Origin of the sequence: Halomicrococcus gelatinilyticus (genome assembly GCA_024227995.1) — an archaeon.
GTDB lineage: Archaea > Halobacteriota > Halobacteria > Halobacteriales > Haladaptataceae > Halomicrococcus > Halomicrococcus gelatinilyticus.
The window spans coordinates 988,487-1,044,288 of the sequence record CP100465.1; the positions used below are offsets into that span (position 1 = coordinate 988,487).

Consider the following 55,802-nt stretch of genomic DNA (forward strand, 5'->3'; position numbering starts at 1 on the left):
GTCCGCCTCCATCCACCTTCCACTTCGTCCGCCCGTCGTCACTTCCCTCACCCCGTCAGCCTCCCTCCACCCTCCGCTCCCTTCGCAGCCCAGTCGTTCTCTCAGACGTGAAAGGACGTGAATTTTTAACCCATGCCGCCACCAGTTGGAGGTGATGGTCGAGGCGTTCGCTGTAGCGAGCGGGAAGGGCGGCACCGGGAAGACCACCAGCACGCTCGCGCTCGGGATGGCGCTGGCCGAGGAGTACGACGTCACCGTCGTCGACGCCGACACCGGGATGGCGAACCTGCTCTTCCACGCGGGCCTGGCGGACGCGGAGACGACGCTGCACGACCTGCTCGTCGAGGGAGCGGACGTGGCGGTCGAGGACGCCGTCTACGAACGATTCGGGATGTCCGTCGTGCCGTGCGGCACGAGCCTCGCGGCGTTCGAGCGCGCCGACCCCGACCGCCTCCGCGACGTGGTCGCGGACCTCGCCGCCGACACCGACGTCCTCCTGCTCGACTCGCCGGCCGCCCTCGGCAGCAAGAGCGCCGTCCTCCCCGTCGTGCTGGCCGACCGCGTGGTCGTCGTCCTCCAGCCGACTATCCCCTCCGTCAGCGACGGTCTGAAGGTCCAGGAGTACGCCCACTCCTACGGCACCGGCACCGCCGGCGTCCTGTTCAACAAGGTCCACGAGTCGGAGGACGTGGACGCCATCGCCGAGAAGTGCGAGCGCTACTTCGACGGCCCGACGCTCGGGACGGTTCCGGACGACGACGCCGCGCGCACGGCACGGCAGGCCGGCGAGCCGCTACTGGCGCACGCGCCGGAGAGTCCGGCGGCCGACGCCTACCGCGACGTGGCCGCCGCGCTGGAGGTCCACGACGGAGCATCGGACGACGTGGCAGATCGATTCCGCAGCGCGGTCGTCCCCGATTCGCCATGAACCTGTCGAGCGACCGGACGCTCCCCCGCGGCACGCTCGTGCGCTCGCGGGTGGTCGACGACCCCGCCGTCGCGCTCGAGGCGGCGCTGGACCGCGAGCTGACCGGGTACGCCGTGTTCGAACCCGGCGACGCGCTGCTGCTCGACGACGAGGGGAGCGGCGTCCTGACGTTCGCCGCAGGCGTGCCGGTGCTCGCGTACCACACCGGAACGGACCGCGGCGGGCCGGCGGCGCTGTCGGACCTCGCCGTGCCCGGCCCCTACAGCGTCGACCTGTACGAATCGCCCGCCGGCGCACTGGACGAGGCCCACGACACGCCCGAACTGCAGGTGCCGCCAGGGATGCCCGCCGACCGACTGGGCGGCGACACCGACCTCGCGGTGCGAACCAGGGACGCCGCACCGCCGGAACGGCTCGACGCCACGCCGGCGACCGACGACGGGGAGACGACGTCCGGCGCGGTCGAGGCGTTCCTGGAGGACGACGAGCGCATCGCCGCGATACGCGAAGAGGCGCGCGAACAGGCCGAACGGCGAGCGGAGGAGTGGGGACTGACGGACCAGCTGGAGTGAGAACGGTGTCGCCCGCCGGCCGTCAGAGTCGGGCGTCGAGGTAGCGGCTCAGGCCGAAGAGGACGAGACCGCTACAGAACGCAGCAGCGGCGACGACGGCGACCGTAATGCCCGTTCCAGATGGATCGAACGGGTTGCGGCCGCCCATCGCGACGTACTGGCTGATGGCCCCCGTCCCCGCGTGACCGAGGAGGAAGTACCCGACGGTCACGGCGACGCCGACAGCACCGGTACCGAGTCCGAGCAGCGACGCGACGTCTTCGAGTGCGAGCAGGTCGCGGGCGCGCCGTCGCGACAGTCGCGCCTTCCGACGGACGAGCACCGCCGCGACCGCGACGTGCCCGAGCGACGCGAGCAGTTCGACGCCGACGGTGAACACGCCGACGATGGCGATGACCGGCGACCCGGCCAGCGGGTTGCCGTCGGCGAGCAGCGTCGCGACGGAGTCGGGGTAGGCCAATACGATGGGTGCGACGAGCGAGAGGGCCAGAAGGAGCACGCCCTGCCACGCCAGTTTCCGGGGTATCGGCTGCTTGAAGTAGCTGAACCGTCGGGCGCGGAGCTGTTCGTACTTCGAGTCCGCGAGTATTGCCCTGGCGATGCCGTCGTCGATGTCGTTCGTGTGTCCGTCCATATCCGTCCCCGCCGTATCGGCGGCTTGCTCTGTGTATACCCTTCCGGAATATACCGTTGTCGGAAGGGTAACGACGCCCTACCTCCGGAAAACGACAGGATACTCCTGCGGTCGACGGAGGCCCGGCCGCGAGTTCGATTCGACCGTGAGTGGTGCGTCGCGCCTTACACACATCTTCGAGAATGTTCGAGTAATGTTAGATTGACGCCAGACGTCGGGTCGCCTCTCAAACGTAACGACAGGAACCGGCGGGAAAACTAGCGACTGGCGACGACGTTCCGGCCACGCAGCGAGCGCCGCCGGACGGAAGCTGGGCGGCGGGGGGCAGGCCGACGCGGTAACGGCCGTTGACGCGCGAGCGGCCCGCGAGACCGGACTCCGATAGCCTGAAGCGTCCGGCATCTGTTCACGGAGGTATGGACTACCACGAGGCGGCGAACTTCCTCTTCGACCTGCGGCGGTTCCGTCCGAGCCCGGGGACGGACTCGACCGCCAGCCTCCTCGCCCACCTCGGTGACCCGCACGAGACCGTCGATTTCGTGCAGATCGCCGGTTCGAACGGCAAAGGGAGCACCGCCCGGATGACCGAGCAGGTGCTCCGGGAGGCTGGCCTGTCGGTCGGCCTGTTCACGTCTCCGCACCTGGACGACGTGCGCGAACGCGTCACCGTCGACGGACGGCAGATCCGCAAGCGAGCGCTGGTCGAGTTCGTCGAGGCGACACGCGACTACGTCGAGGAGCGGGCCGTCGTCGGCGAGTCGCCCACGTTCTTCGAGACGATGACGGCGATGGCGCTGTGGTACTTCGGCCGCGAGGACGTCGACGTCGCGGTGCTGGAGGTCGGCATCGGCGGGAAGTACGACGCGACGAGCGTCGTCGACCCGGTCGCGGCGGCGGTGACGAGCGTCACGCTGGAGCACACCGGCGTCCTCGGCGACACGATCGACGAGATCGCGCGGGACAAGGCCCACGTCGCGCCCGCCGACGCGCCGCTGGTGACCGGCGCGACCGGCGACGCGCTGGCGGCCGTCGAACGGCAGGCCGACGACGTGGTTCGCGTCGACGCCGACGCGGCATCGGAGCGAGACGCAGACGGGAGTGACGCGGCCGTCCAGGCGACCTACGAGGGACGGTCGAACCACACCGAAGCGGGAGTCTCGGTCTCCGGCGCGGACTGGTCGGTCGAGACGTCGATACCGCTGCTCGGCGAACACCAGGCCCGCAACGCCGGCATCGCGGCGGCGCTCGCCCGACAGGTGGCCGACGCGCGGGGTGAGGGCGTCGCGGTCGACGAGGCGACGCTCGCGCGCGGTCTCCGGAAGGGTTTCTGGCCGGGCCGGTTCGAGGTGATGGGGACCGACCCGCTGGTCGCGCTCGACGGCGCGCACAACCCCGGCGCGTGCGAGGCGGTCGCGGAGACGCTAGCGGAGTTCGACTACGACGACCTCCACCTCGTCTTCGGGGCGATGAACGACAAGGACCTCGAGGGGATGACGACGGCGCTGCCGACGCCGGACCGCGTCGTCGCCTGCGAACCGAACCTCGACCGCGCCGAGGACGAGGCGGTCGTCGCGCGGGCGTTCGAGGCGGCCGGCGTCGAAGACGTGGAACGGGTGAGTTCGGTCGAGAGCGCGGTCGACGACGCCCTCGACGCGGCCGGCCCGGACGACTTCGTGCTCGTCGCGGGGTCGCTGTTCGCCGTCGCGGAGGCGCGCCAGCGGTGGACGCGCGCGGAGATTCCGAAGCGCGTCGCCGACCTCGACGACGCGCAGGAGACGCTGTCGGGCGCGAACGTCACCGCACCGGGGGTCTGGCGGATGCGCGGCAAGGCGGTCCATCGCGTGCTGAAGACGCGCGTCCAGCCGCGGCAGGCCCAGTACCTCAAGGAGGAGATGCTGAGCCTCGGCGGCGAGTGCGCCCAGTCGGGGCTGAACGACCAGGACGAGGAGCGCATCGACGTGGTGCTGATGGGCACCCTGTCGCAGTTCAAGCGCCTCGCCGAGAAGCTGGAGGGACAGCCGTACGGCCTCTCGGTGTTCGCCGAGGAGTTGCGCGACTCGCTCGGCATCCAGCGGTCGCCCGACGCCCAGGGGTTCCCCTGGGAGGACCGGACGGCCGTCATGGGCATCCTGAACGTCACGCCCGACAGCTTCCACGACGGCGGCGAGTACGAACTCCGCGAGGACGCCATCGCCCGCGCGGAGGAGATGGTTGCCGCCGGCGCGGACGTCGTCGACGTGGGCGGCGAGAGCACGCGCCCCGGCGCGGACGAGATATCCGTCGAGGAGGAGATCTCGCGCGTCGTCCCAGTCATCGAGGCCATCGCTGACTGCGACGCCATGGTGTCGGTGGACACGCGGAAGGCCGAGGTCGCCCGCGCAGCCCTCGACGCCGGCGCGGACATCGTCAACGACGTCTCCGGCCTGGAGGACCCCGAGATGCGGTTCGTCGCCGCCGAGTACGACGCGCCGCTCGTGGTGATGCACAGCATCGACGCGCCGGTCGTCCCCGAGCGCGACGTCGAGTACGACGACGTGGTCGAGGACGTCGTCGCGGAACTGGAGGAGCGGGTGCTGCTCGCCGAGAAGGCTGGCCTGGACCGCGAACGCATCATCGTCGACCCCGGACTCGGGTTCGGCAAGTCGGCCGCCGAGAGCTTCGAACTCCTCGGACGGACGGGCGAACTCCACGGTCTCGACTGTCCCGTGCTGGTCGGGCACTCCCACAAGTCGATGTTCGGCCTCGTCGGGCAGGAGGCGGGCGAGCGCGGCCCGGCGACGGTGGCCGCGACGGCCATCGCGGCCGAGCGCGGTGCCGACATCGTCCGCGTCCACGACGTGGAGGAGAACGTCGCCGCGGTGCGGGCGGTGGCGGCGTCGGCGGAACCCGAGTCGTTCATCGACGAGGACACCGGCGACGGCGACTGAGGCGTCGGCGGAACCCGAGTCGTTCATCGACGAGGACACCGGCGACGGCGACTGAGGCGTCGGCGGAACCCGAGTCGTTCATCGACGAGGACACCGGCGACGGCGACGGTTAACGTGGACGCCCCGGTAGTGAATCGCTTGGCGACGTGAGAGTCGAGTTCGCAACGGGGAGAGGGTGCGTATCTCACGCTCCGTGTCTCACGGAGTAGCCGTTCGAAATTCAGTGTCTCGTTTTTGTGGCAGGGAGGCGTACCTACGATATGAGTGATTCAGGGAGCGACGAGTTCGATCCTACTGCGCCCGAGCAGCGCCAGATCGGCCGTGAGATGGTCGATGATAGTACAGGGCTCGGGTCGGTGATGGCCCATTGCTACCGCGGAGAGATGGGTCGCGTCACCACGTGGCGCCAGCGCCTCGACCAGACCACGACGTGGGCCGTGACGGTGATGGCGGCCATCTTGACGTGGGCGTTTTCGAGTTCCGACAATCCCCACTACATTTTGCTCATCGGAATCGTGGTCGTCACCGTCTTTCTGGCCATCGAGGCGCGACGGTATCGAGACTACGACGTATTTCGGTCGCGGGTTCGCCTGCTCCAAGAGAACCTGTTCGCGAACGCGCTCGACCCATCGCACGACGTGGAACGCAAGAACTGGCGAGCGGAGTTGAGTGCGGACTTCCGGGTGCCGACCGTGAAAGTTTCACTTCGAGAAGCACTCGACAACCGGCTTCGACGCGTGTACCTCCCGCTGCTCGGCATCTTGCTCGCGGCGTGGGTCTTTCGTATCACTGCGTTTACGCCGCCACGGAAAACGTGGCTCGAAGCCGCTGGGATAGCCTACGTCCCGGGAGCTGTCGTCATCGCTCTCGTTGGTGTGTTCTACGCGATACTGGTGGGGATCGCGTTGTGGCCGCGAGAACGCCATGCCAAAGGAGAGTTCCGCGAAGGCGACCCCGACGAATGGAAAGATACCGACCGATAAATCCACACACTGTATTCGGAGAAGGAAAGCGTCGGGGTCGTGGTGGACACCGAGCGGCCCCGTGTCGTGTTAGCACGGGAGTAGGATTATATCCGGTAACAGCTTGAATCGAAACGTGCACTCGTACGTCCCCGAGTACAAACGGCCCCCGCTGGGCGTGAAGGCGATCGCCGGGCATAGTTTTCTCGCCGGACTCGTGACCCTCTGGCTCGCTATTGCAGCTTCCCCGCTCTATCTCGGAATCAGCGTGCTCGCTTTCGGAACGGCGCTCGGACTCTGGACGGAGCGGAAGTGGGGAACACCAGCGGAAATACTGCTGTACCTCCTCGAACTGGGTCGGAACACCGTGTCTGTGGTCGCCGGTGGAAAAGAGCTGGGTTCGGCGGTCGCGGCGACGCTGAGCCTGATGGTGGTGGTGTACCTCACCAGACAGCGATACTACGAACGGATTCGCTGACGTGAGTGCTGACACTGCTGAGTCCACGCTCTCGACTGCATGTCCACGACCAGAACCCGTGAAGCGCCGTGAGACCGGCACCCCTATGACGCGTGACCGACTACGCCGCGCCATGAGCGGGCCGCTGCAGTCGTTGCTGGGCGATTCCGACGAGGGGACCGTCGCGCTGTTCGTCGACGGGCCGAACGTGCTGCGCGAGGAGTTCGACGTCGACCTGGACGACGTCCGGACGGCGAGCGAGGAGTTGGGCCAGCTCGCCGTCGCGCGCCTCTACCTGGACGAGCACGCGACGCCGGGGCTGATCCAGGCGGCCGAGGCGCGGGGGTACGAGGTCGTGGTGACCAGCGGCGACGTGGACGTGAAACTCGCCATCGACGCGACCGAACTCGCGCTGGACGGGCGCGTCGGCGCGCTCGCCATCGCGTCGCGGGACACCGACTTCAAGCCGGTGCTGGAGAAGGCGGCCCGCAACGGCGTCCGCACGGTCGCCATCGCGCCGGGCGAGCACGGACGGTCCGACGCGCTCCAGAACGTCGCCCACGACGCGGTCGTGCTCGAAGAGTAGGGTTTTCGGTCCCACGCTCCGTTCGGTCGCACATGAACGACCTCGGGACGCCGGTCCTGGACAACCATCTGCATCTGGACCCCGAGCACGGGCGCGGCATCGAGGCGGTCAAGGACTTCGCTCGCAGCGGCGGCACCCACCTGCTCGTCGTCAACAAGCCCTCCTGGCTCCTCGGCGTGACGGCGGAGACGGGCGAGGACTTCCGCGCCGTCTTCGAGACGACGGTCGAGGTGGTCGCGCGCGCGAACGAGGTGCTCGACGGCAAGGCCTGGTCCGTCCTCGGCGTCCACCCCGGTCTGGTGTCGCGACTCGTCGACGACCGCGGGTACGACCCCGAGGAGGCGCGCGACCTGATGCAAGCGGGGCTGGCGGTCGCGGCGGAGTACGTCGCGGACGGCCGCGCCGTGGCGCTGAAGTCCGGGCGGCCGCACTACGACGTCTCCGAGGACGTGTGGGCGGCGTCGAACGCCGTCCTCCGACGCGCGCTCGAACTCGGCGCGGAGACGGACGCGGCGGTGCAGTTGCACACCGAGGCCAGCGAGGACCTCTCGGACATAGCGACGTGGGCGGAGGACGCCGGGTTGCCGGCCGAACGCGTCGTCAAGCACTACGCCGGCGGCCGACTGAAGGGGCCGACGCCGAGCGTGATGAGCGAGAAGGACCGACTGGCGGTCGCGGCGGAGGCCGGCGAACCGTTCCTGATGGAGACCGACTTCGTGGACGACCCCGACCGGCCCGGCGCGGTCCTCGGACCGAAGACCGTCCCGCGGCGCGTGGACTGGCTGCTCGAGGAGGGGTACGAGGACGCTGTCAGGAACGCCCACGTGGAGACGCCCGAGCGCGTCTACGACCTGGACACCGAGGCGACGCTCTCGCGGTAAGTGACGACGATTTTGCGGTGCAAGATGGCGCTCTCGCGGTGAGCGACGACAATTTTGCGGTGAGCGGCGACGATGCCGGGACCGGTTCGGTTGGCAGCCGCGGCGACGTGCCACCGACGGACGGTCGCGGGAGAGTCGCGAACGCTCCTCCCCGTTCACTTATTTAAAACGCCTCGCAGTACCAGACGACACCGTTGCGTCGAACGCACGGTAGAGGAACTGAGACGCCTTAGTTTCGAGAGTGCGTCGCGCCCGCAGCGCCTCGCAGGATTTATGAATCGCGCTACGCACCAAAGAGGTATGAGCGCACCGCCGGAGGAGTTCTACTCCGAGGAACGCTGGCAGAACTGGCTCGACCGCATCCGGGACGAGGACATCGACCCCGAGGACGAGGACTCCGCACGCCTCCTGCTCAACCTCCAGGACGACGTCGCCATCGCCGTCGCGAAGATCGTCACCGCGTACGACGACAGCGACATCGACGAGGATGAGGCCCTGGACGAACTGGCCGACATCCGCGAGACGGTGCTCGGCGAGGTCGCGTTCGACGACGAGGAGAAGGCGATGCTCATCGACGGCGTCCAGACGAGTCTCGTCTGCGTCTTCTACTCCGCCGAGGAGTACGTCGCCGGCGGTCCCGCCGACGAAGCCGCCGTCGAGGAGTACGTCGTCGAGGCGTCGAAGGCCGAGGAGGCCGAGGACCTCGACTCCGCCCTCGGCCTCGTGGCCGCCGCGGGCACCCGCATCATCGACGGCGAGGAACTCGACATCGCCGTGACCGAGGACATCGAGTACGGCCTCGTCACGGAGTGGGTCAACGGCCTCGACAGCCTCCAGAGCGCGATGAGCGACCCCGAGGTCGTCGAGGAAGAGGACGAGGACTGACGAGAGGGGGTTCTGCCAGTGACGCTGGCGTGATTCTCGCTATCTCGAACCGGGCGACAGCAGCGGCAGTGCTGCGACGCGTCGATCGACCGGTCTTCGGACGGAGCTGTCACGTCGTGCGAACGTTCCGAGCGTCGGGCAGGGCCGCCCGCTGCGCCGTCTCCCGCAGCGTCTCGACGGACTGACCGCGTGAGTGGTAGGTTTTTTGTGCTCCCCTTGGTTTGCACAGACCGATGACGTTCCGGGACGACGACCGCGCCGTGACGGTCCAGGTAGGCGTGGTGTTGCTGTTCGCGATACTCGTCGTCGCGATGTCGCTCTACCAGTCGACCGTCGTCCCGAACCAGAACCAGGCGGCCGAGTTCGACCACGAGCGGCGGGTCCAGGGCCAGTTGATCGACCTCCGCAACGCCGTCCTTGGGACCGGCGCGACCGGCGCCGGCCAGCCGGTGTCGGTGACCCTCGGCACGCAGTACCCCCAGCGCACCTTCTTCATCAACCCGCCGCCGGCGACGGGGGAGTTGCGGACGGCGTCGGCGGGGTCGTTCACCGTCGAGAACGTCACTGCGCTGTCCGCCGAGACGAGCGACTACCTGAACAGCAGCCGGCGGACCCTCTCCTTTGCGACCCGGCACCTCGTCTACGAGCCCAACTACCGCGAGTACGACGACGCGCCGGCGACGGTGTACGAGAACACGGTCGGGTACAGGCGGTACGAGTCGACCGACGTCCCGGTCACCGACCAGTCGCTCGTGCAGGGACGGCAGGTCACCCTCGTCGCGCTCGACGGGTCGATCGCGCAATCGCAGGCCGGCACTGTCAGCGTCGACCCGCGCGCCGTCAGTCCCTCGGCAACCGCCGCGCGGACGGTCAGCGTCCGGCGGAACGCCACTGGGCGGCCGGTCACGGTCCGGGTGCCGACCGACCTGAGCGAGCAGCGGTGGGAGAAGCTCCTCGCGGACCAGCGGGTGAGCGAGGGCGGGTACGTCGCGAACGTCGGCGTCGACGGCGGCGTCCTGACGCTGACGCTCGACGGCGAGCGCGGCGGCAGTGCAGTGACCTACGACCTCCGGATGGCGAACGTCGACGTCGGGTCCTCGGCGGCGGACGCGGGCCCGGCCTACGTCACCGACGTCCGGGGGACGACGAGGAGCGTCGCTCCCGGAACGAGCACGACGCTCGTCGCCGAGGTCCGCGACGAGTTCAACAACCCCGTGAGCGGCGTCCGGGTGAACGTCAGCGGCGCTGCGAGCAGGGTCGACCGGGCGAGCAGGACGACCGGCGAGGACGGCCGCGTCACGTTCGCCTACCGTGCGCCGGGCCACGCGGCGAGCGAGACGGTGACGCTCGAGATCCGCGACGGGAACGCGGCCGCCGAGCGAGTCGCGTACTCGGTCGAGACGACGGGGTCGGGGAACGCGAGCGGCGGCACGTACGACGTCGAGTGGGTGGACGCGAGCGGTGCCGGCCTGACCTGCGACGCCGGACTGGAGCAGTGTACGCTGAACGCCGACCAGGGGACCACCGTCGACCTGACGGCGACCGTTACCGAGAACGGCGACGGCCTCACGGGTGCGACGCTCGATTACGCGCTCGACAGTTCGACGTTCGGAACGCTGTCGCCCGGCGAGGACGTCACCCACGGTGGGAACGCGACGACGACGCTCGACGTCCCCGCGGAGAACGGCACGGTCACGGTGTACGCCGAGAGCGGCGGTGATGCAGACCCGATAGAGATCGCCGTCGAGGACCCCGGTTCCACCGGTCCACCCGCCGACCCCGGTTTCGCGTACGAGGACGTCGACCACGACGGCGAGTACGTCGCGAGCGTCGACACCAAGATACCCGACAGCGAGCTGGCCGACGGCGTCTACGACGCGACCGGTAACGGGAGCAGCCTCGTCGTCCCCGCGAGCGTCGGCGACATCTCGGCTCCGCGCATCGACTTCGCGGGGCAGAACGTCTCCGTCGGCGTGAACCTGACCGCGACGCAGTACGACGGTGAGGTGACCATCGACGCGACGGACGACGTCGACGTCACCGGCGTGGCGCTGGAGGCCCAGGGGTGGAACGAGAACGTCACCGTCTCGTCTGGCGGGACGGTGACGGCAGCCGACGCAGAAATCACCAGTCACGGGCCAGTCGACGTGAGTGCGGTCGGCGACGTCAATGTCCGACGAGCGCGGGTCGACACGACGTCAGAGCACGGGATGCAGGTCAACGTGACGAGCCTCGACGGAGGCGTGGACGCGTCCCAAACGTCGCTCGCCGCGCGGTCGAGCGTCACTGTCGACGCTCGTGGCGGCGACCTGACGGCCGTCGGCGCGTCGGTGGACACTAACGTCGGCGACGCATACGCCGTGCGGGTCACGATGACAGCGAGCAACGCCGTGGACGTCACGGACGCGACCGTCGACTCGTCCGGAACAGTGGCGGTCACCGCCGACGGCGGGAACCTCGTCGCGACGAACGCGACCGTCGACACGTCGAGCGAGTACGGGATGGACGTCGCCCTGACCGCGAACGACGACGTCTACGTCGACGACTCCACGTTGCGCTCCGACAGCGGCGACCTCACGGCCGACGTCACCGGAACGCCACCGAACAGTCGGACCGTCTACGTCGGCGGTGCGACCTTCGTGGACGCCAACGACAGACTCGACGTGTCGCCGAACAGCGTGCAGGTCTCGGGACCGAACGGGAAGACCGAGTGAACGACACGGCGTATCCCACCACCCCCGTTGTTTCGACGCCCGTCGATACTTCTATCGACAGCTCCTTATAGGAAGTTGACCCAAATTCCGTGCAAGAATGACAGACGTCGGCATCGACGCCATCGAAATCTGGACCGGCAAGCTCAAGCTCGACCTCGCGGAGACCTTCGCCCCCGAGATGGGCGAGGACCCCGAGAAGTACACGAAGGGGCTGGGCCTGTACGCCAGTTCGTTCCCGGACGCCCACGAGGACATCGTGACGATGGGCGCGAACGCCGCCCACCGGCTGATGGAGCGGAAGGGGCTGACGCCCGACGACATCGGGCGCATCGACGTGGCGACGGAGTCGGCGTTCGACAACTCCAAGCCCGTCTCGACGTACATCGCCGGCTGCCTCGAACAGGTGTACGACGAGGACTTCCACCACGCGAACAAGGGCGAACGGAAGTTCGCCTGCATCTCGGGCACCCAGAGCCTCGACGACGCGTACAACTGGATCAAGGCGGGCCGCAACCGCGGCCGGTCGGCGCTCGTCGTCGCCACCGACACGGCGCTGTACGCCCGGGGCGACCCCGGCGAGGCGACCCAGGGCGCCGGCGCAGTCGCGATGATCGTGAGCGAGGACCCCGACCTGGTCGAACTGTCGACCGAGCAGGGGTACGGCAGCGCCGACGAGACCGACTTCCTGAAGCCCAACCAGCAGTTCCCGAGCGTCGACGGTAAGCGCTCGATGCAGGTCTACCTCGCTCGCATGCGCGAGGCGCTGGAAGACTTCGAGAGCGTCGCGGGCGACACCCACCCCGACGACTACGCCTTCATCCCCTACCACACGCCGTTCCCCGGCATGGTCCGGAAGGCCGGCCTGCTCGGCTACCGCCACATGATCCGCGGCACCGAGTACGAGGACGACCTCGCCGACGCCATCGACCGCCAGCCCCGCGAGGACGAGTTCGACGAGCGCGAGGACTACGAGGAGGCCATCCGCGACTACATGGACGACCTGAAGTCGACCGACCAGTACCAGGAGTGGTACGGCGAGGCCGTCGACCCGACGCTCGACATCTCCCGCGAGGTCGGCAACTGGTACACCGGGTCGGTCCACATCGCTCGCGCGTCCGCGCTGCGCCACGCCGCCGAGAACGACCTCGACGTGACCGGTGACAGGCTCCTGGTCGGCTCCTACGGCAGCGGTGCCCAGGCCGAGATCCACGCCGAGACGGTCCAGGAGGGCTGGCGCGAGGAGATCGACGCTCTCGACGTCGACGAGCAGATCCGCAACCGCTACGACATCAGCTTCGAGGAGTACGAGCAGGTCCACGACCGCCACAACCACGAAAAGACCGTCGAGATGGAGGCGTTCACGGAGCCGAGCGGCGAGTTCGTGTTCACCGGCCGCGGCGCGATGGACGAGCGCGTCTACGAGTACGTCGAGTAGTCGGCTCCATCGAACACTGCGGCCGCCAGCGTTCCGGCGCTGGTCCGCCCCTGTCCCATTCTTCCGCCACCCCCAACGGTTTAGCCGTCGAGGCGATACTTCGTGTCCATGAGCGCGAACGACGCGCCGGGCGACTCCGGCGACGCCGTCGCCGGCGAACCGGACCACGACGCCGACCCGACGGACGCCTTCGCCGTCCTCGGGAACGAGGTCCGGATGGCGGCGCTGCGGGCGCTCCTGGCGGCCGAGCGCGAGGCGTCGCCGGACGCGGACGCCGCGCTCACCTTCTCCGAACTGTTCGAGGCGACGCCGGCCGACGAGACGGCCGGGTTCGCCTACCACCTCCGACAGTTGACCGACCGCTTCTGCCGGCAGACCGACGACGAGCGGTACGTCCTCACCTACGCCGGCCGTGAGGTCGCGCGGGCCATCCGGGCCGGCACCTACACCGACAGCGTGGACGTCGACCCCATCCCCGTCGACGACCCCTGTCCGTTCTGCGGCGCGGCGGACCTCGTCGCGCGCGGCACGGACAACTACGTCGCCATCGGCTGCGAGGCCTGCGACCGGCCGACGCTGACGCTGCCGTTCCCGCCGGGCGGCCACCGCGGCCACGCCCGCGAGAACCTGCTGGAAGCGTTCGACCGCCACCACCGCCACCGCCTCGCGCTGCTGGCCGACGGCGTCTGTCCGGAGTGCAGCGCGCCGGCCGAGGCGCGCGTGGGATACCGCGACGACGAGACGACAGTGGATGGCGGTGAGAGTTGGGCCGACGCCACCGAAGCCCAGGATGCAGCCGCCGGCGGCGTCCCCCGGCGGCCGCAAGTGGCGTTCGACTGCGAGCACTGCGGCTGTCAGTTGCGGTCGCCGGTGACGCTTTCCGTGCTCGAACACCCCGCCGTCGTCGCCTTCTACCACCGCCACGGCGTCGACGTGCGCGACCGGCCGCTGTGGAACGTCGGCGAGGAGTGGCGCGAGCAGGTCGTCTCGGAGGAACCGTGGTGCGTCCGCGTCTCCACGCGACTCGACGGCGACGTGCTGTCGCTGTTCGTCGCCGAGAACCTGGAGGTCGTGGAGACGCGGGAGTCGTCAGTGAAAGCGTCGTAGCGTACCTATGCTGCGGCGTCGCCGTCGAGCAGGTCCAGCCTGTCGAGCGCCGACCGGCGCTCGTCCGGGGAGAGTTCTCGGTACTCCGGGTCGACCGTGGTCACGGCGATAGACTCGGGGGCGAGACCGTCCTCCCTGGGTTCGGCGAGTGCCTCCAGCGCGAGGTCGACGGCGGCCTCGACGCCCAGGTCCTTGCGGTAGTGCTCTTCGAGGAACTCCCGGACGCCGCCGTCGTCGCCGATGGCGGCCGCCCGCCACTCCGAGGGCGTCCCGGAGGGGTCGGTCTCGAACAGGCGCGGCCGGTCGCCGTCCATCCCGCCGACGAGCAGCGCCGCACCGAACGGCCGCGCACCGCCCTGCTGGGTGTGCTCCTGGACGTGGTCGGTGAGCGCCTTCGTGAACGCCTCGACGCCCATGGGCTCGCCGTACCGGAGTCGGTCGGCCTGCGCGCGCCGCCGACCCACGTCGACGAGGCGGCGGGCGTCGGCGACGTGGCCGGCGCTCGCGAGGCCGACGTGGTCGTCGGCCGCATGGAGCTTCTCGACGCTTTCGGCCTCCAGCAGCGGCGACCGAAGGCGTCGCACTCCAGCGAGGACGACGCCGTCCCGCGCCCGGACGCCGACGCTCGGGGAGCCGCGCCGGACCGCCTCGCGGGCGTACTCCACCTGGTAGAGACGGCCGTCGGGCGAGAAGATGTTCGTCCCGCGGTCGTACGCCTGCTGGTTCGTGCCGTTCATGCCGCCACCTCCGCGACCTCGGCGGGGTCGTCGTAGGATTCGAAGGCGACGGTCTCGCCGGTGATCTCCGCGAGCGTGACGCCGTTCCCGCTGGCGGTGTCGCGCTCGGAGGCGGCGTCGACCGCTCGCGCCGCGATCCGGCGGGCGGCGTCGAGCGACATCCCCGCCTCCTGCTCGCGTTCGAGGACGCCGTACGCCACCTGCATCCCGCTCCCGTTGGCGACGTAGTCGGCCTCGACGACGCCGCCGGCCGCGTCGAGGTCGTAGACGGCCGGCCCGTCCCCGTCGACGCCGGCCAGCGTCGGCTGGTCGGCGCGGTACGGCCCCTGCCGCAGCGCGTTCCCGGCGAGCGTCGCCAGCGCGTCCATCGAGATGGTGTCGTCGCGCCGGGTGCCGTAGAGGCTCGTCTCCGCGCGGAGCGTCCGGACGAACGCCTGCAGGTTACCCACCGTGCCAGCCATCGTCAGCACCGCAGTCGGGTGGACCTGTTCGATCTTCTGGACGTCCTTGTTCGAGACGAACCGCCCGCCGAGGCTGGCGCGCCGGTCGGCGGCCGCGACGACCGCGTCGTCGGTCGTCAGCGCGACGGTCGTCGTGCCTGTCTTCGTCACCGAATCGCGTTCGGACATGGATGACGAGAGGGGTCGCCGACGGAAAAGTGTTAGCTAAAATATATTTTAGCCGGGCGAGACGAGCGGCGACGGGACGAGTGTGTTCGCCGTGTGGACCGGTGGGTCGTCAGGAGAGGTCGCGGAGGGACGCGAGCATCTCCGCCTTGTCGCAGTCGGAGACGGCGAGCGAGAAGCCGTCGAGGCGGGCGATGTCGGCCGCGTGCTCCCACAGGTCGTCGCGGTCGAGACCGTGGAGGACGACGGCGTTCGGCGTCGGGGTGACGACGCGCATCGCGACCAGCGGGGACTCCCCGCGCGTGACGTTCGTGAACACGAGCGCGCGGTTCGTGCTCTGGCCGTAGAGGTTGTAGAACTCCTCGCTGGAGAGGCGGGTGATGGCCTCGATGCTGTCGATGACGGTGTGTCCGGAGACGCGGTTCTGTCCGCCGTCGGCGAGTTCCGTCGCGTCGATGGCGTCGTAGAACCGGTCGAGGTCGACGGCGGTCGGGTACTCGCGCAGGTCGTTGACGATGTCGCTGTCGAACCCCGCGGAGACGACGCGGGCGTACTGGCGGATGCGGTTGCCGCCCCGCTGTTCGTCGATGTCGAGCAGGGCGGCGACGCTGCGGCTGACGACGCCGATGCCGGGGTTCTCGCGGCGACCGCTCTCGTAGTCGCTGACGACCGACGAGGAGACGCCGAGGTGGTCCGCGAGGTCCGTCTGGGAGACGTCGAAGTCGGTGCGCCACTTCCGTAGCGTCGCGCCGGGGTCGTCGCTCAACGTGACCTCGCCGGCCATGCGCTCGGCGAGGCGACGACGCGCGTCTGTCATACCTCCGCGTGTGCGGGTCGCCCGGAAAAGCGTGGCGATTATCGTAACGAAGTTCGACGCGCGACGAACCCGCGTCAGCCGAGCGTCACGTCGAGGTACAGCATCACGACGACGCCCACCATCAGACCGAGGGTCGCCTCGCGCTCGTTCCCCCGCGAGTGGGTCTCGGGGACGATCTCGTCGCTGATGACGAACAGCATCCCGCCCGCGGCGAAGCCCATCGCATACGGGAGCATCGGATTGGCGACGCCCACCGCGACGGCACCGAGCACCGCGAGCGGCACCTCGACGAGGCCCGCCCGGACGCCCGCAATGGAGGCATAGAACAGCGACCCGAGGCCGGCGTTGCGGGCGGCGACCGACACCGCCAGTCCCTCCGGGACGTTCTGGATGCCGATGGCGAGCATCAGCGCGAGGGCGTTGCCCAGCGCCACCGGGTCCCCGTTCGCGGACCCGAAGCCGACGCCGACCGCGAGCCCCTCGGGCATGTTGTGGAGCGTGATGGCGACGATGAAGAGCAGGACCGACGACAGCCGGCTCTCGTCCACGTCTGTCGTCCGTCCCGCCGGCCCCTCGTCGCGCTGCTGCCCCGTGATGACGACGTGGACGTGGGGCACCCACTCGTCGGCCTGGTCGAGGACGACGACGCCGAGGGCGATGCCGAGTATCACGGGAACGACCCCGCCGTCGGGGTGGTCGATGCCCGGGAGGATGAGGCTCGTGAAGCTGGCCGACAGCATCACGCCGGCCGCGAACCCGAGCGCGGCGTCGAGCGACCGCTCCGAGGGGTCGCGCCACACCACCACGAGCAGCGCGCCGAGCGTGTTGAACGCCGCGATGACGAGACCACCGAGGAGCGCCTGCCAGACGGGGTCGCGGCCGGCGATCGCGACGAAGGCGTCGGCGAGCGTCGTCACTGTGAAGCGCACCCAACGAGGACGGGAGCGGACAAAAATCCGGGGGCAGCGAGCGTTACAGACCGACCCGTCCCGCGCCGCCACAGGTCGCTAGCCGTCCGGGGCGACGCCGTCCGGGGTCGCACCCTTTAACCGCGCGACGCACCGAGGTGTCGCCATGCAGAGCCTCGAAGCCGAACTGGAGCGGGCGACCGCGCTCGACGTCGCCGACCTCGCGGACGCCATCGAGACCATCGGGTTCGAGTGCACGCGCTGTGGCGCCTGCTGCACGGCCGAGGACGACGACCCCCACACCGCGACGGTGTTCCCCGACGAGGTCAGGGACCTGCAGGAGGCCACGGGAGAGGAGTGGCGCGACGTCGCCCGGCCGATGCCGTACGGACTGGAGGACGGGGACGACGGGAGTCCTACCGGCGAGACGTTCGAGTGGGCGCTCCAGACCGACGGCTGCGGCGACTGCCGCTTCTACGCGGAGGACGACGACGGCGTCGGCGCGTGCACCGTCCACGAAGACCGCCCGCTCATCTGCCGGACCTACCCGTTCAGCGTCGCGCTCGGCGGCACCAGCCAGCCGATGGGCGAGGCCGTCGACGAGGCGGGCGTCGTCCGCGCCCACGAGTGCGAGGGGCTGGGGCGCGACATCTCCCGGGAGGACGCCGAGGAGCTCGCGGCGGCGCTGAAGGAACGGGCCGTCCGCGAGATAGAGGAGGCAATCGCGGTTCGGGACAACTACGAACCGGTCGACCCCGGCGACGGCGTCGTCGTCCACGACTCCGAGGGCGCGAAGCGACCGGACGGCAGCCGCCACGAGGGGTAGTCCCACCCACTTTTGCCCCGGCGCGTCCAACGGGCGGGTATGACAGAGGGAAAACCGGACCGCAAGGAGTCCGGGTTCAAGGAGACGACCCGCATCGCGGCGGCCCGCGAGCGACTCCGCGAGGTCGTGACCCCCCACGACCGCACCGAACGGGTGTCGCTGGAAGCGGCCGACGGGCGCGTGCTCGCCGAGGACGTCGTCGCCGAGCGCGACGTTCCCCACTACCCGCGGGCGGCGATGGACGGCTACGCCGTCCGGGCGGCGGACACGTTCGGCGCGAGCGACCGTTCGCCGGAACTCCTCCGGCGAGAGGAGGCGATGGGCCCCGAGGCAGCGGTGCGGGTCCACACCGGCAGCGAACTCCCCGAGGGCGCGGACGCGGTGGTGATGATAGAGCAGGCGAACGAGATGAGTGGCGACGTCGAGGTGTTCGACGCCGTCGCCGAGGGCGAGAACGTCGCGCCGGTCGGCGAGGACGTCGAGGCGGGGAAGCGCCTCTACGAGGCCGGGCACCGCCTGCGCCCCTCCGACCTCGGCCTGCTGAAGTCGGTCGGCGTGCGCGAGGTGGCGGTGTACGACCCGCCGTCGGTCGCCGTCGTCCCGACCGGGGAGGAACTGGTCGCCGAGGACCCCGGCCCGGGCGAGGTGGTCGAGACGAACGGCCTGACCGTCTCGCGATACGTCGAACGCTGGGGCGGCGCGTCGTCGTACCGCGACGTGGTCACCGACGACGAGGACGCGCTCCGGGCGGCTATCGAGCGCGACAGCGACCACGACGTCGTCGTCACGACCGGCGGGTCGTCGGTCGGCGAGCGCGACCTGCTGCCGGAGGTCGTCGACGACCTGGGCGAGGTGCTCGTCCACGGCGTCGCGCTGAAGCCCGGCCACCCCGCCGCGCTCGGCGTCGTCGACGACACGCCCGTCGTGATGCTCCCCGGCTACCCCGTCGCCTGCATCGTCAACGCCGTACAGTTCCTCCGGCCGGCGATGAAGTGGGCGGGCCACCTGCCCATCGAGGACGTGCCGACGACGACCGCGCGCCTCGACCGCAAGATACGGAGCGAACCCGGAGTGAAGACGTTCGCGCGCGTGAGCCTCGACGAGGACGACGGCGACCGCGTCGCCACGCCGACCCGGGCCAGCGGGTCCGGCGTCCTCTCCAGCGTCGCGCTGGCCGACGGCTGGGTCGTCGTCCCCGAATCGAGCGAGGGCATCCCCGAGGGCGAGACGGTGACCGTCCAGGACTGGGAGGCGCTGCCATGAGCGAGCGCAAGGAGTTCCGGGACCTCGCGCCGCCCGAAGAGGCACACGAGGCCATCGCGTCGCTCGACCTCGACCCCGACCCGGAGACGGTCCCGCTCGCGGACGCCCGCGGACGGGTGCTCGCCGAGCGCCTCGACGCCGACCTGGACGTCCCGGGGTTCGACCGCGCGAGCATGGACGGGTACGCCGTCCGGGCACGGGACACCTTCGGTGCCGACGAGGCCGACCCCGCGAGCCTCGACCTCGTCGGGACGGTCCACGCCGGCGAGCGACCGGACGTCACGGTCGGCGAGGGCGAGGCCGCCGAGATATCGACCGGCGCGGTGATGCCGGACGGTGCCGACGCGGTCGTGATGGTCGAACGGACCGAGGAGGCCGACGGCGAGGTGCTGGTGCGCACCGGCCTCGCGCCGGGCGACCACGTGATGCTCGCGGGCGCGGACGTCGCCGCCGGCGAGCGCGCGCTCGGTCCGGGGACGCGGCTGACGTCGCGCGAGATCGGCCTGCTGTCGGCGCTCGGCGTCGACGAGGTGCCGGTCCGGGGCCGCCCGACGGTCGGCATCATCTCGACGGGCGACGAACTCGTCCGCCCGGGGTCGCCGGTCGACAGCGCCGCCGGCCAGATCTACGACGTGAACAGCTACACCATCGCCGCGGCGGTCGAGGAGGCCGGCGGCGACCCGACGCTGTACCCCCACGCCGGCGACGACTACGACGAGATGGAGCGCATCCTGCTGGAGGCGGCCGAGGAGTGCGACCTCGTGCTCTCCTCCGGGTCGACGAGCGCCAGTGCGGTCGACGTCATCTACCGCGTCGTCGAGGACGGCGGCGAACTCCTGCTACACGGCGTCGCCGTCAAGCCCGGCAAGCCGATGCTCGTCGGGCGGTTGGACGATTCCGCGTACGTCGGCCTCCCGGGCTACCCCGTCTCCGCGCTGACCATCTTCCGGACGTTCGTCGCGCCCGCCATCCGCGACGCCGCGGGGCTGCCCGAACCGGCGACGGCGACCGTCACCGCCGAGATGGCGACCGAGGAGCGTTACGGCGAGGGCCGGACGCGACTGATGCCGACCGGGCTGGTCGAGGACGGCGCGGGGCGGACGCTCGCCTACCCGGTCGACAAGGGGAGCGGTGCGACGACCAGCCTCGTCGAGGCCGACGGGGTCGTCGAGGTGCCGGCGGAAACGGCCTACCTCGCCGAGGGCGAGACGGTCGAGGTACGGCTTTTCTCGCCGGACGTGCGCCCGCCGACGGCGTTCGGCGTCGGCGAGGACGACCCCGCCCTCTCGCGCCTGCTGGACCGCCTGGACCGCCCGCGCTACCTCGCGGTCGGGAGCCGGCAGGGCGTGCGCCGCCTGCGCGACGGCGTCCCGGACTTCGCCGTCGTGACCGGCGACGCCGCCACCGACGAACTCGACGCGACCGAACTCGGCAGCTACCGGCGCGAGTGGGGGCTGGTCGTCCCCGGGGGGAACCCCGACGACGTCACGGGCCTCGCAGACCTCGTCGACCGCGACCTGCGGTTCGTCAACCGTGGAACCGACTCCGGCCTGCGGACGGCGCTGTCGAACGCGGTCGCCGACCTCGCGGCGCAGCGCGGGGCGACCCGCCACGACCTCGTCGACGCCATCGACGGGTTCGAACTCGCGGCGAAGGCCCACGAGAGCCCCGCACGGACGGTCGCGGCGGGCGACGCGGACGCCGGCCTCGGCCTGCGCGCGACGGCCGCGAAGCTCGGGCTCGGGTTCGTCTCGCTGGGCGACCAGCGGGTCCGCGTGCTGGCGAACGACGAGCGGACGGCGAAACCGGGCGTCCAGCAGCTCGCGGCTGCCCTCGACGAGTCGCTAGTCGGTGTGCTGGACGGACTGGCCGGCGTCGAAGAGTAGTTCGTCGAACGACTCGACGCGGTGGTCGCCGAGCACGCAGTGGCGACGGCTGGTCGGGCCGTGGCGCTCGACGTGGACGGCGTCGAGACCGGCGTTCCACGCCGCGCCGACGTCGCTGGCGCCGTCGCCGGCGAGGACGCCCCGCTCGCCGGCGGTCGCCCCGATCTGGTTCATCGTGTGCTCGACCGGCGAGGGGTCGGGCTTCCAGCCGAGGTCCTCGTCGCAGCAGACGATGGCGTCGAACCAGTCGCGGATGTCGAGGTGGTCGATGACGGGGTGGGCGAGGAACGGCTGGCAGTGGGTGACCAGCCCCACGGGGCAGTCGAGGTCGGCGACGAAGGTGGCGTCGTCGAGCAGGTAGGTCTGTTCGGCGCGCACCTGCGGGTCCTCGACGTCGTGGAACGCCTCCCAGAACGTCTGCGGGTCGATGCCCCACTCGCGCAGCTGGGCGTCGCGCGACCCGCCGAGGCCGTGCCAGATTATCTCCGCCTCGCGGTCGGAGAACTCCCGACCGAGACGGCCGCTCACGCGGTCGAACACCTCGCGGGTGTACGACCACTCGGTGTCGATGAGCGTGCCGTCGAGGTCGAGCAGCCAGAAGTCGTACTCGCGGGCGACCATCGGGACTGTGCACGTAGCACCTCGGCACTGATAAGCATTTTTACCAGACCGCGACGCGGTCGACGCGCCCGTCGCCACCGGACCGGTCCCAGCACGCCAGTGGCGCGATCGACTCCGCGTGGACCACGCCCCTTCAAGAGCAACGGCGACGACGTCTCACCCATGACGAAGCAGGAGCGACTGGACGAGTTCCTCGACGAGCGCGACCTCGAATCGGTCTGGTTCGCCGAACCGAACTCCTTCGCGTGGCTGACCGGCGGCAGCAACGTCGTCGACCGCGAGGGCGACGTGGGCGTGGCGGCCGTGGGCTACGACGGCGACGGACTCCGGGTCGTCACGAACGACATCGAGGCCGACCGCCTCCGCGACGAGGAACTCGACGGCGACGTTCCCGTGGCGGAGTTCGCCTGGTACGAGTCGACGCTGGCGGACGCGGTCGCAGAGCACGCCGACGAACCCGCAGCGGCGGACTTCGACGTGCCGGGGTTCGCGTCGGTCGACGCCTCGCCGCTGCGCCAGCCGCTCACCGACGAGGACGCCGACCGGTATCGCGACCTCGGCGTCGAGACGGCGAGCGCCGTCGAGGCCATCTGTCGCGAACTGGAGTCGTCGGACACCGAGCGCGACGTCGCCTCCGCCGTCCGGGGCGCGCTCGACGCCCGCGGCATCGAGACGCCCGTGGTGCTGGTCGGCGGCGGCGAGCGCGCACGGCAGTACCGCCACTACACGCCGACCGACGCGGAACTGGGCGAGTACGCGCTCGTGTCGGTCACGGCCGAGCGGGGCGGCCTCCACGCGAGCCTCACCCGGACCGTGGCGTTCGACCCGCCGGAGTGGCTGGCGAACCGCCACCACGAGGCGGCCATCGTCGAGTCGACGGCGCTCGTCGCCACCCAGATCGTCGGCGGTCTGAGCGGGCGCGCGTCGTCGGTGTTCGACGCCATCCAGGCGACGTACGAGCACCTGGGCCACCCCGACGAGTGGCAGCGCCACCACCAGGGCGGCGCGGCGGGCTACGCCGGCCGCGAGTGGATCGCCACGCCGTCGACCGACGCGGAGATTCGCCTGCCGATGGCGTACGCCTGGAACCCGACGGTGAAGGGCGCCAAGAGCGAGGACACCGCGCTCGTCGGAGAGGACGGCCTGGAGATACTGACCCGGACGGGCGACTGGCCGACCAGGCCAGTGGACGCATACGACTACGAGGGGTCGATTCCGCGCCCGGCCGTCCTGGAACTCTGACCTGGTTCGACGCTCGTCGAAGGTAAGTTCGACGGGTTAGGATACCTTTTTACAGGAGGGGACGGACGTACCCGGCATGGGACTCGACGAGGACTCTATGGACTACCACCGGAGCGACCCTCCGGGGAAGATCGAGATTTCGACGACGAAGCCGACGAACACGCAGCGGGACCTGAGCCTGGCGTACTCCCCGGGCGTGGCCGCGCCGTGTGAGGAGATCGCCGCCGACGAGAACGAGGCCTACTCCTACACCGCGAAGGGCAACCTCGTCGGCGTCGTCTCGAACGGGAGCGCGGTGCTCGGCCTGGGCGACATCGGCGCGCAAGCGTCGAAGCCCGTGATGGAAGGGAAGGGCGTCCTGTTCAAGCGGTTCGCCGACATCGACGTGTTCGACGTCGAACTCGACCAGGAGGACCCGGGCGACATCGTCCGGACCGTCAGCGCGATGGAGCCCACCTTCGGCGGCATCAACCTGGAGGACATCAAGGCCCCGGAGTGCTTCGAGATCGAGGAACGGCTCCGCGAGGAGATGTCCATCCCGGTCTTCCACGACGACCAGCACGGCACCGCCATCATCAGCGGGGCCGCGCTCCTCAACGCCGTCGAGATAAACGGCAAGGACCTCGAAGATCTGAAGATCGTCTTCTCCGGCGCCGGTGCGAGCGCCATCGCGTCGGCGCGCTTCTACGTCAGCCTGGGCGCGCGCAAGGAGAACATCATCATGTGTGACTCCTCGGGCATCATCACCGAGGACCGCGCCCGCCACGACGGACTCAACGAGTTCAAGCAGGAGTTCGCCCGTGACATCCCGGAGGGCGACCTCGCGGACGCCATGGAGGGCGCAGACGTGTTCGTCGGTCTCTCGGTCGGCGGCATCGTCTCCGAGGAGATGGTGCGGTCGATGGCGGCCGACCCCATCATCTTCGCCATGGCCAACCCCGACCCCGAGATCGGCTACGAGACGGCCAAACAGGCCCGCGACGACACCGTCATCATGGCGACCGGGCGCTCGGACTACCCCAACATGGTCAACAACGTCCTCGGGTTCCCGTTCATCTTCCGCGGCGCGCTCGACGTCCGCGCCAGCGACATCAACGAGGACATGAAGATCGCCGCGGCTGAGGCGCTGGCCGAACTCGCCAAGCAGGACGTCCCCGACGCCGTCGTGAAGGCGTACGGCGACCAGCCGCTCCAGTTCGGCCCGGAGTACATCATCCCGAAACCGCTCGACCCCCGCGTCCTCTTCCAGGTCGCGCCCGCCGTCGCCGAGGCGGCCATCGAGTCGGGCGTCGCACGGGCCGACCTCGACACCGACGAGTACGTCGAGACGCTCGAAGCGCGCCTCGGCAAGTCGCGCGAGATGATGCGCGTCGTCCTCAACAAGGCCAAGAGCGACCCCAAGCGCGTCGCGCTCGCGGAGGGCACCGACGAGAAGATGATCCGCGCCGCCTACCAGATACAGGACCAGGGCATCGCCGAACCGGTGCTCATCGGCGACCACGAGGAGATCGCGGCCACCGCCGCCGACCTCGGCCTCGACTTCGACCCCGAGGTCGCGGACCCGGCGAACGGCGACCGCGAGGCGTACGCCGAGCGCCTGTACGAACTCCGCCGGCGCAAGGGCATCACCCGCACCGAGGCCGGCGACCTCGTCCGCAAGGACAGCAACTACTTCGGTAGCGTGATGGTCGAACAGGGGGACGCCGACGCGCTGCTGACGGGGCTCACCCACCACTACCCCTCCGCGCTCCGCCCGCCGCTGCAGGTCATCGGCACCGCGCCGGACGCCAACTACGCCGCCGGCGTCTATCTGCTGACGTTCAAGAACCGCATCGTCTTCTGCGCCGACGCCACCGTGAACCAGAACCCCGACGAGGACGTGCTCGCGGAGATAACGCAGCACACCGCCGACCTCGCCCGGCGGTTCAACGTCGAACCGCGCGCGGCGATGCTGTCGTACTCGAACTTCGGCAGCGTCGACAACGAGGGGACGCGCAAACCCCGGCGCGCCGCCGAGATGCTCCGCGAGGACCCCGCGGTCGACTTCCCGGTCGACGGCGAGATGCAGGCCGACACCGCCGTCGTCGAGGACATCCTCAACGGCACCTACGAGTTCTCGGACCTCGACGAACCCGCCAACGTGCTCGTGTTCCCGAACCTGGAGGCGGGCAACATCGGCTACAAGCTCCTCCAGCGCCTCGGCGGCGCGGGCGCCATCGGCCCGATGCTGGTCGGCATGGACAAGCCTGTCCACGTCATCCAGCGCGGCGACGAGGTCAAGGACATCGTGAACCTGGCCGGCGTGGCGGTCGTCGACGCCCAGCAGAGCGAGTAACCGCGAGGAGCGAGCGGACTTTTTTGGTGTCTTCGTGAGCGACGCGAACGAAGGTTCGGGAGAGCTTCGCTCTCCCGGTGGAGATTTTTGCGCGAGTGGTGCCCGCAGCGCGAAAGCGCGAGGACACCCGAGCGGAAAAAGGTCCAAGCGACATCGTGAACCTGGCCGGCGTGGCGGTCGTCGACGCCCAGCAGAGCGAGTAACCGCGAGCGACGAGCGGGCCGTGCCCGCTCGGGACGACCTTTTTGGGGAGAGAGCGCCCTCAGGGAGCGGAGCGGGCCGGTTCGGCCGTCTCGCGACCGGCGAAGAGCCGTTTCTGGGGGATGACGGTGAACGCCTTCGCCACGCCGCCGTCGTGGGCCCGCCAGGTCGCAGAGAAGTGGACCGGGTAGTCGTCGGGCGCTCGCTCGCGGAGGTCGGCGACCGCGCGTTCGAACGCCTGGACGTCGAACTGCGCGGCGGGGACGAAGTCGGACTCGACGACCAGCGCGCCGCTGTTGGGTATCCGGTCGGCGCGCCCCTCGCAGGCGCGCTCGAACGCGCTCGCCAGGGCGGGGAGGTCGGTGTCCAGCGGCAGGTTGACGTACGCCTGGTAGTAGTCCGGCCTGTCGCGACGACGCTTCACCGCTCGTGACAGCGTTCCGAGAAGTCGACGGCTCGTGGAGGATATCATTCGCGTGCCAGCCTCAGGGGACTGCTGGCACGGAGACGTGGTAGTCCTTTCGCTGTGCGTCCGGCGGTCCGTCGACCGACCCGGGAACGGCTCGAACTCCGCAGGGACTTTCCGCCGACGACCGGACGAACGGGTGTGAACGACCGCTACCGGACTGCCGTCTCGCTCGGCGCGCTCGCCGTCCTGGTCCTGGTCGCCCTGTTCGGCGTCGGCGAAGCGTCGCTCTGCGTCGGTCACCGGACCCACTGTGTCCCCGTCGGGACCGCCGGCCGCGAACTGCTGTTCGGCGCGCTGGTGGCCGTGGCGCTGGTCGCGCTGGTCGTGCGGAAGCGAACGCTGTGAGGTCGACGGGCGCGAGAGAAAATCGGGACGGGGAAGCGACCGACGGTTCGAGGTCAGTCGCTCGCGTGGCGGTTCGAGCGGGACGGCGGCGGAATCTGTGCCTCGCTCGAATCGGGGGCGTCGGGGAGCAGGCACCGGTCGGGTTCGCGGTTCACGTGGGCGTACTGGTCCGGCGAGTTGGCTAGCGGGTGCGCCGGGTTCTGCTCGCTACGGACGCGCGCGGCCCGGAGCTCGCCGAATCCGGCGATGCGGGCGCGGATGCCGCGCCAGTGGTGCTTGGTCGCCGCGGGGACGGTGAACCGCCGCGGGGGACGGGAGTCCGACCGCCGGTAGGCGAGGACGGCGTTGTTGACGTTCGCCGCGAGGTCGTCGTGGTCGACGAGTACGCCGACGCGGGTGTCGTCGGGTGCGCGCGCCGAGAGGATGTCGAGGCCGAGGTGGAGCGCGCGGTACTCGGCGACGTTGTTGTCGGGGACGTCGTCCGGCAGCGATAGCCGGGCGACGCGTTCGCCGTCGCGCGTCTCGATGATGACGCCGAGCCCCCCGTCGCCGGAGTCGTGACTGAACGAACCGTCGGTGGCGACGTAGAAGTCACGATGGTGGGTGTGCGGGGGGTGTGCGATGTGCGGCGTGGGCGACTCGTCGAACAGGTCCCGTAGCGGGGGACGCCGGCCGTGAACGGCCATGTTCGAGTTGCCGCTCTCGCCGTACTTAACTCTGGGGTCGCCCACGGTACCGGAGCACGCGACGATTGGTAGCACGAGCTATGCTTCGTGCTACCATAGATATTTAAATGACAACGCGTAATGTCGCAACTATGCCAGAAGAGCAGCTAGATCGACGGACGTATCTCAAGTTCGCCGGCGGTGCAGCCGCGTCGGCTGCGCTGGCCGGTTGTGCTGGCGGCGGCGACGGGACGACGACTGGGACCACGTCGGACGACGGCAGCGGTGACGGAGACGGCGACGGTGACGTCGACGGCGGCCCACCTGAAGACTTCTCGGTCACGATCACCCAGGGACAGATGCCGTCGACGCTCGACCCGCACAACCACCGCGAGACGACGACGGACAACGTCGTCCTCCAGGCGTACGAGGGACTGCTCGCGCGCGACAAGGACGGCAAGATCGTCAAGCGACTGGCGACGGGGTACGAGCGCGTCGAGGAGGGGACGGTGAAGTTCACCATCCGCGACGGTCCCACCTTCCACAGCGGCGAGGACCTGACACCCGAGGACGTCGCGTACAGCGTCAACCGCGTCGTCGACCCGGAGGTCGGACTGGAGGGCGGATTCGAGAGCCCGCAGCGCGACCAGCTCGCCGGCGTCACCGGCGCCGAGGTCGTCGACGGCGAGCGCGCAGTTCGGGTGAACTCCGACGGCATCAACCCCATCGTGTTCGCGCAGTTCGCCTCCTACTGCGACGTCATGCAGAAGCAGTGGGTGCAGGACCACGAGAAGAAGTACATCGCCAAGAACATGAACGGGACCGGCCCGTTCGAGCTCACGGACTACAACGAGAGCGTGAAGGTCGTCTTCGAGCGCAACGAGGACTACTGGCAGGAGAACGCGGCCATCTCGAAGCTCACGTTCAACGCGGCCAAGGAGTCGAGCACGCGCGTCAACCAGCTCCTGAACGACGAGACCGACATCGTGGTCAACGTTCCGCCACAGGACGCGTCGCGGGTGAAGCAGTCGGGCAGCGCCAGCCTCGCGCCGGTGCCGAGCACGCGCATCATCTACAACGCGATGCGCTACGACGTCGAGCCGTTCTCCAGCCCGGAGTTCCGCCGTGCGATGAACCTCGCTATCGACCTGGAGAGCATCATCGACAACGTCCTCTCGGGATTCGCCGACCAGACGGGCCAGCCGACGCTCGAAGGCTTCACGGGGTACAACGACGACGTCGGCCCGTACGAGACCAACAAATCGAAAGCCGAGGACCTCGTCGAGGAGAGCGGGCACGCCGGCGCGAGCATCACCCTGCACACGCCGGTCGGTCGCTACCTCAAGGACGTGGAGATCGCCCAGGCGGTCGCCAGGCAGATCGACGAGTTGAGCAACGTCAGCTGTAGCGTCAACCAGCGCGACTTCAACACGCTCGCCGGGGAGCTGACCGACGGCGACCTGGAGACGAGTCCGAAGTTCTACCTCATCGGCTGGGGGAACGCGACGTTCGACGCCACCCAGACCATCCTCCCGCTGCTGACGACGGACGGCGCGCTCACGTCCTACTCGAACGAGGAGGTCGACACGCTGATGTCCGAGGCTCAGAGCATGGCGGGCGGGTCGAACCGCCAGTCGAAGCTGAAGGAGGCGAACAAGCTCCTCCACGACGAGGCGCCGTGGATCTACCTCAATCGTCAGTACAGCGTCTACGGCGTCAGCGGGCGTCTGCAGTGGGACGCGCGCCGTGACGAGCGCATCGAAGCGTACGCGATCTCGCCCAGCAGCTAACGCCATGCAGGGTCGTTCGCCGACGAGGAGGCGGTCGTAGATGTCGATGGGTCGATTCCTGCTCAAGCGCGGGCTCCAGGGCGTCTTCGTCATCTGGGGCGTCGTCACCGTGGTGTTCCTGCTCCGGTTCGTCACGCCGGGCAGCGCCATCACGTACATCGCCCCCCTCGACGCGAGCCCGGAGACCAAACGCCAGATAGCGCACGAAATCGGCCTGAACAGGCCGATATACGTCCAGTACGTCGACTACCTCCTCGGCCTGTTGCAGGGCGACATGGGCTACTCGTACATCAACGGCGTGCCAGTGACCGATCGCGTCTTCGGTCGCCTGCCGGCGACGCTCGAACTGGCCGTCACGTCGAGCATCGTCGCCGTCGTCCTCTCGATCCCGCTGGGCGTCGTCAGCGCGACGCATCGCCACGAACCGGCCGACTACGCGGCGACGACCTTCTCGCTCGCGGGCATCAGCACGCCGAACTTCTGGCTCGGCATCATGCTCGTCCTGGTAGTCGCCGTCGGCGGTCCGATGCCGACGAGCCGGCGGGTCGTCGGCTTCGCTCCCGCGATGGCGACGCTGGTCACCGAAGGGAGCACGAGCGGCATCGTGACGTGGCTCCGCCACATCACGCTCCCCGCGATAACGCTCGGAACGTACTTCACAGCGCTGATCACGCGGCTGACCCGGAGCGGGATGCTGGACGAACTCGGCAAGACCTACGTCCGGGCGTCGCGGGCGAAAGGGCTCCCCGAGACGCTGGTGCGGTACAAGCACGCGCTACGGAACACGCTCATCCCGGTGATAACCGTGCTCGGCCTGCAGCTCGGGACGCTCATCGGCGGCGCGGTCATCACCGAACAGGTGTTCGCCTGGCCGGGTCTCGGGCAGTTGCTCATCGATGCCATCAACGCGCGCAACTGGCCGGTGATACAGGGCGCGCTCATCGTCATCGGGACCGGATTCATCGTGTTGAACATCGTCGTCGACGCGCTGTACGCCTACATCGACCCGCAGGTGGTCAACGAATGATCTCTCCACGGACGCTGCGGAACCTCCGGCGCGAACTGCGCCAGAGCGGGCTGGCAAAGCTGGGCATCGTCGTCGTCCTCGTCGTCCTCCTGGTCGCGACGTTCGCACCCGTACTCGCGCCGCACAACCCGTACGACCAGAACCTGGACGACTCGAAGCTCCCGCCGATCGGGTTCAGTTCGGAGACGACCAGTACGAGCTCGGAGATGGTCGACGGCGAGATAAAGATCGTCAACAACACGACGTACGTCGAGGCCCAGCCGTCGCACCCGCTCGGGACCGACCACCTCGGGCGCGACCTGCTCTCGCGGGTCATCTACGGCGCTCGCACGTCGCTGCTCGTGGGACTGCTCGGGACCGTGCTCGCGGTGCTCATCGGCGTGACGGTCGGCCTCGTCGCGGGCTACTACGGCGGCCTGATAGACGACGGGCTGATGCGCAGCGCCGACGTGATGCTGGCGTTCCCCTCGCTCGTGCTCGCCATCGCGCTCGTCGGGATGTTCGACAGGGCGGTGGTATCCGTGCCCGACCCCATCGTCGCGCTCGGGGTCGAACCCGGGATGCCGGCGCAGATAAAGCTCCCCGGAACGGTCGTCGTCGTCGTCGCGCTGGTGAACTGGGTGTGGTTCGCGCGCGTCGCCCGCGGCGAGGCGCTGACGGTCGAGAGCGAGGAGTACGTGAAGGCCGCGCGGTCTGTCGGCGCGAGCGACTCGTTCATCATCCGCCGGCACGTCCTGCCCAACAGCGTCACGCCCATCATCGTCCTGGCGACCATCCAGATCGCGGCCATCATCCTGCTCGAGAGCGCGCTGTCGTACCTCGGGTTCTCCGGCGTGAACCTCTCGTGGGGCTTCGACATCGCGCAGGGCCGCGACCACCTCGCCACGTCGTGGTGGATAGCGACCGTCCCCGGCGTCGCCATCGTGCTGACGGTCGTCGGCATCAACCTCGTCGGCGACTGGTTGCGCGACGCGCTCGACCCCGGCATCGAGGGCGAGGGAGGTGGCGTATGAGCGAGCGCGATCTGCTCCGCGTGCGCGACCTCTCGACCCGCTTCTTCACCGAGCAGGGGCAGGTCAACGCCGTCGAGTCGGTCGACTTCGACGTCCGCGACGGCGAGGTGTTCGGCGTCGTCGGCGAGTCGGGGTCCGGCAAGAGCGTCACCGCGCTGTCGGTCATCGACCTCGTCGAGTCGCCCGGACGGGTGACGAGCGGCGAGGTGTGGTACCGCGACGCGGCGCTGGCCGAGGAGACGGGAGACGACCACCCCGAGGCGGTCGACGGCGAGTTCGTGGACGTGCGCCGCCTCGACGAGCGCCAGCGGCGCGCGCTCCGCGGTCCCTCGTTCAGCATGATATTCCAGGACCCGATGAGCAGCCTCAACCCGTCGCTGACGGTCGGCGAGCAGATCGCCGAGGCGGTCGAGGTGCAGCGGCGCGCGAGCGCGAACCCGCGCTCGACACGCTCGCGCACCCAGGGGTACGGACTCGGGTCGCTGCTCGCCGACACCCTGCTCCCGAACCGCGACTACGTGAGCGAGGAGAGTCGGGCGCGCGCCGTCGAACTGCTCGAACAGGTCGGCATCCCGGACCCGGCCGACCGCGCCGAGGAGTACCCCCACCAGTTCTCCGGCGGGATGCTCCAGCGCGCGATGGTGGCGCAGGCGCTAGCGGGCGAACCGGACCTGCTCATCGCGGACGAGCCGACGACCGCCCTCGACGTGACCATCCAGGCCCAGATACTGGACCTGCTCGCGGACCTGCAGGCGGAGACGGGGATGAGCATCGTGCTCATCACGCACAACCTCGGCGTGATAGCCCGGATGTGCGACCGCGTCGGCGTGATGTACGCCGGCGAGATGGTCGAGCGCGGCACGCTCGACGACGTGTTCGACGACCCGGTCCACCCCTACACGAAGGGATTGCTCGGGTCGATACCGGACATCGAGGACCCCGACCCGCGCCTCCGCCCCATCGAGGGCAACGTGCCGGACCTCGTGGACGCGGAGATGCCGGACCGCTGTTACTTCGCCGACCGCTGTCCGAAAGCGATGACGGAGTGTCTGGAGCGGCCGGCGATGCGAGACGCCCGCGGCAGCGACGAACACGAGGCGCGCTGCGTGCTGACCGACACCGACTACGACGAGGCGCGGGCGCTGCGCGACGACCGCTTCGACGACGCGAAAAACCGCACGATGGACGGAACGACCACCACGGAGGCAGACAGCGATGACTGACCCACTCGTCAGCGTCCAGGACCTGGAGAAGTACTACTACGAAGGCGACTCGCTGACCGACCGCCTGCTGGGCCGCGACCCCGAGAGCGTGAAGGCCGTCGACGGCGTCTCCTTCGACATCCACGAGGGGGAGACGCTCGGCCTCGTCGGCGAGTCCGGTTGCGGCAAGTCGACCACGGGCGAGACCCTGCTCGGCCTGCGCGACCCGACCGGCGGCCGCGTCGAGTTCGACGGTGAGAACGTCTACGAGATGGACGACCTGACCCCGTTCCGCGAGCGAGCGCAGGTCGTCTTCCAGGACCCCTTCTCCAGCCTCGACCCGCGCATGACCGCGGGCGAGATAATCCGCGAGCCGCTGGACGTCCACGGGATTCCTGGCCGGACAGTCAGCGTCGCCGTCGACGGCGACGATTCGTGGGCGTGCACGGCCGGCGAGCACGTCGACCTCGACGCCGCCGACCCGGAGGTGCGCGTGACCGTCGAGGGCCCTGACGACGTCCGCGTCGCGGTGGCCGACGACGGATTCGTCGACGAGTCGGCAGTGTCAGTCTCGGTGGATGGGACCGACCGGACGGTCCACGTCGACGTCGACGTCTCGGAGAAGCAGCTGCGCCGCGAGCGCGCGAAGGAACTGCTGGAGCGGGTCGGCCTCTCGGCCGAGCAGATCGACCGCTATCCGCACGAGTTCTCCGGGGGGCAGCGCCAGCGCATCGGCATCGCGCGGGCGCTCGCGCTCGAACCGGAGTTCGTCGTGCTCGACGAACCCGTCTCCGCGCTCGACGTCTCCGTGCAGGCGCAGGTGCTGAACCTCCTCGACGACCTGCAGGACGAGTACGGTCTGACCTACCTGTTCATCGCCCACGACCTCTCTGTCGTCCGCCACATCTCCGACCGCGTCGCCGTGATGTACCTCGGCGAGGTCGTCGAACTCGGGCCGGTCGACGAGATATTTTCCGACCCCCAGCACCCCTACACCCGCGCCCTGCTCGACAGCGTCCCGCGCGCCGACACCGACGAGGCCGACCGCGACGTCGAGACGCTGTCGGGCGACGTCCCCTCCCCGCGGAACCCGCCTTCGGGGTGTCGCTTCCGGACGCGCTGTCCGCAGGTCGTCCCACCTGACGACGTGGACGTCGACCAGGCCGCCTACCGCGAGGTGATGGACTACCGGGAGCGACTCGAGTCCGGCGATCTCACCCTCGACGCGGTCCGCGAACGCGCCAGCGACGCCGGCGAGGACCCCGCGACCGTCGACGACGAGGTCGTCAGGGAGACGCTCTGGGCAGAGCTGTTCGACCACGGCCTGACGGGCGACGACCGCGCGACCGTCGCGGAGTCGTTCGACCGCCTGTTCGCGGGCGACCGCGAGGGCGCGGTCGCGGTGCTGCGCGAGCGCTTCGCCTCCGTCTGCGAGCGCGAGAATCCGGCGCTGCAGGACCGCGACCACCCGGCGGCGTGTCACCTCTACGACCAGCCCGGGACGGGGACCGAGGGCTCGGACTCGGGACGCGTGGAGTCGTCCGCGGACGACTGAGACGCCGCCGTCCGCCGGTCGACAGCCGACGCAGCAGAAAGCGCGGTCGTTCGCGGTCAGACGAAGTCGCCGAGGCCGGCCTGGTCGTCGTTCGACTCCTCGCCGGCTTCGTCGACGTCGTCGGTGGCGTCGGACTCCTCGTCGCCAGTGCCACCGTCGTCCGCGTCGCTCTCGTCGACCTCCTCGCCACCGCTGGCGGCGGTCGACCGGACCGCCCCTTCGAACGCGCCGCCGGAGTGCTCGACGGCGGCCTTCTCGCGCAGTTGCTGGGCGTCCGCGACGACGTTCTCGACCTTGTTGGTGGTCTTGCCGCTGCCGGTGACGAACGCGACGTGCTTCTCCTCCAGGTCGTAGCGGGCGGCCATCGCCACGGTCAGTTCGCGGTTCTTGCAGTGGTGGGTCATCTCCGCGAGGTAGGGGATGATCTGGCGGCGCGCGGTGGACATGCTGACGCCGCCCTCCTGGGCGATCTTCCGGGCGATGTAGTCGCGGGTGTCGCGAGCGCCGCGGGAGCTGCCGAGCTTCCGCCAGGTACTCGGCGGGCCGTAGCGGGTCCAGCCGCCCTTCTCGCCCTGGCGGGCGGCCGCGACGCCGGCGGTCATGTTGTCCGCTGCGTAGCGCCAGTAGGAGTAGTTCTGCGTGGCCCGCACGCGGCCGAGCCAGCGGTCGGCGTTCGCCAGGAAGCCGTAGGCGTCGGCGAGCTCCTGGCCCTCGTAGTCCTTCGGGACGTTGTCCTCGATCCAGCTTATCATGTCGTCCGGCGTCTCGTCGACGTCGTACGACGCCTGCAGCGCGCCCTGGGCGTCCTCTTTCTTGATGAGGGCGTCGAGGAAGTCGAAGATGCCTTCGGTCGTGTCGCGGTCGCCCGTCACCACGTCGTCCTCGGTGAGGCGCTCGTGCTCCTCGGCGATGGCCTGGAGGTCGTTGACGGCCGAGCGCAGGTCGCCGCTGTTCTTCTCGGCGATGGCCTGCAGGGCGTCCGGTTCGAACTCCACGTCCTCCTTCCGGCAGATGTCGCGGAGCACGGGCACGATGCTGCGCGCGGAGACGTCGCGGAACTCGACGGTCTCGCAGGCGTTGCGAAGCGAGTTCGACATGTCGTAGAATTCGTTAGCGATGAGCACCATCGGCTGGTCGGCGTCCTTGACGACCTCCGTGATGGCTCGCGAGCCGCCGCGGTCGACGTTGCCGTGGAGGTTGTCGGCCTCGTCGAGGATGATGAGCCGGCGGCCCGTCGACCCGGCGGTCAGGGTGCCGCTCCGGGCGGCCTCGCCCGCGATGCGTTTGACGACCTTGCCCGTCCGCTGGTCGCTGGCGTTCAACTCCATCGTCGGCCAGCCCATGTCGGCGGCCAGCGCGTGGGCGGCCGAGGTCTTGCCGACGCCGGGGCTACCGTGGAGGATGACGGCGTCCCCGTGTTCGTCCCACGTCTCGGCCCACTCCGCCAGCGCGTCACGGGCCTTGTTGTTCCCGCGGACCTCCGAGAGCGTACTCGGGCGGTACTTCTCCGTCCAGTCCATTGGCGTTCCGTAGGGACGAACGGCGTTTAGTGGTTGCGGAGCGTCACTCTCCGGAGGCCGTCCGCAGGTCGAGACGAGGTGCGAACCCCTCGTACGTTTCGTCGCTGGAGACGACCGTATCGCCGTCGGATTCGACGAGGTGGAGTGCGTCGAAGGGAGTGAACCCGTGGTCTTCGACGTAGGTCGCCGCCGCGACGACGACGTCCACGTCGCCACGGACCTCGACGAGGTCGGCGGCGTTCGTAACGACTCGTTCTGCGTCCCGGTCCTCACGGTAGGCGACCAGCAGCAGTTCGACGAGCGTGAACCGCGACGTCCACAGTTCGTCCCGATGGTCGCGGTACACCGTCTCTGCGGCCTCGCCGAGCCAGTCCTCGTCCTTGACGAGCGCGAGCAGGAAGTCGGTTTCCGCGTACATTCAGCGTCCGGCCTCGTCCAGTGCCGCGTTACGCGCCTCGTCACGAAGCTCGCTCGCGGACGTTTCTACGTCTTCGAACTCCTCGCGGAGCGCTTCGAGGGGGTCCTCCGCGATCGGGATCAACTTGATTCCGTCGTGGAGTTCGACGATGCGGTACTGGTCGCCGTACCGTTCCCGGATCTCCTTCGGGAGGGTCAGGCGGCCCCGGTCGTCCAGCGTCGCCTCTGACATACGTGGATAAATGGTGGGTGGAAACTTGATTGTTCCCCTCGAATCACCAGTTCACCCACCCGCGTGGAGGCAGACCCCGATCCGCGTTCAGCCGGGACCTACTGCAACGGGGCGATACCCCGTGTTCCGCGTCACCGTGGTCGGTGCTGGGCTCGCCGTCGACCGGTCGGTTGTCGTCGCCGGATGTTGCCCGTACGCGGTACGACACCTGGCGGCACGGGTGTTCTATGCCCGCTACAGCTTCGGAACGGACGTCGACAGCAGGACGACGGCGTTGACCGTCAGGAGCACGAGGACGAGCCAGCCGAACAGGCGCTCGGAGACGTGGTCGAAGATCCAGACGCCGACCCAGGCGCCGAGGAACACCATCGGGATCGCCACCGCCGCCTCGACGAGCAGCGGTTGCTCGACAGCGCCGGTGTAGGTGAGGCTGCCGAGTCGGTAGAGCATGAGCGTCCCGAAGAAGGCGGTGAACACCGCCTTCATCTCCTCGTCGCTCCAGAACCCGCCCGCGGCCATGAACGTGCCGTAGACTATCATCGGCGGTCCCAGCACGGCGACCGCCCCGCCGAAGATGCCCGCGAACAGGCCGGCGGTCGCGCCGACGGCCTTGCCGGGTCTGTACCCCCGCTGTTCGATCCAGTCGTCGACGGCGTCGCTCTGGCGCGTCGCACCGACCACGACGACCGCGATAACCAGCACGACGCCGATGGCGGCGCGCATCTGCGCCCGGTCGAACTGCTGGAAGACGTAGATGCCGAGCGGCATCCCGACGACGAGTCCGGCGATGGGGACGATCCACTTCCGCCAGTCGAAGGCGTCGCGGACGCTCCACCACACCCGGCCGTTGCTGACGACGGCGGTCACGGTGAAGACGATGGAGGCGCTGGCCGGCGACCTGAACAGCGACATCATCCCCATCGACACCTGGGCGAACCCGAAGCCGGCGATGCCGTGGACGATCGACGCCGCGAGGATGACGAGCGACGTCAACCCCGTCACGACCCAGTCGACGACCACCAGCCTCCACCCCGACGGCGCGCTCGCGGACGATTCACGACGTAGCGATGCCGGAACACGCACGCCGGTACGCGAGTGTCGGCCTTGGGTGTTGTCGCCACCACGGGTGTCGTTTCCACGGGACCGGGCCGCGTCAGGCGACCGCGTTCAGGTGGGTCCCGCGTCCTCCGGCGTCTCGTCCAGGAGCTGTTCGGCGCGGTCCCGCAGCGACGACGGCAGGCCGGAGTCCTCGGCCAGCCCGCGGAGCGTCGCCGTACACTGGGGATGTGCCAGACCGGTCAGCGCCTGCTCTCGATAGCGGTCCTCGACGCCGTCGTCGCGGACCACGTCCGCGAGCCTGGCGCACTCGTTCGCGGTTTCGAGGTCGGCGAGCGCCGTCTCGCGCGCCTCGGTGTCGTTCGAGTCGTCGACGGCTATCTCGAAGTGTTCTTCGGGTGTGCTCATGCGAACCGTCGTTCGGGGTTCGTTCCGATATTCCTGCTGGCCCCGGTCTGCTCGTCGCGCCCGCGAGCGGATGGGCCACGGACGCCGCGCGGGAGGAGAGAATCTACCACACGCTTTTGCATCACCGCGTGGTATCGAAGGACATGGCAGACGTGCGCTCGGTGGAGATGTCAGAGGACGAACTGCGCGAGTTCCTCGAACACGGCGGGACGGGCATCGTCTCCTTCGGGGCGGGAACCGAGGAGGCGCCGTACCAGCTTCCGGTGTCCTACGGGTACGACGTTCCCAGCGAGGACATCTACTTCCGGTTCGGCTTCGAGGCGGAGACGGAGAAGGGGTCGTTCATCGAGGACGGGCGGCCCGTCTCGTTCGTCACCTACGACCACACCGACCGGGGGTGGCGGAGCGTCGTCGCCACGGGGGAACTGGAGGAGGTGACGGAGGCCGAGATCGGGTCGGAGGCCGCCGAGGCGATACAGCGACTGGAGATTCCGCTGGTCGACGTGTTCGAACATCCGACCGACGAGGTGACGTTCCGGTTCTTCCGCCTGCTCGCCGACGACGTGAGCGGCCGGAAGGAGGCACCGAGCGAGGGCTGAAACGACAGGGGAGAGCGGGGCTGAGGCGGCGACGGGGGGACAGGGCCGGGCCGCGCCGGACGCTGCGGTGCGGCGGCGCGGCGACCGTCGAGGCCGTTACTCCTCCTTCATCTCCTGGAGCTGTGCGATGAGTTCGTCGTTCGACGCCTCCGAGTCGAACTCGATAGATCCCTCGTGGGCATTCTCGTGGACGTTGACGCCGGTGTCCTCGTCGACGTCGACGTCGTCGTTCTGCTGTTCGGACTCGTCGTAGCTTCCGAAACCCATGGTGACGACAGGTATCGGCGTGCGAGACTAAAGTCGTGTGATGTCCGACGGCCTGGTGGAACGTGGACAGTTAGCGTGGGTGAGACCGCCGTTCACGGACAGCAAATGGTCTGACCGTCAACCATTTCGTTCGTTCCGCGAGTCCACTGGACGACGGCCGAAGGACGACGAGAGGAGGACGGGGGCGGGGGTGCAGACAGGACTCGACGGGGACGTCAGTCTCGTCGGAGCGGTGGCTCTCGGCGTCGGGACGACGACGGCGGCCGGCATCTTCGTCGGCTCCGGGCTCGCGGTCAGCAGCGTCGGCGGCGCGGCCATCGTCTCCTTGCTCCTCGCGGTTGGCGCGATGGTTGAGCTAGAGAGGAACGCATTTACGCCGGGGGTTGGAACCAAAGGGAAAGAAATGACTGGGAGGGTAGTGCATGCGCGTCATCATCGTCGGTGCCGGTGAGGTCGGGTCGTCCATCGCCGCGAGCCTGTCGCGCTCCCACGAGGTCGTCGTGGTCGACAACGACCCCGAACGGGTCGACTCGCTCACCTACTCGCTCGACGTGCTCGCCATCGAGGGCGACGGCACGTCGCTCGCGACGCTCCGTGAGGCCGACGTCGAGGATGCCGACATGGTCATCGCGAGCACCGACGACGACGAGACGAACCTCGTCGTCTGCGGGACGGCCAAGACCGTCGACGACCCGTTCACCATCGCCCGCGTGAAGAAGGTGGACTACCTCGACACGTGGGAGCGCGCCGAACAGCGCGCGTTCGGCGTCGACTTCATGGTCTGTACGAACCTGCTGACCGCGATGGACATCGTCCGCGTCATCGGCCTGCCCGCCGCCCGCGACGTCGACCCGTTCGCCGGCGGCCAGGTCATGATGGCCGAGTTCGAGGTGCGGGCGGAGAGCCCGGTCGCGAACCAGACGGTCCAGCAGGCCGACCGCTTCGACTCGCTGACGTTCGCCGCCGTGCTCCGGAACGGCGACGTCGCCATCCCGCGCGGTGAGACGGCCATGCGACCGGACGACAAGGTGGTCGTCATCGGCAGCCCCGAGAGCGTCCAGGAGTTCGCCCGGGAGGTGGCGCCCGACGAGACGCCGAGCGCGGACAAGGAGCTCGTCGTCATCGGCGGCAGCGAGATCGGGTTCCACACCGCCCGGCTGATGGAGGAGCGCGACCTCCGGCCGCGGCTCATCGAGCGCGACCACGAGCGGGCCCGCGAACTCGCAGAGGACCTGCCGCACACGGTCGTCATGGAGAGCGACGCGACGGACGCCGAGTTCCTCACGCGCGAACACGTCGACGAGGCAGACGTGGTCATCGCGGCCCTGGAGCGCGACGAGAAGAACCTCCTCGTCTCCGTGCTCGCCAAGCAGCTGGGTGCGGAGCGCGCCATCGCGGTCGTCGAGGACGGCGGCTACGTCGACCTGTTCGAGAAGGTCGGCATCGACGTCGCCATCAACCCCCGCGAGGTGACCGCCGAGGAGATCACCCGGTTCACGCGCGAGAATCGCGCCGAGAACATCGCGCTCATCGAGGACGACCAGGCCGAAGTGCTCGAGATCGAGGTGGACGAGGACAGCGTGCTCGCAGACACCGCGATTCAGGACGCCGTCGGCGACCTTCCCGGCGGCGTGGTCATCGGCGCGATAACCCGGGACGGGGAGTACGTCGTCCCGCGCGGTGACACGGTCGTCGAGGTGCGCGACCACGTGGTCGTGTTCGTCGACAGCGACGTGCTGGACGAAGTGAGCGCGAAGCTATGACGCTGGGCGTAGACTGGCGCTGGCGGGTCGACTGGCGAGCCAGCGTAAGCCTCGTCGGCACGGTGCTGAAGTGGCTCGCCGTCCCGCTCCTGTTCCCGCTCGTCGTCGGTGCGTACTACGGCGAGGGAATCGGCACGTTCGTCGCGACCATCGGCGTCACCGTCGCCGTCGGCCTGTCGCTCGAACGCCTCGACCCGGACCCCGACATCGGGGCGCGCGAGGGGTTCCTGATGGTCGCGCTGACGTGGTTCGCCGTCTCCGTGGTCGGTGCCGTCCCCTACGTCGTCGCGGGCAACGACGTCGCGCTGGTGAACGGAGCGCCCTTCCTCGCCGTCGAGTCCGGCCCCTCGACGCTGGCGAACCCCGTCAACGCGCTGTTCGAGAGCATGAGCGGGTTCACCACCACGGGCGCGACGGTCTTGGGCGACATCTCCTTCGAGCACCACTCGCGAGCGATGATGATGTGGCGCCAGCAGACCCAGTGGCTGGGCGGGATGGGCATCGTCGTCCTCGCGGTCGCCATCCTCCCCGAACTGTCGGTCGGGGGCGCACAGCTCATCGACACCGAGGCCCCTGGGCCGGGCATCCAGAAGCTCACGCCGCGCATCGCGGAGACGGCGCGGGCGCTCTGGCGGGCGTACCTCGGCATCACCGCGCTGGAGATCGTGCTCCTGTTCGGCCTCCACCTCCTCGGGGGCGCGCTCGGCACGCCGCTCGCGCCAAGGATGACGTTCTACAACGCCGTCGCCCACGGGTTCACGACGATGGCGACCGGCGGGTTCTCGCCGGAGGCCCGCAGCATCGAGGCGTTCTCGGCCCTCGTCCAGTGGGTCATCGTCCCGTTCATGGTCGCCGCCGGCACCAACTTCGCGCTGTTCTGGCACGTGCTGAACGGCGAGTCCGAACACCTGTTCCGCGACGCGGAGTTCCGGTTCTACGTCGGCGTCCTCGGCGTGCTGTCGGCCATCCTGACCGTGCTGCTGTTCGTCGGCACCGGCATCGCGACGACGCCGGGCAACGTCGGGCCGATACCCGGCAACCTCGAATCGGCCGCCCGCCACGCGACGTTCCAGATCGCCTCCATCGTGACGACGACGGGGTACGCCAGCATGGACTTCAACACATGGAGCCCCAGCGCGCAGTACCTGCTGCTCGCTGCCATGTTCATCGGCGGCTCGGCGGGGTCGACCGGCGGCGCGATCAAGATCGTCCGCTGGCTGGTCATCCTGAAATCGCTCAAGCGCGAGCTGTTCACGACGGTCCACCCCGAGGCGGTCCGACCGGTGCGGCTCGGCGGGCGGGCGCTGGACGAGCGCGCCCTCCGTGGCATCTACGTCTTCACCCTGCTGTACGTCGTCATCTTCTTCGTCGCGACGTTCCTCGTGTTCCTCGACGCCGAACGCGCCGGCGGCCCGGCGCTGAACCTGTTCGAGTCGATGAGCGCGGTTGCCGCGACGCTCGGGAACGTCGGTCCGGGGTTCCAGCTCGTCGGCCCGATGAACAACTACCTGCCCTTCCCGGCCACGTCGAAGCTCCTGATGGTCGTGCTGATGTGGATCGGCCGCCTGGAGATCCTCCCCGTGCTCGTACTGCTGACGCCTGCCTACTGGCGGTCGTAGGCACGGCAACGGGTTTGTGGCTGTCGCACGTACCTACTGCCGCATGATCCGTGCGTACACCACCGTCATCACGGGGGCCGGAACGAGCGAGGACGTCGTCGAACAGATCAGAGGTCTCCCGAACGTCACGGAGGCGCACGTCGTCGCCGGCGACTTCGACATCATCGCCGAGATAGAGGCCGAGGACGTCCACGGCGTGCAGGACACCGTCGCGATGGGCATCCGGTCGCTGGACGGCGTCGGCACCACGAGGACCTACGTCCAGCTCGACTGAGCGACGGTCACACCTCCGTGACCCACGCGACGTACCCCTCGGGGCGGTCGTACACCTCGCGGAACGTCCGTTCGACGAACTGAGCGATGCGGTTGGCGTCGGCCTTCGCGCTGATGCGCACGTTCGTCCCCTCGGCCTCCTCCGGACTCTCCAGCTGTTCTATCTTGAACGCCGGGAACTCGCCGACCAGGTCCTTCAGGCGGTCGAGTTCCGCGTCCGTGCAGTCGAGGTTGAGCGTTCGCTCCCCGAACTGGACCCACGGGGGAAACGACTCGGCAGCGTCGTCCGCGTCGTCGGCGTCGTCGCCGGTCGCCCCGCCGCCGTCGCCCTCCCCGGTCTCGCCGGCGTCGGGCGGGGTGGCCTGCATCGTGCAGAAGGCGCTGGCGCGCTCGCGGTGGGCGAGGACGGCGTCGGCGAACAGCTTCTGGCGCTCGGTCGGCGTCGCGGCGCTGAACCGGGTCATGGCAGACGTGTTCGACCGCGCGCGTGAAAAAGTAGCCGTTCCGAAAAAATGGGCCCGTTTCTTTAACTCTTTAAACGAGGACGGCGCAGGGGCGAACATGGATCCGAACATCCTCATCCTGGGTGCACCCGGCGCGGGCAAGGGGACCCAGAGTCGTCGTATCACCGAGAAGTACGACGTCGAACACGTCACGACCGGCGACGCGCTCCGGGCGAACAAGCACATGGAGACCGAACACGGTACGCCCGCGAGCTACATGAACGAGGGCGAACTCGTCCCCGACCCCGTGGTGAACGAGATCGTCAAGGCCGCGCTGGAGGACGCGGACGGCTACGTCCTCGACGGCTACCCGCGGAACCTCTCGCAGGCGGAGTACCTCGCCGACATCACGGACCTCGACGCCGTCCTGTACCTCGACGTCGACAAGTCCGTCCTGGTCGACCGGCTGACCGGCCGCCGCGTCTGCGACGAGTGCGGCGCAAACTACCACGTCGACTTCAACCAGCCAGAGGAGTCGGGCGTCTGCGACGAGTGCGGCGGCGAACTCGTCCAGCGCGAGGACGACACCGAGGAGACCGTCCGCGAGCGCATCCGGGTGTACGAGGAGAACACACAGCCCGTCATCGACTTCTACGACGACGAGGGCGAACTGGTCCGCATCGACGGCGAGCAGACGCCGGACGAGGTCTGGGACGACGTCCAGGACGCCATCGAGTCCAGCGTCTGAACCGCGCTTCCGCGGCGACGACATTTTCGCGACCGTCCGACGTCCACCGGCGAGCGCCGCCGACGTCGTCGCGTCGCGGTCGCTCCTCGCCGCACCCGGAGCCGTCAGTTCGCCGTGACGTCGCCACGCCGTCGAGCGATATGAGAACTTTAAAGAGTGCAACCTTCCTATCCGTAACCGAGCCCGGGTGGCTTAGCTGGACATAGCGCCGCACTCATAGGGTTCTGAGATTGGCGCTCAGGCCTTGGAAGCCTCCCATGCCCGCGAGGCCCGCCAGCCTCGAACCTGGGTCATGCGGAGATCGAGGGTTCGGAGCCCTCCCCGGGCACTTTTTGCTACCTGGTCGTACTCAGGAGCAGTCGACGACCCGAATGAAGAAACAATCAGGGCTAATAGGAGAACAAGAGGACCAGCTGCTGCAACTGTAATTAGAATCGTAATATGCGACGTGAGGTGGCGGCCAGGTCGCACCGACGAGGGGTGGCGATTGCTGGCGTCGTCACCGGGAAGGAGAGCATCGAGAACGGCGAGGAGTCCGTCCACCACACTGACGGGTCGGACCTCGGTTTGGGTACAGCCTCGAGGGCGCTGACACCCCGTGGAGTACCGGTAACAAACTACTTTCCGCTTCGTCGGGAACCGAACGTACGAAGATGGTCGACTCGGACGCCACCACCACGCTCGCTGATGAGGCCGGATCGGACCATGGGGACGCGGACGACGTGCTCGCTGACCAGTTGTCTACCGACGAGGTGTATCAGCGGGTGGTCGCGGACGCCGACCACGAGGTCACCTCCGGGGTGCGGGAGCTGTTTTTCAGCGCGCTTGCGGCCGGCTTTGCGATCACCATCACCTTCCTGCTGTACGCCTCGATGACGGCCGCCACCGAATCCGAGATCAGCGCCGTCCTGCTGTACCCGCTGGGGTTCATCTACATCATCATCGGCGGCTACCAGCTGTACACGGAGAACACGCTACCGCCGGTCGCGCTGACACTGGAGCGACTGGTCTCGGTCCCGACATTGTTCCGCCACTGGTCGATCGTGCTCGCGGGAAACTTCTTGGGAGGCGGGCTCGGGGCGGCCGCGCTGGCCTACGGTGGCGTGTTCGACGACGCCACTGCGGAGGTGGCGGTCGGGTTCGCCGAGAAGGGTATCGCCACCCCTGCCTCTGCTCTGTTCGTCAAGGCGGCCTTCGCCGGGCTGATCGTCGCCGGCGTGGTGTGGATAAGCTTCGCCGCTCGGGACACGATCTCCAAACTAGTCGTCGTGTATCTGGCGTTCCTGGCTATCCCGCTGGGGAACCTGTTCCACGTGGTGGTCTCCTTCTGCGAGGTCGTCTACCTGACGCTGGTCACTGGCGCGAACCCGGTCCCTGCGCTGGTTGGATTCGTTCTCCCAGTGTTGCTCGGCAACACGCTCGGCGGAGTCGTGCTGGTGACGGTAGTCAACTACTATCAGACCTCCGACCGGCGCTTGCAGATTCCCCGCTTCCAGGACGTCCGTCGGCTCACGCTGCGGGAGTGGCTGGTTGGCTCGCTTGCCGGCCGCTCGTACGTTCCGGTGATCGACACCGTCGAAGAGATCGTCCGCGATCCGGAGGCCTACCGGATCCTGGTACCTATCGCCAACCCCCGGACCGAGACCGAGGTGGTGCGTCTGGCCTGCCAGCTGGCCAGCCGCCAGAAAAAGGGGAAAGTCCACGTCGTCCACGTCGTCCAGGCACCCCGGCGTTGGCCCCCAGGCACGGAACGATCCCACCAGGACCGGATCAAGCGCGACTCCGCGCGACTGCTAGAGGACGCCCGCCGGATCGGCACCAAGCACGGTGTTACCCTGGAGACCTCGACCGTGGTCACCCCGCGTTCTTTCGAGGAGGTCTTCACTCTGGCCCGCCGGACGAGCCCCGACCTGGTGGTCATGGACTGGGACAGAGAAGGGCTGTGGAGTTCGGCCCGCGCCGAAAGACCGCTCGCCGAACTGACCAACCAGTTGCCCTGTGACTTTCTGGTAGCCAACGACCGCGGTCTCGACCCTTCACGGATCCTCCTGCCGACCGCCGGCGGCCCCGACTCCGACCTGAACGCAGAGGTCGCCCAGGCGCTTCAGATAGTGGCGAACGCGGAGGTCGAGGTGCTCCACGTCGTCGGCGACGAGGCGGACGAACGTGCAGGCGAGGCGTTCCTCCAGGACTGGGCCGACGAACACGGTCTGGGTGACGCAACGATCACCGTCGACTCCGGCGACATCGAGGAGACGATCCGCAGGGCAGCCAGCGATAGCACGTTGCTCATGCTCGGCGCGACCGAACAGGGAATGCTGTCTCGGCTGGTTCAGGATTCGTTGCACCTGGACGTCGTCAACGACGTTGACTGTTCGGTGTTGCTGGCCGAGCGCCCCTCCAAGCGGTCGCTACGCGATCGGTTGTTCGGCTCTCCGACCCGGGAGCAGTACCCCGCGCTGGCATTCCGTGGCACCGAGGAGTCCGTCGACTCCGGCCACGCCGAGACTCCCGACGAGTAAACCTGGCGCGGAGGGCCGAGAGGTTACCATTCCCGGTTCTATCGAGCGAGGTCGCTCGCGGATTGAGAATCGCACGGCCCCACTGGCAACACGGGCCGACGAAAGTCGATGCTGAATGCATCTTCCGTCCCGTGTTTTCGGATATTTCGAGGAGCATCGATCCACCGCCCGGCGAGTCGATCTGACGGTTCGTTCAGCGAGTCGAAGTAGACCCGACTTCGGACGGTCGTCCATCAGGAGACAGAGACCGAGACGACCTGTAACTCCCCATTGATTTAACCAGGACCGTTCAGTACTAATCTAACGGCACGAGCCGCTAATTACCGCGGCCACGGACATGTCGCGGCCGACGAGTCTATAGCAGACTGACCCTAAGATGGCGACGTATGGCACCAATGCCCAATCCAGTAGCGGCGCTACAGCCGATGCAGCTCGATCCCGCGGTCGAGGAGGCACTGGCTGACCCACTGCTGTCGGCCTCGCTGTGGGGGATGATCGCGCTGATGGGGCTGGCGATCCTGCTGTTCGTCTACATGGGCCGGAACGTCACGGACGACCGCGTGAAGCTCATGTTCGCGGCGACAATCGGCATCCCGGCCGTCTCGATCGCCAGCTACCTGGGACTGGCCTCCGGGTTGACCGTCGGCATCGTCGACATTCCGGGGAGGGGTGAAAGCGTCACGCTGTGGGGACGGTACCTCACGTGGACGTTCTCGACGCCGCTCATCCTGTTCGCGCTGGGGCTGCTGGCGGGGACGAGCCGGGCGAAGCTGTTCACGGTCGTCCTGTTCGACATGGCGATGTGCGTCACGGGGCTCGCGGCTGCGCTGACCACGCAGGCGCTCTGGCTCCGCTGGGCGTGGTTCGCGCTGAGTTCGGCCTTCTTCGCCGTCGTCCTCTACATCATCCTGGTCGAGTGGCCGCGCGACGTGGCCGACCGGGACCCGGACGTCCGCGAGCTGTTCGACCGGCTGAAGGTTCTGACCGTCGTGCTCTGGGTCGGCTACCCGGTCATCTGGGCGGCCGGCACCGAGGGGCTCGCTCTCCTCGGGACCGGCACGACGGCACTCGCGCTCACCTCGTGGGGGTACAGCCTCCTCGACGTCGGGGCGAAGTTCGTCTTCGCGTTCCTCCTGCTCCGGTTCCTCGCCGACGAACCGGCCGGGGTCACCGAGAGCGCACAGGTCGAACCCTTCGTCACGCCCGGAGACGACTGAGAACCGCACCTGGGCTCGCCGTCCCCGGGTGAGGTCGTCCGAACCCCGATTATGAAACGTCTAAACGGTTCTGAACCGTTCGCAAAACGTCAACGACCGCACCGTTCGCGTGAAGCGTCGTGAATTTGCCTGCACGCTCGTCCCCCTATATTACCCCGTCGCCCATACGACCGGATGCGCCCGACCCTCCCATGTCGAGTACCCCAGCACACCGGACCGACGGTTCGACCGAGTTCGACACTAGCTTGCAGTTCGCCACGGTAGCGCGTCGCAAACTGTTCGAGTCAGTCCAGTTTCTCGGGTTCTGGACCGCCATCGCTCTCCCGTTCGTCTACCTGCCTCTCCTCTATCAGGGGTCGCTGTCCCCGACCTCCTCGTCGTTCGCGGTGATCGTCGTCCTGAACCTCGTCGCTGTGTTCGTCGGTCACGGGTACGACCGGCCGTGATGCCGCAGGCGTGTATACCACCGTTCGGGCTTTTCTGACGACGTCCCACGACCTTCCGAGCAGCGCCGCAGCGGCGTCCGAGTAGTATCTCGCGAAGGCAACAGTTCGTGAAGGAGAACGTCGGGGGCCGACCGCAACTCCGTACCCCCGGGTCTATCCCGCAGTCGTCGAACTCGAGCAGCGAGCAGAAAAGAAATTTTGTCGTTTCAGTAAAGTATTGGCGATTAGAAAGCCTTCAATTTTAGGCTGGCCGAAAAAAGGTAAATATGATGATAACTCTTTTCCGGGGGGAGTGCGAACCAACGCGTATGGCGTTGCTGGCAAATCTCGTCTTCGTCTTCGTCGCAGGGTTGATAACCGCGCTCGCCACGGGGTTGGGAGCGCTGCCGTTCTTTCTGGTCGACGACGTGAGCGACCGGTGGAACGTCGCTCTCTGGGGGCTGGCGTCGGGCATCATGGTCTCCGCGTCGGTGTTCGGCCTGATATTCGAGGGACTGGCCGAGGCGAACGGCGGGAGCGTCGTGGGCGTCGGGGTCGGGATGCTCGTCGGCGTCGTCCTCGTCGTCGTCAGTCACCGCCTCATCTCCGAAGCCGAGGTCGACCCGCAGCAGTACGAGGAGGCTGACTACAAGAAGCTCGTGCTCATCCTCGGCATCCTGACGGTCCACAGCTTCCCGGAGGGGGTCGCGGTCGGCGTCTCGTTCGCCGATCTCGGGTTCGAAGGGGCGCAGATCGTCGGCATCACCGTCCCGCTGCTGGCCATCTTCATGACCATCGCGATATCCATCCACAACATCCCCGAGGGCCTCGCCATCTCGATTCCGCTCCGGTCGATGGGCGTCGGCAAGTGGAAGATGGTCTGGTGGGCCGTCTTCTCCAGTCTGCCCCAGCCCATCGGCGCGCTCGTCGCCTACTACTTCGTCCGCGTCGCGCGGGAGTTCCTCCCGGTCGGGTTCGGCTTCGCCGCCGGCGCGATGATCTTCCTCGTCGCGCTGGAGTTCATCCCCGAGGCGCTGGAGATCGGCGAGGACCTGCCGGGCCAGGGCCACCGCGAACTGGTGTCGGGCCTCGTCGCCGGCGTGCTCCTGATGGTGCCGCTCGCCGTCCTCTGACGCCGGGAGGACGACCGCTCCGACGGGCTGTCGGACGAGTGCCAGCCTGTTCTTCGCCCGGTCGACCTGCGGCGTGGTGGTCAGTGACACCCGGTCGTTCGTTCCGTGTCCACAAGCGGCGTCATCGAAGGGTACCGGGGCCAGCGCGTTCGATTTCGGTCGATTTAACGGGGCGGGTTGCGACGGTCTCCGCATGGAACTGGACACCGTGCGGCTGGGGGAGACCGGGACCTACGTGAGCGAACTGGCGTTCGGAACGTGGCGGTTCGGCCGCGAGAACGACGAGGGCGAGGTCGAGATCGACGAGGAGCGGGCCCACGAACTGCTCGACGCGTACGCCGACGCGGGCGGTAACTTCGTCGACACCGCCGACATGTACGGTGGCGGCGACAGCGAGCGGTTCATCGGCAACTGGCTCGCCGACCGCGACAGGGAGGACTTCGTCCTCGCGTCGAAGGTCTACTGGCCGACGCGCCCCGACGACCCGAACGGCGGCGGCCTCTCGCGCAAGCACCTCCGCCGCCAGATCGACCGCATCCTCGACCGCCTCGGCACGGACTACGTCGACCTCCTGTACGTCCACCGCTGGGACGACGACACGCCCGCCGAGGAGTTCATGCGCACCCTCGACGGGTTCGTCCGCGAGGGGAAGGTGAACTACCTCGGCACGTCGACGCTCGAACCGAACGCCTGGAAGGTCGCGATGGCCAACGAGATGGACTACGAGCCGTTCCGGATCGCCCAGCCGCGGTACAACCTCGTCAACCGCGAGACCGAGCCGAACTACCTGCCGATGTGCGAGGCGTACGGCCTCGGCGTCGTCCCCTGGTCGCCGCTCGCCGGCGGCTTCCTGACGGGCAAGTACAGCCGCGGCGAAGAACCCCCGGCGGGGTCGCGCGGGGCGACCGACCAGCAGTTCTGCGACTCCTACCTCACCGACGAGAACTTCGACGTCCTCGAGGAGGTCGAGGCCGTCGCCGACGAGGTCGGTGCTTCGCCCGCAGCGGTCAGCCTCGCCTGGCTGCTGGACCACGACGCGGTCACCGCGCCCATCGTCGGCGCGCGCACCGTCGACCAGCTGGCGGAGAACCTCCGCGCGACCGAGATAACCCTGTCCGACGAGCAGTTCGCACGCCTCGCCGACGCGAAGTCGGCCTGAGGTCCCGGCGGGCGAGAACCTTAACAGGGGTGCGACCCAAGGTGGGTACGTGTACAGGTCGCGGCTCCTGCTCGGCATCGCTGCCGTCTTCGCCGGAATCACGGTCTCGCTGAGCATCCTCGGGTTCGTCTACAACCTGTTTCTGCTCGTGTTCGCCGTGCCGTTCGCCCTGACGACGGCGATCCTGTGGTACCACGCCACGGGACGACTCGCCAAGCGCGTCCGCGAGCGCGAACTGTGGGAGGAGCAGCGGCACGGCTTCGGTCCCGACCCGCGCGCCGCCGGTTCGCGAGCGCGCGAGAGAGCGCGCCAGCAAGCGCGCGGACCAGGGGGACCAGGCCCGGGGAACGCCCGCGACCGGGCGCGGCAGCGAGCAGGGCGACGCGCCCCCGTCGGAGAACCGTCCGGTCCGAGCGTGCCGGAGGCCTACCGCATCCTCGACCTCGACCCCGGGGCCGACGACGAGACGATCCGCGAAGCCTACCGCGAGAAGGTCAAGCGCGTCCATCCCGACAGCACGGACGGGAGCGAGGAGGCGTTCAAGCGCGTGAGCAAGGCCTACGAGCGTCTCAACGACGACCACTGAGTGCCGTCGGACCCCGCAGAACGGTTCCTGAGGTGATACGACGAACGGGGAACCGTGCCGCGACGCGGGAGAATCCGATTATCACTCGTCGTATCTACCGGATGGATTTATTACAGAGGCTCCGCAACGTCTCGGGTAACCAGATATGTCTACGTCATCGCATCCGGCCCGAGTCCTTCAGGACGGTCGGCGTCTACGCTCTCCAGTATCTTCGACCGCCGTGTCGTGGCCGAGCGGGAGTGATTCCGGCCGATGAGTTCGAGTCGGCTCACGGTCGTGGCGACGCTGATGCTGGTGGTCGCGTTCGCCGCCGGAACGTTGCTCACGCCAGGCGTCGTCGAGGGCAAAGGCGCATCGTTCACGAAAAGCGTCGTCAATGAAGAACGGGGCGACATCTTGTACATCACCGTCCGCTCGGGCAAGAAAGCGACCGTCAACATCGGAGGACCTGGAAACGGATTCTGGGTGCAGGTCGAGGGTGTCAAGGGCAAGACAACTATCGGTTTGAACACGTATGAGACAGGCGCGAAAGTCAAAAACAAGAGTTCACTAGTCGTTTCGGGTCCAGAGAAAAAAGTCCATGTGCACAGGTGGTCCCAGGTTGGACCGCTCGATCCAAACACGTACGATATGAACGTAACCGTCGATGGGTTCGAAGAGGACAAAGGTTGGTTCACGATAAAAGAACGACACACGAACGGGGCCAAAACGTTCGTCATGCCATCAACGGTAGATCTCGACAATGTCGATACGTTAGACGAACTAAAAAAGAGGATAGTCCAACCGAAGGACAACAGAATCGCACACGAAGATAGATTTGTCCTTGCCCTAAACGCATCGGGAATAACGGGCTTCATTGATTCGTTCAAGCACACAGAGGGAGTGTCCCTTACCTTCCATGAGACCAACACTGAGCCGAACACCACACCGAACGAGTTCCACGCGGACGACATTGCGTCGGACCGGACGTTCGTCGACGAAGAAAACGACATCACGTATTTCGTTGTTGATACGACAGACCACAACATCGAACCGAACGACAGGTACAACGTAACGTTCGCGCTCAGTGGGTCCAATCCACTACTAAGGCCGGACGAAAAGGAAACTGCCACAACGACGTTCCAGGTCGTCGAACGGAAGGCAGTCCTCGACTACGTCGGTGACTCTGTCGTGGTCAATGGCAAAACGGAAATTACGGGGTCGACGAGCCTGGCACCGGGGAGCAAGATTCGCTTAACTGCGTACAAGAACCAGAAGAATCGATTCTACAAGGGACCGAAGGAAGTGACGGTCAAAGCAAATCACACGTTCAGCACGACGGTCGACTTTAGCGACGTTCCACGTGGTACAGAATTCACGTTCAAACTCGTCGGTCCCAACAAGGACTTGAAAAAGACAGTTCGAGGCGTCGTCGCCCCGCAACGGCAGACGACCACCACCACGACAACCACCACGACGACGACAACGACCACGAACACCACCACCACCACGAACACCACCACCACGAACACCACCACCACGAACACCACCACCACGAACACCACTACCACGCCGACGACGCGCATCTCTACCCCGGACCCGATAACGCCCCAGACCGTCTCGAACGGCGGCCTCCCGGGATTCGAGGCTACGACGGCGGTCGTCGCACTGCTCGCCGCGGCACTGCTCGCCGTCAGACGGTCGGAGTAACTGTCCGATAATTTTTATACCATGACTGAAGATATCTCAACGAACGCACGTCCCCTATCATGATACGGGAAATGGACGAGTCCGACTTCGCCGCGTTCGTCGCCGACATCTGGGAGCAGCAGGGCTGGAACACCCAGGTCACCGAGAAGTCCGGCAAGGCGTTCGTCGCGCTCCAGCGCGACGGCGCCGAGGGGCTCATCTGGGCCACGACCGGGAGCAGTGGCGACGTCAGTGGCAAGGCGCTCCAGCAGTTCGTGCAGACCGCCCAGGAGTACGGACTCGACGAGGGCGCGGTCGTAACTGCCGGCCAGTTCAGCGACGACGCCGAACGTATCGCCGACCAGGCGGGGGTCGATCTCGTCGACGGCGAGAAGCTACGGACCATCGTCGAGGCCCGCGAACTCCACGACCTCGTGGAGAAGTACGGGGGCGGCAGCGGTAGCGGCGGCGGTGGTGGCGGAGACGGTGACGACGACGGTCCCGGCCTCCTGGACCGGCTTCCGGTGGACGACCTCCCGGACGTTTCGGCGAAGGCGGTCGGCGGCGTCGTCGTCGTCGCCGTCCTCGCTGTGGTCGCGTTCGTCGTCGTCGGCCCGACCATCCTCGGCACCGGCGGCAACGTCCAGGAGCAGTCGTTCAACGTGACGTCGACGTCGTCGGTGTCGGGCAACGAGACGAAGGCGCTCGACGTGACGTGGAACGCGAGGACGACGACCGAACTCGAACCGGAGAAGAACGTCGTCTACCAGGCACGGGACGGCCAGCAGTTCGTCGTCGTCCAGTTGAACGTCACGAACACCGGGCAGGGGACCGTCGGTCTCCGTCAGGAAGGATTCCGGCTCCGGGCGAACGGGACCGTCCACGGCCACCAGCCGCTGACGAACGCGAGCGGGTTCGAAGTGGGCGTCCTCGAGCCGGGCAAGTCGATGAGCACCTGGACCGTGTTCTCCGTCGACGAGGGCGTGGCGAACGCGACGCTCGTCGCCGATGGGGGCGTCTACGGCGACGTCGCGGTGCGGTTCCAGCGGGACGCCGACCTCGAAGTCGGCGCGTAAGGAGCAGTATATATCGATTCCAAGGGCTCGGAACTGTAACGCGGGCAAGGCTTTTGACCGGTGGGGACTAAGCGGCGCTCATGAGCGCTGACCGCGCCGCCTTGCAGCGCGCTCTCGAACGCGGGGAGCAGGAGGGCGGCAGCGTGGAATTCAAGGAGCGGCTCACGAGGGAGATCCACCTGGCCGACGGTCGCATGGAGAGCCTCGCTGCGCAGCTTCGGCATCGCGTCCTCTCCGGCGACGGCGAGGCGACGTACGTCGTCGGCGTGACCGACGACGGGGGACTCGCCGGTATCGACCCCGACGCATTCTCCGAGTCGATGGACGTCCTGTCGCTTTTGGCCGAGGAGGCGGGCGCCCACATCGAGGACGTCCAGACGTGGGGCATCGACGGCGACGAGTCGAACACCCGCGCGATGGCCCGCGACAGCGGCGGCGGACTGGTCGGCGTCGCCACGGTCCGAGAGGGAGCCGTCCTGGAGACCGACAGCGACCACATCGTCGTCGGGACGGCGGGACACGTCGACCACGGCAAGTCGACGCTGGTCGGTAGCCTCGTCACCGGCCAGGCCGACGACGGCGAGGGCGGCACCCGCGGCTACCTCGACGTGCAGCCCCACGAGGTCGAGCGGGGACTGTCCGCCGACCTCTCCTACGCCGTCTACGGGTTCGGGGACGAGGGACCGGTCCGGATGGACAACCCCCACCGGAAGGACGACCGCGCGCGCGTCGTCGAGGAGAGCGACCGCCTCGTCTCGTTCGTCGACACCGTCGGCCACGAACCCTGGCTCCGGACCACCATCCGGGGACTCGTCGGCCAGAAACTCGACTACGGCCTGCTCACCGTCGCAGCCGACGACGGCCCGACGAAGACGACCCGCGAGCACCTGGGCATCCTGCTGGCGACCGAACTGCCGACCATCGTCGCCATCACGAAGGTCGACGTCGTCGACGAGGAGCGGGCCCTGGAGGTCGAGCGCGAGGTCGAGCGCCTGCTCCGCGAGGTCGGCAAGACGCCGCTACGCGTGGAACGCCACGGCGTCGACGTCGCCATCGACGAGATCGGCGACGGCGTCGTCCCCGTGCTCGGGACCAGCGCCGTGACGATGGACGGACTGGACGACCTGGACGCCATGTTCGAGCAGTTACCGAAGACGACGGCCGACAGCGGCGAGTTCCGGATGTACGTCGACCGCACCTACAGCGTGACGGGCGTCGGCGCCGTCGCCAGCGGCACCATCAACTCCGGGTCGGTGGAGGCCGGCGACGAACTCCTGCTCGGCCCGATGCCCGACGGCGGATTCCGCGAGGTGGAGGTCCGCTCCATCGAGATGCACTACCACCGCGTGGACGAGGCGAAGGCCGGCCGCATCGTCGGCATCGCGCTGAAGGGCGTCCGCGAGGCCGACGTCGAGCGGGGGATGGTCCTCCTGCCGGTGGACGCCGACCCGACGCCGGTCCGCGAGTTCGAGGCCGAGGTGATGGTCCTCAACCACCCGACCCGCATCGGCTCCGGTTACGAACCGGTCGTCCACCTCGAGACGGTCAGCGAGGCAGCCGTCTTCGAACCCGAGGGCGGCCACCTCCTGCCGGGCGACCGCGGGTCGACCACCGTCCGGTTCAAGTTCCAGCCCTACCTCGTCGAGGAGGGCCAGCGGTTCGTCTTCCGCGAGGGCCAGAGCAAGGGCGTCGGCACCGTGACCGACGTGACGCCGCTCGAATAGGCTTTTCTCCCCGGCGTTCGCACGTTCCGGTATGACTCGTCGCGCCTCGCAGTCCGACCGCACACGACAGCGCAGACGGCCACAGCGCGGACGGCCGTCAGAAGCCCGCGCGCTGCTGGACGTGACGACCGTCGCGAAGGCGTTCGTGGCGCTGCTCTTCCTCGTGAGTCTCGTGGCGTCCGTCCAGTTGCTCCGGGCGGAGGGAACGGCCGTGCTCGTACGGGTCGTGGCGACGCTGTACGTCACCGGCCTGCTCGTGGTCGGCGTGTTCCGGGACGTGACGGGAACGCAGTGGTGGCGCGCCGCGTTCTTCGGCGGGATGGTGGCCTATGGCCTCGTCGAGTACCTCCGTGCCGGGGGCTGGTTCAACCTGCTGTTCGTCGTCGCCGGTGCGGCGATGCTGGTGACACTCGCGCTCGAACGGCGGTGACCGGTACCCTCGGCGCAGCGGTCAGCCGTCGAGCCACGGCGGGTCGCCGAGCGGGTGGAGCGTCTCGAACGCGAAGTGGGGTTCGGGGTCCGGGGCGAGCGACGGGTCCGCCGGCACCCAGACCGAGCGGAGGCCGGCGGCGTGCGCGCCGGCGACGTCGCTGTCGAGCGAGTTGCCGACGTGGACCGTCCGGTGGGCCGTCGCGTCGAGGTCGGCGAGCGCGCGCTCGAACGGCTCCGGGGCCGGCTTCGCCGGGGCGTCGTGGCCCGCGAACACGGTCGTCTCGACGCGGTCGTCGATGCCGAGCGCCGCCATCTTCGTCCGCTGCATCTCCGGCGCGCCGTTGGTGACGACGCCGACGGCGTGGTCGCGCGCGAGGGCGTCGAGCGCCGCGGACGCGCCCGGACAGAACCGCACGCGCGAGTGGTCGCGGACCTCGGCGAACGCGTCGGCGACCGCGCGGCCCGTCGCGGCGTCGTGCCCCCGCTCCTCGGCGATGGCAGCGAAACACGTCGCCCGCAGTTCCGCCACGGTGTCGCCCGCTCCCAGGAACTCGTCGTAGCGAGCGTGATAGTCGGCGAGTTCGAAGAAGGGGTCGACGCCGCACCGTTCGAACGACGCCGCGAGCACCTCGCGGGAGTCCTGCTCGTACTCACAGAGGGTGTCGTCCAGGTCGAACAGGACGGTGTCGACGGTCATCGTCCGGCCGTTCGGTCCGTGGTCGGAAAAACTGGACGCCTCGCGCTGGGCGACGTTCGGGTCGTCGTGCGGCTACGCCCGCCGGTAGCCTTCGGCCGTCCGCTCCGCGAGGTCGAGCAGGACCGCCCACTCCAGCAGGTTGGCGACGCGCTCGCGCCACACGTCTTCGACCCGGCTGGGGTCCTTGTGGCGCTCCCAGGTC

General features: G+C 68.5%; 55 protein-coding genes and 1 tRNA gene (1 of these 56 cut by a window edge). 39 read left to right on the forward strand and 17 right to left on the reverse strand.

Translation table 11 applies throughout. The annotated features are described in order from the left end of the window. The first annotated feature begins 154 nt into the window (after positions 1 to 154). Both NKT36_RS05280 and NKT36_RS05285 read left to right on the forward strand, forming a co-directional pair. Complete coding sequence (locus NKT36_RS05280; protein ID WP_327052909.1) at positions 155 to 928, forward strand: nucleotide-binding protein; 774 nt, start codon at positions 155 to 157, stop codon at positions 926 to 928. Continuing rightward, positions 925 to 1,500, forward strand: coding sequence for a hypothetical protein (locus tag NKT36_RS05285; protein ID WP_327052910.1), 576 nt, complete (start codon positions 925 to 927; stop codon positions 1,498 to 1,500). Before NKT36_RS05280 ends, NKT36_RS05285 begins: the two co-directional genes overlap by 4 nt. Positions 1,501 to 1,522: 22 nt before the next feature. Here the strand turns inward: NKT36_RS05285 and NKT36_RS05290 are convergent, their stop codons facing one another. Further along, positions 1,523 to 2,134, reverse strand: a complete 612-nt coding sequence (locus NKT36_RS05290) for a hypothetical protein (protein WP_327052911.1) — start codon at positions 2,132 to 2,134, stop codon at positions 1,523 to 1,525. A gap of 416 nt (positions 2,135 to 2,550) precedes the next feature. Between NKT36_RS05290 and folP the strand changes: the two genes are divergently transcribed. The 9 genes from folP to NKT36_RS05335 all read left to right on the forward strand — a co-directional run bounded on the left by folP (position 2,551) and on the right by NKT36_RS05335 (position 14,088). Then, the gene (gene folP / locus NKT36_RS05295; protein ID WP_327052912.1) at positions 2,551 to 5,061 is read left to right on the forward strand and encodes a dihydropteroate synthase; all 2,511 of its coding nucleotides are present in this window, start codon (positions 2,551 to 2,553) and stop codon (positions 5,059 to 5,061) included. 260 nt (positions 5,062 to 5,321) lie between these two features. After that, complete coding sequence (locus NKT36_RS05300) at positions 5,322 to 6,044, forward strand: DUF2270 domain-containing protein (protein WP_327052913.1); 723 nt, start codon at positions 5,322 to 5,324, stop codon at positions 6,042 to 6,044. A gap of 115 nt (positions 6,045 to 6,159) precedes the next feature. Further along, entirely contained in the window at positions 6,160 to 6,501 is a 342-nt protein-coding gene (locus tag NKT36_RS05305; protein ID WP_327052914.1) for a hypothetical protein, read from the forward strand. A 112-nt stretch (positions 6,502 to 6,613) separates the two neighbouring features. Beyond that, entirely contained in the window at positions 6,614 to 7,066 is a 453-nt protein-coding gene (locus NKT36_RS05310) for an NYN domain-containing protein (RefSeq protein WP_327052915.1), read from the forward strand. A gap of 32 nt (positions 7,067 to 7,098) precedes the next feature. Next, complete coding sequence (locus NKT36_RS05315; protein WP_327052916.1) at positions 7,099 to 7,947, forward strand: TatD family hydrolase; 849 nt, start codon at positions 7,099 to 7,101, stop codon at positions 7,945 to 7,947. A gap of 300 nt (positions 7,948 to 8,247) precedes the next feature. Continuing rightward, positions 8,248 to 8,832, forward strand: coding sequence for a DUF2150 family protein (locus tag NKT36_RS05320; protein ID WP_327052917.1), 585 nt, complete (start codon positions 8,248 to 8,250; stop codon positions 8,830 to 8,832). Positions 8,833 to 9,065: 233 nt separating this feature from the next. Then, complete coding sequence (locus tag NKT36_RS05325; protein WP_327052918.1) at positions 9,066 to 11,546, forward strand: hypothetical protein; 2,481 nt, start codon at positions 9,066 to 9,068, stop codon at positions 11,544 to 11,546. Positions 11,547 to 11,643: 97 nt separating this feature from the next. Beyond that, positions 11,644 to 12,981, forward strand: a complete 1,338-nt coding sequence (gene hmgB, locus NKT36_RS05330) for a hydroxymethylglutaryl-CoA synthase (RefSeq protein ID WP_327052919.1) — start codon at positions 11,644 to 11,646, stop codon at positions 12,979 to 12,981. A gap of 108 nt (positions 12,982 to 13,089) precedes the next feature. Continuing rightward, positions 13,090 to 14,088, forward strand: a complete 999-nt coding sequence (locus NKT36_RS05335) for a DUF7351 domain-containing protein (protein ID WP_327052920.1) — start codon at positions 13,090 to 13,092, stop codon at positions 14,086 to 14,088. A 5-nt stretch (positions 14,089 to 14,093) separates the two neighbouring features. Here NKT36_RS05335 and NKT36_RS05340 read toward each other — a convergent pair whose 3' ends face one another. From NKT36_RS05340 to NKT36_RS05355, 4 genes are all read right to left on the reverse strand, one after another. Further along, positions 14,094 to 14,825 carry an archaeal proteasome endopeptidase complex subunit alpha gene (locus NKT36_RS05340; RefSeq protein WP_327052921.1) on the reverse strand — a complete coding sequence of 244 codons (732 nt, stop codon included), beginning with the start codon at positions 14,823 to 14,825 and terminating at the stop codon, positions 14,094 to 14,096. Continuing rightward, entirely contained in the window at positions 14,822 to 15,454 is a 633-nt protein-coding gene (locus tag NKT36_RS05345; protein WP_327052922.1) for an Ntn hydrolase family protein, read from the reverse strand. The genes NKT36_RS05340 and NKT36_RS05345 overlap by 4 nt, the downstream gene beginning before the upstream one ends. Positions 15,455 to 15,563: 109 nt before the next feature. Next, a complete protein-coding gene (locus tag NKT36_RS05350) occupies positions 15,564 to 16,268 on the reverse strand; it encodes a helix-turn-helix domain-containing protein (protein ID WP_327052923.1) in 705 nt (234 codons plus the stop codon). A 74-nt stretch (positions 16,269 to 16,342) separates the two neighbouring features. Further along, positions 16,343 to 17,185, reverse strand: coding sequence for a ZIP family metal transporter (locus NKT36_RS05355; protein ID WP_327052924.1), 843 nt, complete (start codon positions 17,183 to 17,185; stop codon positions 16,343 to 16,345). A 157-nt stretch (positions 17,186 to 17,342) separates the two neighbouring features. Between NKT36_RS05355 and NKT36_RS05360 the strand changes: the two genes are divergently transcribed. The 3 genes from NKT36_RS05360 to NKT36_RS05370 are packed head-to-tail and all read left to right on the forward strand — an operon-like array spanning position 17,343 to position 21,151. Beyond that, complete coding sequence (locus tag NKT36_RS05360) at positions 17,343 to 18,002, forward strand: YkgJ family cysteine cluster protein (protein WP_327052925.1); 660 nt, start codon at positions 17,343 to 17,345, stop codon at positions 18,000 to 18,002. A 39-nt stretch (positions 18,003 to 18,041) separates the two neighbouring features. Beyond that, on the forward strand, positions 18,042 to 19,265 hold the full coding sequence (locus NKT36_RS05365) for a molybdopterin molybdotransferase MoeA (protein ID WP_327052926.1): 1,224 nt from the start codon (positions 18,042 to 18,044) through the stop codon (positions 19,263 to 19,265). Further along, complete coding sequence (locus tag NKT36_RS05370) at positions 19,262 to 21,151, forward strand: molybdopterin biosynthesis protein (protein WP_327052927.1); 1,890 nt, start codon at positions 19,262 to 19,264, stop codon at positions 21,149 to 21,151. The genes NKT36_RS05365 and NKT36_RS05370 overlap by 4 nt, the downstream gene beginning before the upstream one ends. Here the strand turns inward: NKT36_RS05370 and NKT36_RS05375 are convergent. Further along, entirely contained in the window at positions 21,110 to 21,772 is a 663-nt protein-coding gene (locus NKT36_RS05375) for an HAD family hydrolase (protein WP_327052928.1), read from the reverse strand. The genes NKT36_RS05370 and NKT36_RS05375 overlap by 42 nt on opposite strands. Before the next feature lie 162 nt (positions 21,773 to 21,934). Here NKT36_RS05375 and NKT36_RS05380 point away from each other — a divergent pair, with 162 nt between their 5' ends. Further along, positions 21,935 to 23,014, forward strand: a complete 1,080-nt coding sequence (locus tag NKT36_RS05380) for a M24 family metallopeptidase (protein WP_327052929.1) — start codon at positions 21,935 to 21,937, stop codon at positions 23,012 to 23,014. 76 nt (positions 23,015 to 23,090) lie between these two features. Then, positions 23,091 to 25,349: an NADP-dependent malic enzyme gene (locus NKT36_RS05385; protein WP_327052930.1), complete on the forward strand. Its 2,259-nt coding sequence runs from the start codon at positions 23,091 to 23,093 to the stop codon at positions 25,347 to 25,349. 262 nt (positions 25,350 to 25,611) lie between these two features. Here NKT36_RS05385 and NKT36_RS05390 read toward each other — a convergent pair whose 3' ends face one another. Further along, entirely contained in the window at positions 25,612 to 26,022 is a 411-nt protein-coding gene (locus NKT36_RS05390) for a hypothetical protein (protein ID WP_327052931.1), read from the reverse strand. Between the two features lie 135 nt (positions 26,023 to 26,157). On the opposite strand from NKT36_RS05390, the gene NKT36_RS05395 reads away from it, so the two are divergent. Beyond that, the gene (locus NKT36_RS05395) at positions 26,158 to 26,364 is read left to right on the forward strand and encodes a hypothetical protein (RefSeq protein ID WP_327052932.1); all 207 of its coding nucleotides are present in this window, start codon (positions 26,158 to 26,160) and stop codon (positions 26,362 to 26,364) included. A gap of 53 nt (positions 26,365 to 26,417) precedes the next feature. On the opposite strand, the gene NKT36_RS05400 is transcribed toward NKT36_RS05395, so the two are convergent. Continuing rightward, positions 26,418 to 27,050, reverse strand: coding sequence for a reverse transcriptase-like protein (locus tag NKT36_RS05400; protein ID WP_327052933.1), 633 nt, complete (start codon positions 27,048 to 27,050; stop codon positions 26,418 to 26,420). Between the two features lie 131 nt (positions 27,051 to 27,181). Here NKT36_RS05400 and NKT36_RS05405 point away from each other — a divergent pair, with 131 nt between their 5' ends. The 5 genes from NKT36_RS05405 to NKT36_RS05425 are packed head-to-tail and all read left to right on the forward strand — an operon-like array spanning position 27,182 to position 33,616. Next, on the forward strand, positions 27,182 to 28,819 hold the full coding sequence (locus NKT36_RS05405; protein ID WP_327052934.1) for an ABC transporter substrate-binding protein: 1,638 nt from the start codon (positions 27,182 to 27,184) through the stop codon (positions 28,817 to 28,819). Between the two features lie 40 nt (positions 28,820 to 28,859). Next, positions 28,860 to 29,846 (forward strand): ABC transporter permease, encoded by a 987-nt coding sequence (locus NKT36_RS05410; protein WP_327052935.1) that lies wholly within the window; start codon positions 28,860 to 28,862, stop codon positions 29,844 to 29,846. Then, the gene (locus NKT36_RS05415) at positions 29,843 to 30,859 is read left to right on the forward strand and encodes an ABC transporter permease (RefSeq protein ID WP_327052936.1); all 1,017 of its coding nucleotides are present in this window, start codon (positions 29,843 to 29,845) and stop codon (positions 30,857 to 30,859) included. The genes NKT36_RS05410 and NKT36_RS05415 overlap by 4 nt, the downstream gene beginning before the upstream one ends. Next, a complete protein-coding gene (locus NKT36_RS05420; protein ID WP_327052937.1) occupies positions 30,856 to 32,082 on the forward strand; it encodes an ABC transporter ATP-binding protein in 1,227 nt (408 codons plus the stop codon). Before NKT36_RS05415 ends, NKT36_RS05420 begins: the two co-directional genes overlap by 4 nt. Continuing rightward, complete coding sequence (locus NKT36_RS05425) at positions 32,075 to 33,616, forward strand: ABC transporter ATP-binding protein (protein ID WP_327052938.1); 1,542 nt, start codon at positions 32,075 to 32,077, stop codon at positions 33,614 to 33,616. The genes NKT36_RS05420 and NKT36_RS05425 overlap by 8 nt, the downstream gene beginning before the upstream one ends. 56 nt (positions 33,617 to 33,672) lie before the next feature. On the opposite strand, the gene NKT36_RS05430 is transcribed toward NKT36_RS05425, so the two are convergent. The 5 genes from NKT36_RS05430 to NKT36_RS05450 form a co-directional block, all read right to left on the reverse strand. Further along, entirely contained in the window at positions 33,673 to 35,136 is a 1,464-nt protein-coding gene (locus tag NKT36_RS05430) for a replication factor C large subunit (RefSeq protein ID WP_327052939.1), read from the reverse strand. A gap of 43 nt (positions 35,137 to 35,179) precedes the next feature. Beyond that, the gene (locus NKT36_RS05435) at positions 35,180 to 35,554 is read right to left on the reverse strand and encodes a PIN domain-containing protein (protein WP_327052940.1); all 375 of its coding nucleotides are present in this window, start codon (positions 35,552 to 35,554) and stop codon (positions 35,180 to 35,182) included. Beyond that, entirely contained in the window at positions 35,555 to 35,785 is a 231-nt protein-coding gene (locus NKT36_RS05440; RefSeq protein WP_327052941.1) for an AbrB/MazE/SpoVT family DNA-binding domain-containing protein, read from the reverse strand. A 234-nt stretch (positions 35,786 to 36,019) separates the two neighbouring features. Then, positions 36,020 to 36,805: a sulfite exporter TauE/SafE family protein gene (locus tag NKT36_RS05445; RefSeq protein WP_327052942.1), complete on the reverse strand. Its 786-nt coding sequence runs from the start codon at positions 36,803 to 36,805 to the stop codon at positions 36,020 to 36,022. Positions 36,806 to 36,952: 147 nt separating this feature from the next. Then, the gene (locus NKT36_RS05450; protein ID WP_327052943.1) at positions 36,953 to 37,249 is read right to left on the reverse strand and encodes a hypothetical protein; all 297 of its coding nucleotides are present in this window, start codon (positions 37,247 to 37,249) and stop codon (positions 36,953 to 36,955) included. 143 nt (positions 37,250 to 37,392) lie between these two features. On the opposite strand from NKT36_RS05450, the gene NKT36_RS05455 reads away from it, so the two are divergent. Next, positions 37,393 to 37,848, forward strand: coding sequence for a pyridoxamine 5'-phosphate oxidase family protein (locus NKT36_RS05455; protein ID WP_327052944.1), 456 nt, complete (start codon positions 37,393 to 37,395; stop codon positions 37,846 to 37,848). 96 nt (positions 37,849 to 37,944) lie between these two features. Here the strand turns inward: NKT36_RS05455 and NKT36_RS05460 are convergent, their stop codons facing one another. Next, positions 37,945 to 38,115 (reverse strand): DUF5786 family protein, encoded by a 171-nt coding sequence (locus tag NKT36_RS05460; RefSeq protein WP_327052945.1) that lies wholly within the window; start codon positions 38,113 to 38,115, stop codon positions 37,945 to 37,947. Positions 38,116 to 38,305: 190 nt separating this feature from the next. Here NKT36_RS05460 and NKT36_RS05465 point away from each other — a divergent pair, with 190 nt between their 5' ends. Genes NKT36_RS05465 through NKT36_RS05480 form a run of 4 tightly spaced genes read left to right on the forward strand, consistent with a single transcriptional unit; the run spans position 38,306 to position 41,771 of the window. After that, positions 38,306 to 38,566 carry a hypothetical protein gene (locus NKT36_RS05465; RefSeq protein WP_327052946.1) on the forward strand — a complete coding sequence of 87 codons (261 nt, stop codon included), beginning with the start codon at positions 38,306 to 38,308 and terminating at the stop codon, positions 38,564 to 38,566. Further along, positions 38,538 to 39,878, forward strand: coding sequence for a Trk system potassium transporter TrkA (gene trkA / locus NKT36_RS05470; protein WP_327052947.1), 1,341 nt, complete (start codon positions 38,538 to 38,540; stop codon positions 39,876 to 39,878). Before NKT36_RS05465 ends, trkA begins: the two co-directional genes overlap by 29 nt. Beyond that, positions 39,875 to 41,497: a TrkH family potassium uptake protein gene (locus NKT36_RS05475; protein WP_327052948.1), complete on the forward strand. Its 1,623-nt coding sequence runs from the start codon at positions 39,875 to 39,877 to the stop codon at positions 41,495 to 41,497. The genes trkA and NKT36_RS05475 overlap by 4 nt, the downstream gene beginning before the upstream one ends. A 43-nt stretch (positions 41,498 to 41,540) precedes the next feature. Next, positions 41,541 to 41,771 (forward strand): Lrp/AsnC ligand binding domain-containing protein, encoded by a 231-nt coding sequence (locus NKT36_RS05480; protein ID WP_327052949.1) that lies wholly within the window; start codon positions 41,541 to 41,543, stop codon positions 41,769 to 41,771. 7 nt (positions 41,772 to 41,778) lie between these two features. Here NKT36_RS05480 and NKT36_RS05485 read toward each other — a convergent pair whose 3' ends face one another. Further along, the gene (locus tag NKT36_RS05485; protein WP_327052950.1) at positions 41,779 to 42,234 is read right to left on the reverse strand and encodes a hypothetical protein; all 456 of its coding nucleotides are present in this window, start codon (positions 42,232 to 42,234) and stop codon (positions 41,779 to 41,781) included. 97 nt (positions 42,235 to 42,331) lie between these two features. Between NKT36_RS05485 and NKT36_RS05490 the strand changes: the two genes are divergently transcribed. From NKT36_RS05490 to NKT36_RS05545, 12 genes are all read left to right on the forward strand, one after another. After that, on the forward strand, positions 42,332 to 42,961 hold the full coding sequence (locus tag NKT36_RS05490) for an adenylate kinase (RefSeq protein WP_327052951.1): 630 nt from the start codon (positions 42,332 to 42,334) through the stop codon (positions 42,959 to 42,961). A 181-nt stretch (positions 42,962 to 43,142) separates the two neighbouring features. Next, positions 43,143 to 43,289 (forward strand) — tRNA-Met (locus tag NKT36_RS05495). A gap of 325 nt (positions 43,290 to 43,614) precedes the next feature. After that, positions 43,615 to 45,483, forward strand: a complete 1,869-nt coding sequence (locus tag NKT36_RS05500; protein WP_327052952.1) for a formate/nitrite transporter family protein — start codon at positions 43,615 to 43,617, stop codon at positions 45,481 to 45,483. A gap of 425 nt (positions 45,484 to 45,908) precedes the next feature. Then, positions 45,909 to 46,700, forward strand: coding sequence for a bacteriorhodopsin (locus NKT36_RS05505; protein WP_407652232.1), 792 nt, complete (start codon positions 45,909 to 45,911; stop codon positions 46,698 to 46,700). Positions 46,701 to 46,891: 191 nt separating this feature from the next. Next, positions 46,892 to 47,146: a hypothetical protein gene (locus NKT36_RS05510; protein WP_327052954.1), complete on the forward strand. Its 255-nt coding sequence runs from the start codon at positions 46,892 to 46,894 to the stop codon at positions 47,144 to 47,146. Between the two features lie 308 nt (positions 47,147 to 47,454). Next, positions 47,455 to 48,258 (forward strand): ZIP family metal transporter, encoded by an 804-nt coding sequence (locus NKT36_RS05515; RefSeq protein WP_327052955.1) that lies wholly within the window; start codon positions 47,455 to 47,457, stop codon positions 48,256 to 48,258. A 193-nt stretch (positions 48,259 to 48,451) separates the two neighbouring features. After that, positions 48,452 to 49,417, forward strand: a complete 966-nt coding sequence (locus NKT36_RS05520; protein ID WP_327052956.1) for an aldo/keto reductase — start codon at positions 48,452 to 48,454, stop codon at positions 49,415 to 49,417. 49 nt (positions 49,418 to 49,466) lie between these two features. Further along, positions 49,467 to 50,003 (forward strand): J domain-containing protein, encoded by a 537-nt coding sequence (locus NKT36_RS05525; RefSeq protein ID WP_327052957.1) that lies wholly within the window; start codon positions 49,467 to 49,469, stop codon positions 50,001 to 50,003. Between the two features lie 252 nt (positions 50,004 to 50,255). After that, the gene (locus tag NKT36_RS05530) at positions 50,256 to 51,692 is read left to right on the forward strand and encodes a BGTF surface domain-containing protein (RefSeq protein WP_327052958.1); all 1,437 of its coding nucleotides are present in this window, start codon (positions 50,256 to 50,258) and stop codon (positions 51,690 to 51,692) included. A 59-nt stretch (positions 51,693 to 51,751) separates the two neighbouring features. Further along, entirely contained in the window at positions 51,752 to 52,747 is a 996-nt protein-coding gene (locus NKT36_RS05535) for a restriction endonuclease (RefSeq protein ID WP_327052959.1), read from the forward strand. A gap of 80 nt (positions 52,748 to 52,827) precedes the next feature. Next, complete coding sequence (locus tag NKT36_RS05540; protein WP_327052960.1) at positions 52,828 to 54,471, forward strand: GTPBP1 family GTP-binding protein; 1,644 nt, start codon at positions 52,828 to 52,830, stop codon at positions 54,469 to 54,471. Between the two features lie 31 nt (positions 54,472 to 54,502). Next, entirely contained in the window at positions 54,503 to 54,901 is a 399-nt protein-coding gene (locus NKT36_RS05545; RefSeq protein WP_327052961.1) for a hypothetical protein, read from the forward strand. 21 nt (positions 54,902 to 54,922) lie between these two features. Here NKT36_RS05545 and NKT36_RS05550 read toward each other — a convergent pair whose 3' ends face one another. Together NKT36_RS05550 and NKT36_RS05555 are read right to left on the reverse strand one after the other, a co-directional pair. Then, positions 54,923 to 55,600: an HAD family hydrolase gene (locus tag NKT36_RS05550; protein WP_327052962.1), complete on the reverse strand. Its 678-nt coding sequence runs from the start codon at positions 55,598 to 55,600 to the stop codon at positions 54,923 to 54,925. Between the two features lie 72 nt (positions 55,601 to 55,672). Next, positions 55,673 to 55,802, reverse strand: partial view of a hypothetical protein gene (locus tag NKT36_RS05555; RefSeq protein ID WP_327052963.1) — the 3' end only. Its footprint extends 356 nt past the window's final position; the window shows 130 of its 486 coding nt (coding positions 357-486); its start codon lies beyond the right edge, outside the window — the gene reads right to left on this strand; it ends in the stop codon at positions 55,673 to 55,675.

Excerpts from the sequence above, each read along its gene's own strand:
- NKT36_RS05280 (WP_327052909.1), top strand. The coding sequence starts at position 155 with ATGGTCGAGGCGTTCGCTGTAGCGAGCGGGAAGGGCGGCACCGGGAAG.
- NKT36_RS05285 (WP_327052910.1), top strand. The coding sequence starts at position 925 with ATGAACCTGTCGAGCGACCGGACGCTCCCCCGCGGCACGCTCGTGCGC.
- NKT36_RS05290 (WP_327052911.1), bottom strand. The coding sequence starts at position 2,134 with ATGGACGGACACACGAACGACATCGACGACGGCATCGCCAGGGCAATA.
- folP (WP_327052912.1), top strand. The coding sequence starts at position 2,551 with ATGGACTACCACGAGGCGGCGAACTTCCTCTTCGACCTGCGGCGGTTC.
- NKT36_RS05300 (WP_327052913.1), top strand. The coding sequence starts at position 5,322 with ATGAGTGATTCAGGGAGCGACGAGTTCGATCCTACTGCGCCCGAGCAG.
- NKT36_RS05310 (WP_327052915.1), top strand. The coding sequence starts at position 6,614 with ATGAGCGGGCCGCTGCAGTCGTTGCTGGGCGATTCCGACGAGGGGACC.
- NKT36_RS05315 (WP_327052916.1), top strand. The coding sequence starts at position 7,099 with ATGAACGACCTCGGGACGCCGGTCCTGGACAACCATCTGCATCTGGAC.
- NKT36_RS05320 (WP_327052917.1), top strand. The coding sequence starts at position 8,248 with ATGAGCGCACCGCCGGAGGAGTTCTACTCCGAGGAACGCTGGCAGAAC.
- NKT36_RS05325 (WP_327052918.1), top strand. The coding sequence starts at position 9,066 with ATGACGTTCCGGGACGACGACCGCGCCGTGACGGTCCAGGTAGGCGTG.
- hmgB (WP_327052919.1), top strand. The coding sequence starts at position 11,644 with ATGACAGACGTCGGCATCGACGCCATCGAAATCTGGACCGGCAAGCTC.
- NKT36_RS05335 (WP_327052920.1), top strand. The coding sequence starts at position 13,090 with ATGAGCGCGAACGACGCGCCGGGCGACTCCGGCGACGCCGTCGCCGGC.
- NKT36_RS05340 (WP_327052921.1), bottom strand. The coding sequence starts at position 14,825 with ATGAACGGCACGAACCAGCAGGCGTACGACCGCGGGACGAACATCTTC.
- NKT36_RS05345 (WP_327052922.1), bottom strand. The coding sequence starts at position 15,454 with ATGTCCGAACGCGATTCGGTGACGAAGACAGGCACGACGACCGTCGCG.
- NKT36_RS05350 (WP_327052923.1), bottom strand. The coding sequence starts at position 16,268 with ATGACAGACGCGCGTCGTCGCCTCGCCGAGCGCATGGCCGGCGAGGTC.
- NKT36_RS05360 (WP_327052925.1), top strand. The coding sequence starts at position 17,343 with ATGCAGAGCCTCGAAGCCGAACTGGAGCGGGCGACCGCGCTCGACGTC.
- NKT36_RS05365 (WP_327052926.1), top strand. The coding sequence starts at position 18,042 with ATGACAGAGGGAAAACCGGACCGCAAGGAGTCCGGGTTCAAGGAGACG.
- NKT36_RS05370 (WP_327052927.1), top strand. The coding sequence starts at position 19,262 with ATGAGCGAGCGCAAGGAGTTCCGGGACCTCGCGCCGCCCGAAGAGGCA.
- NKT36_RS05375 (WP_327052928.1), bottom strand. The coding sequence starts at position 21,772 with ATGGTCGCCCGCGAGTACGACTTCTGGCTGCTCGACCTCGACGGCACG.
- NKT36_RS05380 (WP_327052929.1), top strand. The coding sequence starts at position 21,935 with ATGACGAAGCAGGAGCGACTGGACGAGTTCCTCGACGAGCGCGACCTC.
- NKT36_RS05385 (WP_327052930.1), top strand. The coding sequence starts at position 23,091 with ATGGGACTCGACGAGGACTCTATGGACTACCACCGGAGCGACCCTCCG.
- NKT36_RS05390 (WP_327052931.1), bottom strand. The coding sequence starts at position 26,022 with ATGATATCCTCCACGAGCCGTCGACTTCTCGGAACGCTGTCACGAGCG.
- NKT36_RS05400 (WP_327052933.1), bottom strand. The coding sequence starts at position 27,050 with ATGGCCGTTCACGGCCGGCGTCCCCCGCTACGGGACCTGTTCGACGAG.
- NKT36_RS05405 (WP_327052934.1), top strand. The coding sequence starts at position 27,182 with ATGCCAGAAGAGCAGCTAGATCGACGGACGTATCTCAAGTTCGCCGGC.
- NKT36_RS05410 (WP_327052935.1), top strand. The coding sequence starts at position 28,860 with ATGTCGATGGGTCGATTCCTGCTCAAGCGCGGGCTCCAGGGCGTCTTC.
- NKT36_RS05415 (WP_327052936.1), top strand. The coding sequence starts at position 29,843 with ATGATCTCTCCACGGACGCTGCGGAACCTCCGGCGCGAACTGCGCCAG.
- NKT36_RS05420 (WP_327052937.1), top strand. The coding sequence starts at position 30,856 with ATGAGCGAGCGCGATCTGCTCCGCGTGCGCGACCTCTCGACCCGCTTC.
- NKT36_RS05425 (WP_327052938.1), top strand. The coding sequence starts at position 32,075 with ATGACTGACCCACTCGTCAGCGTCCAGGACCTGGAGAAGTACTACTAC.
- NKT36_RS05430 (WP_327052939.1), bottom strand. The coding sequence starts at position 35,136 with ATGGACTGGACGGAGAAGTACCGCCCGAGTACGCTCTCGGAGGTCCGC.
- NKT36_RS05435 (WP_327052940.1), bottom strand. The coding sequence starts at position 35,554 with ATGTACGCGGAAACCGACTTCCTGCTCGCGCTCGTCAAGGACGAGGAC.
- NKT36_RS05440 (WP_327052941.1), bottom strand. The coding sequence starts at position 35,785 with ATGTCAGAGGCGACGCTGGACGACCGGGGCCGCCTGACCCTCCCGAAG.
- NKT36_RS05450 (WP_327052943.1), bottom strand. The coding sequence starts at position 37,249 with ATGAGCACACCCGAAGAACACTTCGAGATAGCCGTCGACGACTCGAAC.
- NKT36_RS05455 (WP_327052944.1), top strand. The coding sequence starts at position 37,393 with ATGGCAGACGTGCGCTCGGTGGAGATGTCAGAGGACGAACTGCGCGAG.
- NKT36_RS05460 (WP_327052945.1), bottom strand. The coding sequence starts at position 38,115 with ATGGGTTTCGGAAGCTACGACGAGTCCGAACAGCAGAACGACGACGTC.
- trkA (WP_327052947.1), top strand. The coding sequence starts at position 38,538 with ATGCGCGTCATCATCGTCGGTGCCGGTGAGGTCGGGTCGTCCATCGCC.
- NKT36_RS05475 (WP_327052948.1), top strand. The coding sequence starts at position 39,875 with ATGACGCTGGGCGTAGACTGGCGCTGGCGGGTCGACTGGCGAGCCAGC.
- NKT36_RS05480 (WP_327052949.1), top strand. The coding sequence starts at position 41,541 with ATGATCCGTGCGTACACCACCGTCATCACGGGGGCCGGAACGAGCGAG.
- NKT36_RS05485 (WP_327052950.1), bottom strand. The coding sequence starts at position 42,234 with ATGACCCGGTTCAGCGCCGCGACGCCGACCGAGCGCCAGAAGCTGTTC.
- NKT36_RS05490 (WP_327052951.1), top strand. The coding sequence starts at position 42,332 with ATGGATCCGAACATCCTCATCCTGGGTGCACCCGGCGCGGGCAAGGGG.
- NKT36_RS05500 (WP_327052952.1), top strand. The coding sequence starts at position 43,615 with ATGGTCGACTCGGACGCCACCACCACGCTCGCTGATGAGGCCGGATCG.
- NKT36_RS05505 (WP_407652232.1), top strand. The coding sequence starts at position 45,909 with ATGCAGCTCGATCCCGCGGTCGAGGAGGCACTGGCTGACCCACTGCTG.
- NKT36_RS05510 (WP_327052954.1), top strand. The coding sequence starts at position 46,892 with ATGTCGAGTACCCCAGCACACCGGACCGACGGTTCGACCGAGTTCGAC.
- NKT36_RS05515 (WP_327052955.1), top strand. The coding sequence starts at position 47,455 with ATGGCGTTGCTGGCAAATCTCGTCTTCGTCTTCGTCGCAGGGTTGATA.
- NKT36_RS05520 (WP_327052956.1), top strand. The coding sequence starts at position 48,452 with ATGGAACTGGACACCGTGCGGCTGGGGGAGACCGGGACCTACGTGAGC.
- NKT36_RS05530 (WP_327052958.1), top strand. The coding sequence starts at position 50,256 with ATGAGTTCGAGTCGGCTCACGGTCGTGGCGACGCTGATGCTGGTGGTC.
- NKT36_RS05535 (WP_327052959.1), top strand. The coding sequence starts at position 51,752 with ATGATACGGGAAATGGACGAGTCCGACTTCGCCGCGTTCGTCGCCGAC.
- NKT36_RS05540 (WP_327052960.1), top strand. The coding sequence starts at position 52,828 with ATGAGCGCTGACCGCGCCGCCTTGCAGCGCGCTCTCGAACGCGGGGAG.
- NKT36_RS05545 (WP_327052961.1), top strand. The coding sequence starts at position 54,503 with ATGACTCGTCGCGCCTCGCAGTCCGACCGCACACGACAGCGCAGACGG.
- NKT36_RS05550 (WP_327052962.1), bottom strand. The coding sequence starts at position 55,600 with ATGACCGTCGACACCGTCCTGTTCGACCTGGACGACACCCTCTGTGAG.